The 57,671-nt window shown below is 35.0% G+C and carries 52 protein-coding genes and 1 pseudogene (1 of these 53 running past the window's edge); 19 read left to right on the forward strand and 34 right to left on the reverse strand.

What is annotated here, in order from left to right:
- The 3 genes from M983_RS18095 to M983_RS01725 all read right to left on the reverse strand — a co-directional run.
- Window positions 1-172 (reverse strand): GFA family protein (locus M983_RS18095; RefSeq protein ID WP_483826418.1); only part of this gene is annotated, 172 nt, incomplete at its 3' end.
- Window positions 173-289: 117 nt separating this feature from the next.
- Window positions 290-895, reverse strand: a complete 606-nt coding sequence (locus M983_RS01720) for a nitroreductase family protein (RefSeq protein WP_066746086.1) — start codon at window positions 893-895, stop codon at window positions 290-292.
- Between the two features lie 75 nt (window positions 896-970).
- Window positions 971-3,901: a DUF2339 domain-containing protein gene (locus M983_RS01725; RefSeq protein ID WP_066746089.1), complete on the reverse strand. Its 2,931-nt coding sequence runs from the start codon at window positions 3,899-3,901 to the stop codon at window positions 971-973.
- 212 nt (window positions 3,902-4,113) lie between these two features.
- On the opposite strand from M983_RS01725, the gene glpX reads away from it, so the two are divergent.
- Window positions 4,114-5,094 (forward strand): class II fructose-bisphosphatase, encoded by a 981-nt coding sequence (glpX, locus tag M983_RS01730; RefSeq protein ID WP_066746092.1) that lies wholly within the window; start codon window positions 4,114-4,116, stop codon window positions 5,092-5,094.
- Between the two features lie 434 nt (window positions 5,095-5,528).
- Window positions 5,529-6,017, forward strand: coding sequence for a DUF4822 domain-containing protein (locus M983_RS01735; protein ID WP_066746095.1), 489 nt, complete (start codon window positions 5,529-5,531; stop codon window positions 6,015-6,017).
- Between the two features lie 93 nt (window positions 6,018-6,110).
- Here M983_RS01735 and M983_RS01740 read toward each other — a convergent pair whose 3' ends face one another.
- The 5 genes and pseudogenes from M983_RS01740 to M983_RS01760 all read right to left on the reverse strand — a co-directional run.
- Entirely contained in the window at window positions 6,111-7,142 is a 1,032-nt protein-coding gene (locus M983_RS01740; RefSeq protein ID WP_066746097.1) for a phosphotriesterase family protein, read from the reverse strand.
- A gap of 1 nt (window position 7,143) precedes the next feature.
- A complete protein-coding gene (locus M983_RS01745) occupies window positions 7,144-8,109 on the reverse strand; it encodes a DMT family transporter (protein ID WP_066746099.1) in 966 nt (321 codons plus the stop codon).
- A 132-nt stretch (window positions 8,110-8,241) separates the two neighbouring features.
- Window positions 8,242-8,979 (reverse strand): glutamine amidotransferase, encoded by a 738-nt coding sequence (locus M983_RS01750; protein ID WP_066746101.1) that lies wholly within the window; start codon window positions 8,977-8,979, stop codon window positions 8,242-8,244.
- Between the two features lie 23 nt (window positions 8,980-9,002).
- A complete protein-coding gene (locus M983_RS01755) occupies window positions 9,003-10,223 on the reverse strand; it encodes a PfkB family carbohydrate kinase (RefSeq protein WP_066746105.1) in 1,221 nt (406 codons plus the stop codon).
- Window positions 10,224-10,925: 702 nt separating this feature from the next.
- Window positions 10,926-11,216: pseudogene (locus M983_RS01760) on the reverse strand (AAA family ATPase); the annotation flags it as partial.
- 294 nt (window positions 11,217-11,510) lie between these two features.
- Between M983_RS01760 and M983_RS01765 the strand changes: the two are divergent.
- Window positions 11,511-12,299: a glucose 1-dehydrogenase gene (locus M983_RS01765; protein WP_066746113.1), complete on the forward strand. Its 789-nt coding sequence runs from the start codon at window positions 11,511-11,513 to the stop codon at window positions 12,297-12,299.
- Between the two features lie 66 nt (window positions 12,300-12,365).
- Here the strand turns inward: M983_RS01765 and M983_RS01770 are convergent, their stop codons facing one another.
- Window positions 12,366-12,929: a YiiX/YebB-like N1pC/P60 family cysteine hydrolase gene (locus M983_RS01770; protein ID WP_066746116.1), complete on the reverse strand. Its 564-nt coding sequence runs from the start codon at window positions 12,927-12,929 to the stop codon at window positions 12,366-12,368.
- Entirely contained in the window at window positions 12,926-13,333 is a 408-nt protein-coding gene (locus M983_RS01775) for a DUF4878 domain-containing protein (RefSeq protein ID WP_066746119.1), read from the reverse strand. Before M983_RS01775 ends, M983_RS01770 begins: the two co-directional genes overlap by 4 nt.
- 670 nt (window positions 13,334-14,003) lie before the next feature.
- On the opposite strand from M983_RS01775, the gene M983_RS01780 reads away from it, so the two are divergent.
- Window positions 14,004-14,261, forward strand: a complete 258-nt coding sequence (locus M983_RS01780; protein ID WP_066746122.1) for a hypothetical protein — start codon at window positions 14,004-14,006, stop codon at window positions 14,259-14,261.
- Between the two features lie 106 nt (window positions 14,262-14,367).
- Window positions 14,368-15,060, forward strand: coding sequence for an XRE family transcriptional regulator (locus M983_RS01785; RefSeq protein ID WP_066746124.1), 693 nt, complete (start codon window positions 14,368-14,370; stop codon window positions 15,058-15,060).
- A gap of 456 nt (window positions 15,061-15,516) precedes the next feature.
- Here M983_RS01785 and M983_RS01790 read toward each other — a convergent pair whose 3' ends face one another.
- On the reverse strand, window positions 15,517-16,500 hold the full coding sequence (locus tag M983_RS01790; protein ID WP_066746127.1) for a sugar-binding transcriptional regulator: 984 nt from the start codon (window positions 16,498-16,500) through the stop codon (window positions 15,517-15,519).
- Window positions 16,501-16,863: 363 nt separating this feature from the next.
- On the opposite strand from M983_RS01790, the gene cutA reads away from it, so the two are divergent.
- Together cutA and sra are read left to right on the forward strand one after the other, a co-directional pair.
- Window positions 16,864-17,175 (forward strand): divalent-cation tolerance protein CutA, encoded by a 312-nt coding sequence (gene cutA / locus M983_RS01795; protein ID WP_066746130.1) that lies wholly within the window; start codon window positions 16,864-16,866, stop codon window positions 17,173-17,175.
- A gap of 175 nt (window positions 17,176-17,350) precedes the next feature.
- On the forward strand, window positions 17,351-17,587 hold the full coding sequence (gene sra / locus M983_RS01800) for a stationary-phase-induced ribosome-associated protein (protein WP_066746133.1): 237 nt from the start codon (window positions 17,351-17,353) through the stop codon (window positions 17,585-17,587).
- Window positions 17,588-18,063: 476 nt separating this feature from the next.
- On the opposite strand, the gene guaA is transcribed toward sra, so the two are convergent.
- Complete coding sequence (gene guaA, locus M983_RS01805; RefSeq protein WP_066746136.1) at window positions 18,064-19,641, reverse strand: glutamine-hydrolyzing GMP synthase; 1,578 nt, start codon at window positions 19,639-19,641, stop codon at window positions 18,064-18,066.
- A gap of 79 nt (window positions 19,642-19,720) precedes the next feature.
- Window positions 19,721-21,187 (reverse strand): IMP dehydrogenase, encoded by a 1,467-nt coding sequence (guaB, locus tag M983_RS01810; RefSeq protein ID WP_066746139.1) that lies wholly within the window; start codon window positions 21,185-21,187, stop codon window positions 19,721-19,723.
- 169 nt (window positions 21,188-21,356) lie between these two features.
- Here guaB and xseA point away from each other — a divergent pair, with 169 nt between their 5' ends.
- A complete protein-coding gene (gene xseA, locus M983_RS01815) occupies window positions 21,357-22,742 on the forward strand; it encodes an exodeoxyribonuclease VII large subunit (RefSeq protein ID WP_066746142.1) in 1,386 nt (461 codons plus the stop codon).
- 81 nt (window positions 22,743-22,823) lie between these two features.
- Here xseA and M983_RS01820 read toward each other — a convergent pair whose 3' ends face one another.
- From M983_RS01820 to maeB, 5 genes are all read right to left on the reverse strand, one after another.
- Window positions 22,824-25,067, reverse strand: coding sequence for a TonB-dependent receptor (locus tag M983_RS01820; protein WP_066746144.1), 2,244 nt, complete (start codon window positions 25,065-25,067; stop codon window positions 22,824-22,826).
- A gap of 180 nt (window positions 25,068-25,247) precedes the next feature.
- On the reverse strand, window positions 25,248-27,416 hold the full coding sequence (locus M983_RS01825) for a S9 family peptidase (protein WP_083954523.1): 2,169 nt from the start codon (window positions 27,414-27,416) through the stop codon (window positions 25,248-25,250).
- A 27-nt stretch (window positions 27,417-27,443) separates the two neighbouring features.
- Complete coding sequence (locus M983_RS01830) at window positions 27,444-28,193, reverse strand: energy transducer TonB family protein (RefSeq protein WP_245683992.1); 750 nt, start codon at window positions 28,191-28,193, stop codon at window positions 27,444-27,446.
- A gap of 74 nt (window positions 28,194-28,267) precedes the next feature.
- Complete coding sequence (locus tag M983_RS01835; RefSeq protein ID WP_066746150.1) at window positions 28,268-29,140, reverse strand: ChaN family lipoprotein; 873 nt, start codon at window positions 29,138-29,140, stop codon at window positions 28,268-28,270.
- Window positions 29,141-29,289: 149 nt separating this feature from the next.
- Window positions 29,290-31,569 carry an NADP-dependent oxaloacetate-decarboxylating malate dehydrogenase gene (gene maeB, locus M983_RS01840; protein ID WP_066746152.1) on the reverse strand — a complete coding sequence of 760 codons (2,280 nt, stop codon included), beginning with the start codon at window positions 31,567-31,569 and terminating at the stop codon, window positions 29,290-29,292.
- A gap of 553 nt (window positions 31,570-32,122) precedes the next feature.
- On the opposite strand from maeB, the gene M983_RS01845 reads away from it, so the two are divergent.
- Complete coding sequence (locus tag M983_RS01845) at window positions 32,123-32,746, forward strand: response regulator (protein WP_066746154.1); 624 nt, start codon at window positions 32,123-32,125, stop codon at window positions 32,744-32,746.
- Window positions 32,747-32,806: 60 nt separating this feature from the next.
- Here the strand turns inward: M983_RS01845 and M983_RS01850 are convergent, their stop codons facing one another.
- Window positions 32,807-33,367, reverse strand: a complete 561-nt coding sequence (locus M983_RS01850) for a hypothetical protein (RefSeq protein WP_066746157.1) — start codon at window positions 33,365-33,367, stop codon at window positions 32,807-32,809.
- Between the two features lie 201 nt (window positions 33,368-33,568).
- Between M983_RS01850 and M983_RS01855 the strand changes: the two genes are divergently transcribed.
- Genes M983_RS01855 through M983_RS01865 form a run of 3 tightly spaced genes read left to right on the forward strand, consistent with a single transcriptional unit; the run spans window position 33,569 to window position 35,744 of the window.
- The gene (locus M983_RS01855) at window positions 33,569-33,940 is read left to right on the forward strand and encodes an ArsC family reductase (protein ID WP_066746159.1); all 372 of its coding nucleotides are present in this window, start codon (window positions 33,569-33,571) and stop codon (window positions 33,938-33,940) included.
- Window positions 33,941-33,945: 5 nt separating this feature from the next.
- Window positions 33,946-35,076 carry a succinyl-diaminopimelate desuccinylase gene (dapE, locus tag M983_RS01860; RefSeq protein WP_066746162.1) on the forward strand — a complete coding sequence of 377 codons (1,131 nt, stop codon included), beginning with the start codon at window positions 33,946-33,948 and terminating at the stop codon, window positions 35,074-35,076.
- Window positions 35,073-35,744, forward strand: coding sequence for a M15 family metallopeptidase (locus tag M983_RS01865; protein WP_066746165.1), 672 nt, complete (start codon window positions 35,073-35,075; stop codon window positions 35,742-35,744). The genes dapE and M983_RS01865 overlap by 4 nt, the downstream gene beginning before the upstream one ends.
- Window position 35,745: 1 nt before the next feature.
- Here the strand turns inward: M983_RS01865 and M983_RS01870 are convergent, their stop codons facing one another.
- A complete protein-coding gene (locus M983_RS01870) occupies window positions 35,746-36,129 on the reverse strand; it encodes a DUF454 family protein (protein ID WP_066746168.1) in 384 nt (127 codons plus the stop codon).
- A 109-nt stretch (window positions 36,130-36,238) separates the two neighbouring features.
- On the opposite strand from M983_RS01870, the gene M983_RS01875 reads away from it, so the two are divergent.
- Window positions 36,239-36,433 carry a YpfN family protein gene (locus M983_RS01875; RefSeq protein ID WP_066746170.1) on the forward strand — a complete coding sequence of 65 codons (195 nt, stop codon included), beginning with the start codon at window positions 36,239-36,241 and terminating at the stop codon, window positions 36,431-36,433.
- A gap of 15 nt (window positions 36,434-36,448) precedes the next feature.
- On the opposite strand, the gene M983_RS01880 is transcribed toward M983_RS01875, so the two are convergent.
- Together M983_RS01880 and M983_RS01885 are read right to left on the reverse strand one after the other, a co-directional pair.
- Complete coding sequence (locus M983_RS01880) at window positions 36,449-38,485, reverse strand: tRNA(Met) cytidine acetyltransferase TmcA (protein WP_066746172.1); 2,037 nt, start codon at window positions 38,483-38,485, stop codon at window positions 36,449-36,451.
- Window positions 38,486-38,487: 2 nt separating this feature from the next.
- Window positions 38,488-38,940 (reverse strand): DUF441 domain-containing protein, encoded by a 453-nt coding sequence (locus M983_RS01885; RefSeq protein ID WP_066746174.1) that lies wholly within the window; start codon window positions 38,938-38,940, stop codon window positions 38,488-38,490.
- Window positions 38,941-39,420: 480 nt separating this feature from the next.
- Here M983_RS01885 and M983_RS01890 point away from each other — a divergent pair, with 480 nt between their 5' ends.
- Window positions 39,421-39,678 (forward strand): KTSC domain-containing protein, encoded by a 258-nt coding sequence (locus tag M983_RS01890; RefSeq protein ID WP_066746177.1) that lies wholly within the window; start codon window positions 39,421-39,423, stop codon window positions 39,676-39,678.
- Window positions 39,679-39,733: 55 nt separating this feature from the next.
- On the opposite strand, the gene ypfJ is transcribed toward M983_RS01890, so the two are convergent.
- The 5 genes from ypfJ to dapA form a co-directional block, all read right to left on the reverse strand.
- The gene (gene ypfJ / locus M983_RS01895; RefSeq protein WP_066746179.1) at window positions 39,734-40,618 is read right to left on the reverse strand and encodes a KPN_02809 family neutral zinc metallopeptidase; all 885 of its coding nucleotides are present in this window, start codon (window positions 40,616-40,618) and stop codon (window positions 39,734-39,736) included.
- A gap of 222 nt (window positions 40,619-40,840) precedes the next feature.
- A complete protein-coding gene (purC, locus tag M983_RS01900; protein WP_066746182.1) occupies window positions 40,841-41,554 on the reverse strand; it encodes a phosphoribosylaminoimidazolesuccinocarboxamide synthase in 714 nt (237 codons plus the stop codon).
- 493 nt (window positions 41,555-42,047) lie between these two features.
- Window positions 42,048-42,638, reverse strand: a complete 591-nt coding sequence (locus M983_RS01905) for a phosphatase PAP2 family protein (RefSeq protein WP_066746185.1) — start codon at window positions 42,636-42,638, stop codon at window positions 42,048-42,050.
- A 298-nt stretch (window positions 42,639-42,936) separates the two neighbouring features.
- On the reverse strand, window positions 42,937-43,983 hold the full coding sequence (bamC, locus tag M983_RS01910) for an outer membrane protein assembly factor BamC (protein ID WP_066746187.1): 1,047 nt from the start codon (window positions 43,981-43,983) through the stop codon (window positions 42,937-42,939).
- Window positions 43,984-43,999: 16 nt separating this feature from the next.
- The gene (gene dapA, locus M983_RS01915) at window positions 44,000-44,899 is read right to left on the reverse strand and encodes a 4-hydroxy-tetrahydrodipicolinate synthase (RefSeq protein ID WP_066746190.1); all 900 of its coding nucleotides are present in this window, start codon (window positions 44,897-44,899) and stop codon (window positions 44,000-44,002) included.
- Window positions 44,900-45,117: 218 nt separating this feature from the next.
- On the opposite strand from dapA, the gene M983_RS01920 reads away from it, so the two are divergent.
- Window positions 45,118-45,675: a glycine cleavage system transcriptional repressor gene (locus M983_RS01920; RefSeq protein ID WP_066746199.1), complete on the forward strand. Its 558-nt coding sequence runs from the start codon at window positions 45,118-45,120 to the stop codon at window positions 45,673-45,675.
- Window positions 45,676-45,691: 16 nt separating this feature from the next.
- Window positions 45,692-46,162 carry a thioredoxin-dependent thiol peroxidase gene (gene bcp / locus M983_RS01925; protein WP_066746202.1) on the forward strand — a complete coding sequence of 157 codons (471 nt, stop codon included), beginning with the start codon at window positions 45,692-45,694 and terminating at the stop codon, window positions 46,160-46,162.
- Between the two features lie 90 nt (window positions 46,163-46,252).
- Here bcp and M983_RS01930 read toward each other — a convergent pair whose 3' ends face one another.
- Window positions 46,253-47,344 (reverse strand): AI-2E family transporter, encoded by a 1,092-nt coding sequence (locus M983_RS01930; protein ID WP_066746205.1) that lies wholly within the window; start codon window positions 47,342-47,344, stop codon window positions 46,253-46,255.
- 144 nt (window positions 47,345-47,488) lie between these two features.
- Between M983_RS01930 and bepA the strand changes: the two genes are divergently transcribed.
- The 3 genes from bepA to M983_RS01945 all read left to right on the forward strand — a co-directional run bounded on the left by bepA (window position 47,489) and on the right by M983_RS01945 (window position 51,326).
- Entirely contained in the window at window positions 47,489-48,961 is a 1,473-nt protein-coding gene (gene bepA, locus M983_RS01935; protein WP_066746208.1) for a beta-barrel assembly-enhancing protease, read from the forward strand.
- 8 nt (window positions 48,962-48,969) lie between these two features.
- Window positions 48,970-49,329: an arsenate reductase (glutaredoxin) gene (arsC, locus tag M983_RS01940; protein WP_066746211.1), complete on the forward strand. Its 360-nt coding sequence runs from the start codon at window positions 48,970-48,972 to the stop codon at window positions 49,327-49,329.
- 746 nt (window positions 49,330-50,075) lie between these two features.
- Complete coding sequence (locus tag M983_RS01945) at window positions 50,076-51,326, forward strand: MFS transporter (RefSeq protein WP_066746214.1); 1,251 nt, start codon at window positions 50,076-50,078, stop codon at window positions 51,324-51,326.
- Window positions 51,327-51,488: 162 nt separating this feature from the next.
- Here the strand turns inward: M983_RS01945 and hda are convergent, their stop codons facing one another.
- The 6 genes from hda to tli1a (M983_RS01975) all read right to left on the reverse strand — a co-directional run.
- Window positions 51,489-52,196, reverse strand: a complete 708-nt coding sequence (hda, locus tag M983_RS01950; RefSeq protein ID WP_066746248.1) for a DnaA inactivator Hda — start codon at window positions 52,194-52,196, stop codon at window positions 51,489-51,491.
- A 155-nt stretch (window positions 52,197-52,351) separates the two neighbouring features.
- A complete protein-coding gene (locus M983_RS01955) occupies window positions 52,352-53,557 on the reverse strand; it encodes a mechanosensitive ion channel family protein (protein WP_066746217.1) in 1,206 nt (401 codons plus the stop codon).
- Window positions 53,558-53,871: 314 nt separating this feature from the next.
- The gene (locus M983_RS01960; protein WP_066746219.1) at window positions 53,872-56,187 is read right to left on the reverse strand and encodes a T6SS phospholipase effector Tle1-like catalytic domain-containing protein; all 2,316 of its coding nucleotides are present in this window, start codon (window positions 56,185-56,187) and stop codon (window positions 53,872-53,874) included.
- The gene (gene tli1a / locus M983_RS01965) at window positions 56,175-56,672 is read right to left on the reverse strand and encodes a Tli1a family immunity protein (RefSeq protein ID WP_066746222.1); all 498 of its coding nucleotides are present in this window, start codon (window positions 56,670-56,672) and stop codon (window positions 56,175-56,177) included. The genes M983_RS01960 and tli1a (M983_RS01965) overlap by 13 nt, the downstream gene beginning before the upstream one ends.
- Window positions 56,673-56,893: 221 nt before the next feature.
- Window positions 56,894-57,400 (reverse strand): Tli1a family immunity protein, encoded by a 507-nt coding sequence (gene tli1a / locus M983_RS01970; RefSeq protein WP_066746239.1) that lies wholly within the window; start codon window positions 57,398-57,400, stop codon window positions 56,894-56,896.
- 222 nt (window positions 57,401-57,622) lie between these two features.
- Window positions 57,623-57,671: the 3' portion of a Tli1a family immunity protein gene (gene tli1a, locus M983_RS01975; protein ID WP_066746242.1), read on the reverse strand. 449 nt of this gene lie beyond the right edge of the window; only the last 49 of its 498 coding nucleotides appear in the window; its start codon lies beyond the right edge, outside the window — the gene reads right to left on this strand; the stop codon is at window positions 57,623-57,625.

The following is a 57,671-nucleotide window of genomic DNA, read 5'->3' on the forward strand; positions in this document are numbered from 1 at the left end:
AACGAGTAACATATTGCTCATCTTTAATTTGCAAATCAGACTGACAATCGATAGAAAAACCAGGGCCACCATTCCAACGTAAACACATGCTACAGTGGCAAACACTTAATTCTGAAATATCATGTTCTGTTGTTAGTTTTACTTTGCCACATAGACATTGACCTTTATGCATAATATACCTTTTATTTATTTTACTAAACTACGTAGATTCAAATAAATTAATTTATATTGAACATAAACAAATTAATTTAAGCACCTTCACAATTTAAAAGAAGATGCTTATTTATACTTAGAATTTATTGAATGTGACGGCTTGATCAAATGTCATTTTACCAAGCCGAGGATAAGGTTCAGCGATACCTTTACCAATAGCAATCATTAAACAAATTTGATAATGGCTAGGTAAGTTAATCACATTAGCGACATCTGCAAAATTAAATCCATCCATAGGGCAAGAATCATATCCTTGCTCTTGGGCTAATAGCATTAATGTTTGAGCAAAAAGACCGGCACTGCGCATAATTTCATCACGTTGCACTTGTGGCTTGTTTCTATAATAAGCATCGACAGCACCACACATAATATCTCTAACGTCAGGTTTAGCATCTTGCCAAATTGATTTTACTTGTGTTTCCCACACATCTAAATCAGCACATAATACAATAAGCATAGAAGAATCTGTTATTTGAGATTGATCCCAACCGACTTTTCTTAATGCTTGTCTTTGCTCTGCATTATCAACAACTAAAAGGCGCCAATGCTGAAGATTAAATGCACTTGGCGTATAATTTAGCGCATTTTCTATTAACTTTTTCTTTTCTTCAGAAGAGATCTGAAAACTTGCATCAAATTGTTTAGTAGCTCGACGATTTTTAACCGCATCAATAACTTTCATAATATTCCTTTCGTTTTCGTCTTTATTAATAACACTACTCATATACTATAAGAAAAATATCCGTTAAATGCTGAGTTATTCCTGCTTTTTTGATAACTCAACTTTTTTCTTTGGTGGTAATGGTGAAAAATACCCAATCAATAAAATAATGATTGCAACACCAATAAAAGCCAATGCTCTGAGCAATCCACTACTTAATGACATATCAATTAGAAAGAGTTTAGCGATAACACATAATAACAACACCCCCCCAACAAACCATTGAGAACGCCTTGTTTTTCTTGTTGCTATCACCATTGTTGCTAATGCTGTAATAGTCCAAACAATTGCTAAAAGCGTTTCGATTATTTTGGAAGCGATAATCTGCTGCATGTTCCAATCAATGTCAGACATAAAAGCAACGCCTCTAATTAACACGCCATTACCCCACCAAAATAAAAGAATAGGTATGCCATAATTAATTATGTAGTGATAATTTTGAAGATTGATTTTATATTGCTCATGTTGTTTTAATAGCATAACAAAACGATAAGCAATTATTCCTCCGGTAATCCCCATAATATCCATCGGATTTAATAATGGAATAAACGGTATATTCATTTGTGTACCGCTATTCATATTTGCCCATATTAGAAACAAGACTAAAATCACAGAAACAGGAATAGCAAACATCCAATAAATATCTTGATAAGGTTTTATCCAATTAACTTTATAACTCAATAGATAACTTAAGATAATAAAGGCATTAATTGAGAACAGAGCAGCTGAAAAATGTAGGCTTTCTTGTGCATCATAGAGATGATTAAATCCAATCGTCTCTGTAAATAAAAAGAGAGCGATAAAACTAAGATGAATGCCATGAATAAATGGTTTTTTAAGTCGTTGATGTAATAAAAATGTATTAAATTTCAGCAAATAAAAACCACTGACAAGAATAGCACACCAAATCAATGCACTCCATCCACTATCAATCAGCGATCTCGTCTCATATAAATAAATTAATATTACTAAAGCCGATGTTGGCCATATTAATACAGAACAACTTGATAATTCAAAAAAGGTAAATGCGCGTCCTGCATAATACATTCCCCAACAACTCACTAAAATAATAGCTAATGCTATCAATCTAACTTGAGGAACAGACCATATATCTCCATTTTCCAATAAAATAAATAGACTGTAAATCCAACTTATTACGCCGACAAAAAGTGCAGCAAAACCTATCGCTTTGTTATCAATATTCTGTATTTTCCCATGGAACCATAACGTAGCTGTCGCAAATATGATTATAATTTCAACAACAAACATGATCCATTGGTCAAATTGAATAAATTTAGTGCTCATCAATAATATAAATGAGATGGCAATAAGTAATGTACCTGCCAATGCAGCTTTTTTCTGTTGCTGTAACAAGGAAAAAACCAAAATCATAACGCCTTCGAATGCCCATACTAATGATGTCCATTCTGATGAAAATGCAAAAGGTACAGCTAAGGTTGCAAATATTACTGATAACATCCAAAACGCAATAGCAAGGAGTTTTCCTTCTGTTTGATAGCGTTTTAAAATAACGTAACTTAATGCAAAATAAATCAGCGCATAAAGCGATGAGGCAACAGAAACACCAAACTCCCATTCAGATACTAAACGGTATTGAAATAAAAATCCTATTAATGGCGTACCGAATAATAACGTTGCATCTAACGGAATGTTTCGCTTAATTTTTTTCCTTAACGTTAATAACTCAGTCGCAATACCAAAAATAAACCAATTCGCAATGAGGAAAAGCTGGCAAGGTAAATAATATACATCTTGATAATGAGAAATAGCCCATAGGCACCCCACTCCAAATGTAAAGACAAAGCCAATTAAATTAAGTAAACGCCAAACTTGCCAATGGCTAATGATTAAAATACCAATAGAAAGGATCAGATAATAACTAAATAATGCAATATAATTTCCATCTCCAGAAGAAAGTAAAATAGGTGCTAAATACCCACCTAATGAAGCAAGAATAGCAAGACTAATGGCACGTTGAATAATGGCAAATAGTATACTAGTAAAACAGACCAATACCATGATAATGAATGCGAAAGTAATAGGAATAAAATCATAAATTTTTGTTGCTGCAAAAATGGTGATATAAAGACCGCCAATACCACCTCCTTGCAATATTAATGCATAAATACGATTTTTCTGTTGTAACCACCACCCTAATCCTAATAATACAAAACAGCCTACTCCAGCCATCATTAAACGCGTAGATGCTGAAATAACATCATTTTCAATACTGTATTTAAGCAAATAAGACAGTCCGAAAAAAAGCAATAGCATACCGATTTTAGCTAACGGATTTCCTGTAATGATCCATTTCCAAATTAATTCGAATATCGATGCTTGTTGATGTGTTTTCTTAGGTTTTGATTTAATTAATGCCTTTCTAATTATTGGCATTACAGGCTTGAAAGTATCAACTTGAGCAGATTGATTTGTTGGCTTATTTTTCTGTATTACTTTCCCTTCATTATGTTGTGCAACATGATGGGATGATACTTGTGATACAGGTTTATCTGCTAATACATGATGAGAATTCGATTGAATTCCAATTATAGGTTCTGCACTTTCTTTTACAAAAGGTATCGTTTTTTCTTGAGCACGATAACTTTCTTGCTTATCGTAAGCATAATGTTCTACCTGTGATGTTGTTATTTCCTTTGTTTTTTCTCTGTTTTCTTTTATAACCGTAGATGCTATATCAAATATCGGTGTTTTTATTTCATCTTGGGATGATGCCGTAGTTTTACCAACAGAAGACTCTGCTTCTTGATTATTAATGTCGTCTTTTTTTCCTTCTTTTTTTAATAATTCAATTATTTTATCTTGTTGTATTTGGAAATGTTCTTCCAATTTTTTCAACCTGTATAATAATGAATTGGTATTCATATAAGTTTGATATAACCAATAAAGCGATAGCACCACCAATAACGTGCTAATAAGTGTTAACATTTCACTATTCCTTTTACGCTAAAGGGCATATTTTCTATTTTTTTTCCTAATAACGTTTACATTTATACGTGAATTTTAATTAAATTACCTTAGCTTATTTCTAAATCACTTATTTCATTGTCAATTGATTTAAACCTAGCATCCCCTTTTAAAAAAAGGGTATGATCACCTAACTCAATGACACTTCAATATATACAAAATTAACAAAGAATATGAAATTAAATGATGAATTAACAGTAGCAATAGCCTCAGTCACTGAAGCAGCCGCTATAGCAGCCCTGCCATGGGTTGGTAAACATAATAAAAATGCAGCCGATGAATCCGCTGTTTCAGCAATGAGAGAACGTTTAAATAACTTAAATATCAATGGGCGTATCGTTATTGGTGAAGGTGAAATAGACGAAGCACCGATGCTTTATATTGGTGAACAAGTTGGTAATGGACAAGGTGAGAAAGTTGAGATTGCTGTAGATCCTATCGATGGCACTCGAATGGTAGCCATGGGCGAAAATAATTCATTAGCTATTTTAGCCGCTGGATTTGAAGGCAGTTTTTTACAAGCACCCGATATGTACATGGAAAAATTTATTGTTGGCAAACAAGCCACAGGTGCCATTGACCTTGATCACTGTCTTGAATATAACCTTGATGCAGTAGCTCAAATACTTAACAAATCACTTAACCAATTAACACTCGCTATTTTAGATAAACCTCGTCACCACGATATTATTAAAGATCTACGTGCAAAAGGTATTAATGTAATAACATTGCCTGATGGTGATGTATTAGCTTCTTTATATGCCACAATGCCAAATAATAGTATTGATATTATGTACGGCATTGGAGGCGCTCCTGAAGGCGTTATAAGTGCAGCAATAGCCAAGGCATTAGGTGGCGATATGCAAGCGCGATTAATCACACGCGACATTGCAAAAGGAAATAATGCAGAAAATAGAGAATGGGCCGCAAACGAAATTGCTCGCTGTCATAAAATGGGCACAGAAGTCAATGTAAAACTTTCATTAGATACGCTTGTCCGCCATCAAGATGTCATGTTTGCCGCCACTGCAATTACCGCAGGAGATTTATTATCAGGCGTTAATGAACAAGCCGAATATCTACAAACTGATTCATTAATCATTAATGGCGCAACCCGTTCTTTACGTTTTGTGAAAAATTATCATTTACGATAACAGGCCGAAACTGTAATTTACTTATTACTCTTCTAGTGTGTGGCTACAATCGAGATGTTAATAATACATCTCGATCCCAGCATAAAAAACCAGAAACTGATGCTAAATATTATATTTCAGTGTTTAATTTTAGTTTTTTTTGTAAATATTTTTGCCCTTCTGCATTATTGTCTCATTAAAAATTATGTCCGCTTTAGTTATCTATTCACCTTATAATAGGGATAATAACTACTATACTCACTAATTTTACTAATAAATAATGTTTATCTTGCCTATTTCCATTATTTAAAGCTCTTTACTTTGTCAAATAACCTTTTTATCAGATACATTTTGAAATATTAATTGCCTAGCATTTTTCTTATTTAATGATTAATTTTAAAAACAACATAAAGTTGCTCTACACAATATATAAGTAAAATAAAAAGGATCCGTTAATGAAAATAAAATCGCTAATTGCTATTACATTATTCAGTGCAAGCTTTTCTCTTTTTGCCGCAGAAAGTAATACTGGAACAATTGAAGTTCAATCTTCTATTCAAGCACCACAAAAGGCACTTAATGATTATGAAAAAATCATGACAGAAAAAGTGTGGATCACGACTGAAGCTGTTAATGAGAAAGGCAATAAAGTCCCTGCTGATAACGAACAAGTTAGCAATTATTTTGGTCTTGCAGAATATTACCCAGATGGCACATTTATTATGTTTACACCTGAAGGTAAGCAAAAAATGCAAGGTGATTGGTCAATCTCTGAAGATGGCAAAACACGTACTTTAGTTGCTAAAGATAAAGAAGGTAAAACATTATTTACTCGTGATGTAGAAAATATTACGGTAAAAGATACAGAATATACTTATCGTATCTATCCTAATGCTGATGATAAAAATACCTATTTTGATATCATTCATCACATTAAAAAATAATGTATCAAAATATTATTATAAAAAACGGCACAGTATTGTGCCGTTAAACTATGTAAAATATCTCAAAGTGATGTTGTTACTATAAAATAGGATTTAAGCCAATAAATTAGCTGGGTTTTCAACACAAAGTCTATCTATAATAGATTTTTCAATACCTTTTTGCGTCAATAATGCAAGAAAAACATTAGGAACAAATCCCCATCCATTTCCGCCATTTTTTGCCCACATCTGCTTTAAGAACACATCATGACTTAATACTATTTGATTGGCATATCCTCTATTAATTAATGTTGTAACTGCATCGACAGTATCCATAACACTAGGAGCAGCACCTTCTTTAGGAAATGAAATATCGAGCCCAATCATGTCAAATTCAAGCCAAACACCCCGATCTAGCATCTTACATTGATAATCAATATCCTTACCTGATGGATCACAATGCGCTAATGAAATTTTATCCGGCTCACAACCCATCTCTGTTAATAAAATATCTAATACTTCATCACCACGGCGTTGCCAACCTGGCATATGAATATTCATTGAAACATGAGGATTATTATTTTGAGCAATAGCAGCAGCACGCAAACTATTTTTTTCACCATCAGTAAACAATGGAGAAACACCTATTTCGCCAATCATACCCGCTCGAATATCGGTACCATCTATGCCGATATTTAATTCATCATCAATCATCTTAGCCATTGCATCTATATTATCGGCAAGACGTTTCCCTTCAAATTTTTCAATATATAATCCAGATGATGCAACAACATTAATACCCGTCAGCATTGCCACTTCTTTTAATTTTCTAATATCTCGTCCAATCGCAGCAGAACCTGTTGCATCAACAATAGTACGACCACCTAATTCTTTGAAATTATTTAATTCAAAAATAACATCATCAATAGGTTTTTTATCCATATTATCGCAACAACAATAAGGATCGTACTTTAATCCCCACTGAATATCCGCACTCACTTTTTTATTAACTAATACATGTGAAAAATCATAAAAAGGCTCATCAACAACATCAGAAAGATCATTAAAAAGATGTTCATGAGGTAATGTTAACCCCATATCTTCTTTTTTAACAAAACCAGTAACCGTTTGAATATAACCTTTCATATTATGCTCCGACTCTTTTTACAGTTTTAGTCGCTTTAAACTCAGGAATTGTTGTAACAATGGCCCCTACTAAAGCAAATAATGTTCCGATAATGGTGACTAAATAAACGGTGTTACCCAATGAAGGTAATAACAAGTCAATTAATACTGAGCCTAAAAGTTGTCCTGCTGTAGATGCAACACCTAGCATTAATAATCCTAACCCGCGAACTAAAATAGCCATTAATGCAATAGACATTAATCCTAATGGCCCACCTAAATACATCCACCATGTATTAGGTAATTCCAGAGTTAAATGACCAAGCGCCACTCGTATAATTAAAGCAATCGTTAAAACAGTAAAACCAACAATAAAGTTCCAAGTAATAGAAACCATCATTGAGCCTGTTGCTTCTGCTACTTTTGAATTACCAGCGGGTTGCCAGCCTGCAAGTAAACCAGCAAGGAAAGGTAATATTGCTAAATAAATAAATGATGTTGAATGCCATTGAGGTGAGACAACAAATAAAGTAGCAACAACGGCTAATATTGCGCCTAATACACGGTAAGGAGTGAAATATTTCTTTTCATCAACACCCACACCAAAACGGTCACATAATAAACCTGATAATAAAAGTGCTGAAATTAACGCTGTTTGGAACGTTGCGATACCTAATGCACTGGCTGATGCCCCTTCTGAAAAAACAACCATAGCACCACAAAGGCCAGCAAACCAATTCCATAATGGAATTTTACGTTTTTTAATTAAACTAGGAATAGATGTAAATTGTTGACGATATTGTTTTTTAGACATAATAATAAAAAACATCACGACTAAACCACTTGCAAATGAAATAACAGCACTAGCATTTCCATCTTTTAATACATCGCCAAGTTGACCATTTACGGCTGATTGCATTGGAGACAACATTCCTGCTAATACAGTGGCTAACATTAGTAAGGGTGTTGATAATTTTTTTGTACTCATAAGATGTTCCTTTGGAATTATTGACTATGAGTGATTTCTTTTTTTATTTTTCAAGTAATCGGATTTATTAGCGCAGAGTGAATCCTCTGCACTGTTTACTTTTTATTGCTATTTGGCTAAATTCAACACGAATTAATGTGCTATTTGTTTAAGGATATTTACCCACATATCAGCATAATGTGGCCATGCTAAAAATTCCTTACTTCCCCAATGAGGAGAACAGTCACTCATAAAGCAACCTGTTTTTCCTTGTTTATATTGACCAAATACTAATAATGGATCTTCGCCAATATTTAATATCGTTTCACTATTTTTCTTGGCGAATACTTTGTTATAACCTAAGAACATAGGCCAATTATCAAAGCCTTTTATAGAAATATGTTCTGGATTAACTGCATTTGCAAAAACCCCCTCAGGCGCTTCAACACGATCATCACCATCTAGCATTTCCACTGGTAGAACTTCTGCAAGTATTGTATTTTTATAGTTTGCTTTCGCTTCTATTCCCATAAATGAAAGATAACCACCAATCATTAACAAACCGCCACCATTAGCAACAAATTCTTTTATTAGGCCTAAGGCGTTGGGTATCACTTTCATATTATAAAAAGTGTCATTTTGTAATAAAAATGTATTAGCTCCGATATCGCTTATGACAATAACATCATATTTATCGAGCTCTTTTGCTGTTTGTGGAAACGCTATTTGCACGGTATGCGCTGGCATATAATCAACTTCAACGTCTTTTTCTCTTAAGCAACTTAATAAAAAAGTTGAGCCTTCTTCATATTTGCTTGAAGTAAAACTATCGTAGCCTTTAGAGTGGATCATATGAATATGCCATGATTCACCAATAAATAAGATTTTCATTTGTTTCCTCTTTTAAAAGATATTTATTCAATGGATTGAGTAACAATCTGTGAATATGTGGTTTGATTGATACGATGCATGACATTAATATCTTCAGGCATTTCTGAAGCATTACTCGTCTCAACGGCAAGTGAAGCAAAAGCCGATGCATAACGCAGTGCATAAGAAAATTGTTTCCCTTTTGCTAATGAAGCTGCAAGGGCACCATTAAACGCATCACCAGCACCTGCTGTATTTCTTACTATGGCAGGGTATGCCGGAGAATAAATATATTTACATCCGTCATAAGCCAGTGAACCTTTACTACCAAGGGTAATAACAACTTTATTTACCCCTTTTTTATAAATAACAACAGCCGCTTTTTTTGCTGTTTCTAAATCAAAAATATCAATATTAGAAAGTAAACTTGCTTCTGTTTCATTAGGCGTTAATACATCAACCATAGAAAGCAACTCGCTAATATTTTTGTTATAAGGCGCAGGATTAAGGATAATAGGTATATTATTCTCTTTTCCAACGATAATAATTTCTTTTAAGGCTTCTAAATTAGTTTCTAATTGCAGTAAAATAACATCAGAATCAATAATCTTATCTTTTTGTATTTTTACTTCATCCGCTGATATATCCATATTTGAACCTGAGTAAATAGAAATAATATTTTCTCCACTTTCTTCAGAAACAAATATAGAAGCTGTCCCTGTTTGAAACTTATCAGTTTGATATATCGTTGATGTTTTTATTCTTGAAGACGATATAAAATTAACGGCATAATCACTAAACTGATCCGTTCCAATTTTTGTTATAAAATGTACTCGAGCATCAGCGTAACTAGCCGCTAATGCTTGATTACATCCTTTTCCACCTGGCGAAAAAATAAATTTATTCGCTAATAAGGATTCTCCGGCTTCTGGCAATCGAGGTAAATAACTGATCATGTCGACATTAAATGAACCTAATACACAAACCTTATTTATTGCTACACGATGAGCTAAATCGATTTTACCTATCTGATCATTACATTCTAAAAATTGTATAATCTCTTTTTTTGCGACTTTATCTAATGTTTCAAATTCGATAAAGGCACCACCATGGCATCGTTTTATAATTCCTTTATCTGAAAGAAAATTTAAATCTGACCGAATTGTTTCTTTAGTCACATTAAGTTCTTTTGCTAAAAAAGAAACTTTTGCTGATCCGTTATTTTTAATTAAATTAATTATTTTTTTATGCCGCTCTGCTTTCATTTAATGTCACCTCAATGACAACAACTTTAATTTATTAGTTGTTATAAGATTGTGATTACAATCATATGTCATTTATTAAAAGCAAAAAAAATCAGAAATACAAAAATAAAAAACAAAAGAAATCAAAAAAAAAGGCAGAAAGCAATTAGCACGATTAATATATCAAAAAAACTCACATTAAACACACTTGAATAAAGTAAAAATTCTCTTATTATTTTTGTAAGTTATATTTAATATTATTTTTAAATTTCAAATTAACTCCTCTTAATAAAATCTTAGAAAAAAAATTAAAAATATGTTTTAATTTAAATGGTTAAATTTATACATCAACCACTTCATTATTTTTATTTGAATTAGATTGAGAATTATTGAATCGAATAAAGCATTAACTAAATTAATTACTTATAATTGTGATGGTTAATTATTTAAATCATTTCATACTGATTTTTTTAATTTATATACTATTATTTTAATTTTACATCTCAATATATTAAAAAATATAAAATATAAGAATGAAATATAGAAAATATTTATTTATTAATTTTGAGATCTAGATAACACTTGTTCCTCTAGTTAACCTGTCTTTTTAGTGAAAAATGCCTTTTACGAAAATTTTTTTATTCTTTTTACTTTAATAAGAAAAAAGACTATTTTATTTTTCATAAAATAGTCGTCAAAAAATGGTTTATAATCTAGATATAATTATAATAAAGACGAAGAATGACCATTAACGTGATAAATCACATAATGCGCCTCATCAGATGTCAGTATTTCTAATTTACCCCGCATACGATCAAGTACTTTACTAGGTACAGCTTCCTCCACTCTTGCATTATTTTGCTTTTGCCACTGATGATAAGGTACTTCGATATAGACTAATGTCACCTTTGCATGATAGCGATAAAATAAAGAAATAAGCTGACTCCTCATCTGCTTAGTAATGTTAGTCGCATTCGACACAAAAGGTTTATGTTGTCGTGAATAGACTCTAGCTAATTTATTTTGAAGGGAAAATACGCTGATAATAGTACATGTAACTATTGAAGAGTGCTAGAGAAATATTACCAGCTAATTATTTTAAATAAGTTAAACTATTTCATAAAGTTAACTTTATCAGCCCTTTAATTGATTGATTTTTATCCTATACATATCTTTATCTCCTCTTAATTTAATCTACAATTAACTGATGGTTTCAGCTCAATAAAATATTCTAATAATAAAGCCTCTTTACTTTTATTAATCTTCGCTATTTCTTACTATAAATACGTATTAAGCATTGGAGGATATATGTATCAAGATCTTCAAGGAAAAGTTGCTGTTGTCACTGGTTCATCAAGTGGGATTGGCGCTGCAGTTGTTTCTCGCTTAGTAAATGAAGGAATGAATGTTGTTATTAACTATCATTCCAATGAACAAGAAGCTCAAAAACTAGCAGATAGTTTAAATAAATTAGGAAAAGGCCAAGCAATTATTTTTGGTGGCGATATTAGTGATGAAGAAGTCGCTCATAATTTTATTTATCAAGCAATTACTCATTTCGGTAAATTGGATTTATTAATTAACAATGCTGGGATTGAAAACCAAACCCCTAGCCATGCTATTAATCTGGAAGAATGGCATAAAATTATAGATGTTAATTTAACAAGCTACTTTCTTACTGCGCGTTCAGCACTAAGATATTTTGTAGAAAATAAAATGCCAGGTAACATCATTAATATGTCTTCAGTTCATGAAATTATCCCATGGCCTACTTTTGCAAGCTATGCTGCAAGTAAAGGCGGTGTTCGTATGTTGACACAATCCCTTGCTTTAGAATATGCAAGCCAAGGTATCCGTATTAATGCGATTGGACCTGGTGCGATAAATACACCTATTAATAAAGAAAAGATGGAAGATGACGCTCTTCGTAAAGAATTAGAAGCAATGATCCCAATGAAATATGCAGCAGAGCCAGAAGCTGTTGCTAACGTAGCCGCATGGTTAGCCTCAGAGCAATCAACCTATATCACAGGGCAAACTATTTTTATTGATGGTGGAATGACGCTTTATCCTTCTTTTCAAGGTGGTAAAGGATAATTATTTAAATATATAGCAACCTTCTTTACTTATATATCCGTAAAAGAAGGTTGTTCTTATTAAGAATTAATCATCTTGGGATAGGATTACATTTTCAGAGCTAATCAAATTAGCTGGAAAAATAAATTCTCTTTCTGAAAAAATTGGCATTTCTAATTTACGTGTTCCACGGTTGATAGTCACCCCCGCTTTTGACCAAGCCTCTACAACAAGTTCTGTGCAATAAACACCTTGTCCTTGATAAATACTAAAATTTTCACCTACTCTATCTAACGCAGATTTAACGGCAATCTTTCTCGCCTCATCACTACTGTTAATACGATAAAAACGAACTGTATTTGGCTTTGCTCGACTAATAAAAAAATCAAGAGAATCTACCGTTACACCATCTTTTATATCTGCATGTTCACTGGGAGTTGAATGAATAACTTGAATGCCTTTTTCTTCTGAAATCCAAATCATACCAACATGACTAAAACCGCTATTATCAACCTGTTTAATAATATCACTGATAATCTCATCACCATCACGAAAAACAAGATCACCATTTTTAATATCCAAAGGTAAAGCGAGCGCAAAAGATGCGCCCACAATAAAAAGTATACAGGTTAGAATTAATCTCTTTATCACTTAATTGAGACTTTCCATTTGCCATCAACTTTAATCATATCTTGAGGTTCAGTTTTTTCTTCACCGTTTTTTAAAACTGTTCTTAGTGTCACCGTCGCTGTATTTTTATCTTCGCCATATTCTACTTTTACAACTTCAACTTTACTAAAACCACCTTCTTCTTTAATTTTTTTGCCAGCTTCAGCAATGATAAGTTTAAATTTACCTTTCATTTGCTCTACAGCGGGTTCTTTTTCAGCATCACCAAAGTACATTAATGATACTGCTTTTTCACCATCTGCATTTCCAACAGCTTGAACGAATTCAACTGCTGCTTGTCCTGCTTCATCTTTTTTATCACCACAAGCAGATAAAGCCATCATTGCGGTTGCAAGAAATAAAAAGCCTACCATTTTTTTTAACATAATTTACACACCATAAAGTTATCGTTTGAATAAATAAATATAAGATTATTCGTAATTAATTAATTTCTCACTATGGAAAAGTATTATAATTCTTTTCCTAAAATGAATTATACGTGAAAATTTCAAGTAACGTCATGAACTATTTTACAATTTTTTATTTATTTAATATTTTTTATATAGTGTATATTTTTCAGTATCATCATGAAAAATAAAAAGTAAAAATATTTGCACTATTTAGAGCCTTTATATGAAATATTCTATTAGAAATAAACATTTCAATTGTATTTCTACCTTTAAATTCTATTTAATTTTTAATTTTATTTTTTTCTTAAGTTAAGCATAAAATAACAAAATTTATTTTTGTACTTCATTTATTCTTATAACTAAAATCCACCCTCAAAATACAACATTTTAATAACAACTATGCGGTATAAAAACAAATCTATTTGTATTTAGACCATTTTATATTATTATTGATATACCTTATCCGAAAACATCTATAACACATAGCTAGTAAATACAAACAAACACTAGAAAAATTGTGATCAGTTACTCTTTTTTGAATCATTAATGAAATTTAGGGTAAATAGAACCTGCTTTTTCAAACCTGAATAGGTAATCTACCCTTCTGATTTGAATGGCTAAACATGAATAATGAAAAGGGTATTTTATGTTTACTTCACAGCTCATGCTGGTTGGCTATGTTTTATTAGTAAGTCCGTGTGGGCATGATTCTTGTGATGCAATTCCTCTTACTGAAACAATTTATACTAAAGATGAATGTACAGTTAGACTTGATTATTTAAAGAAAAAAAGACCTGATCTTTATATTTTTTGTGGTGAAGTCTTACGTGATCCTAATGTTACGGATGAAAATCCTTATTTAGCACCACCTGACAGTGCTGATGATGTTTTTAAACAACAGTGATATTTTTTCATTCTGATAGTTATTCAAAAATACAATTTAATTTGTTTTCTTTTTACGATATACTCATTGCACTTGAATATGTAAGGACACGTATTAGGAGTTACTTATGTCTATTGCTAAACGTACAAAAGACAAACGCATTGAACTCGATTTAACACAATCTGAACTCGCTAACTTGGCTGGTACTACTCAACAATCGATAGAACAGCTAGAAAGCGGCAAAACAAAACGCCCTCGTTTTTTACCTGAATTAGCTAAAGCGTTACATTGTGATTTAGCTTGGCTATTAGAAGGAGAGCACTCATCTGATGCTATTTCTGAAATATCACCTGAAGACGAATGGCGTACTATTAGTGAATGGGATAATGATACTCCGCTAAATGCAGATGAAGTTGAGATACCTTATTTTAAGAGTATTGAGCTTGCTGCAGGTGATGGTTGTTGTACAAATGAGGATCATAATGGATATAAATTAAGATTTTCAAAAAGTACATTACGCCGTTATGGTGCTTCTTGCCAAAATGTTATCTGTTTCTCTGTTTATGGCGATAGTATGTCACCTGTTATTCCTAATGGTTCAACTGTTACTGTTGATACGGGTAACACACGAATTGTTGATGGTGGTGTTTATGCTATAGAACAAGATTCACTGTTTCGAATAAAGTTACTTTATCGTCAACCTGGTGGAAAATTGATTATTCGTAGCTATAACAAAGATGAATTTCCAGATGAAATTGCAGAAAATAATACCGTCAAAATAATGGGACGTATTATTCATTGGTCAGTAATGGCTTGGTAATATCTTTAGAAGATTGGTATTTCATTTCTCTGTTTAGTCACATAATGTTGTGGCTAAAATAAAAAAACCACCTGTGAGCCGGTGGCTAAAACACTTATGTAAGAAAATCAGTAGTTTCATAATGATACTCAGAAACCAAATCAGTAAAAACGATAGAACTCTATTCAATAATATTCATGTTTTAAATATACCTTTTCTTTAATGAATAGAAATCGATAAAACAGTGAGTTAGCATTTTTAAAAAATTTCTATTCTTTCTATATTACTAACTTAATCTCTAATTTATTGCGTAAAACACACTGTTATATAATTATTTATACAATGAATGATTTTAAAAATAATAGCAAGTTTAAATAGTAAAAATAGACATACAGAAACAAAAATTTGCAGTAAATCAAACTAATGGGCTAGTCTCTGATATTAAAAAGACAAATCCTCGTTTTCACGAGGACTACATTAATTACTTATTTTTAATAAGTTTGATGCCGTTACTTCATCAATAACAATATCAGTAGCATACCCTCCTTTTATTGCACCTATGGTTGCATGAATATTTTCAATACCACCAGCAAGCAATAGACGTTGAGGAATTAATCTTAATTGAGCAAGGCTAATCCCCATTACTCTAAGGTCAATATCAGAGACTAATGGATTCCCTTTTATATCATAAAACCGACCACAAATTTCGCCAACAGCACCAAGATCACGATACTTGGCTATTTCTTTTTTAGTTAAAACATGGGTTGCAACTAACGTATTATCATCTTGTACATTGCTTGCAACAAAAATTGCCTTATTGCATTGATTTAATACCGAGAAATTGTGCCTAATAATAGGTTCAGCCTGAAGCTCCATCGCTAAACGGGCACTAGAAACAACAGCCGGAACATGTAAATTAAGACAATTGCCAGAAAATTTATTCGCAATTAATGAAGTAATTTCGCCTGTCTTAAAATCAGCCTGTGGAGTAATAGCTCCCATCATCTGTAATACTGTGACATTCTTTACAGACTTAGGCGAAAGATATTTTCCAAGTTTATAGAGCGTTCTACCCCAAGCAACACCTAAAATATCTTGATCATTAACTAACTGAGAAAGATACATAGCACCTGCCTTGGCTAATCTTTCTTTATTCATATTTAATGTATCTTGTAATTTTTGTTTATCTTCATTCGGTAAAATAAGCACATTATTTAGATTAAATTTGTCTTTTATTCTAATGGCATAATCGATTGTAGAAAATACAGATGGATCTAGACTGATATTTACAAAGCCCTTTTCTCTGGCAAGAGATAGATATTTCACTACGGTAACACGAGAAACACCTACAATATTTGCGACTTCACTTTGACTTAGCCCGTCCTGGTAGTAAAGCCACGCAGCATAGAGAACGGGATCATTATCAAATAAACTCGCATTCTTTAGCGAAGTATTATCCATGTTAAACCCCACTGTTTATGGATCTTGTCACTAATTTAATTATTAATTTAGTAATTTCACAGAAGATAAGTATGTTATTAATTTAATTAATTCTTATAACACAAAGAGATACTCTTTATTAGACTGCTTAGTAGTATCGGCATACTGAGATTTTTCTTTACAAAAACAATCATAAAACGAGTAAAAGTGATTAATAATGCCGTATATGCTTCACCTTAATAAAGTTTTTTTAAAAAAATGTTTTTTTATTTGGTTAAAAATAAAAATATTAGCTATATATTTTAAATAGTTTTCTTTTGTTAATATTAAAATCACTCTATCTTTATTATTAAATTTTTAATATAAATCACTAAGGATAAAATCATGATTGTTGCATACACAACAGCACCTAATGAAAGTATTGCTAGAGAAATTGCCCATCATCTTATAAAAGCTAACCTAGCAAGTTGTATCAATTTAATACCTAAAGTGAAATCCATATATTATTGGCAAGATGAGATAGTTGAAGATAGTGAAGTTATTCTGATGATAAAAAGCGGTAAGTCACATCAGCAACTGTTAATTAATTCAATTGTAAAAATACATCCTTACGATATTCCAGAAGTTATTATTTTACCTATTGAAGATGGATTTAAACCTTATCTTGATTGGCTAAAAAACCCAATAAGTAAATAATACTTAGTTTCTAATTAAAAATAGATATTCACAAAATAATTAAGTATTGAAAATTAATATTTAAAGGTTTTTATCGATACTTTATACTAATTTCCTCACTTAAGAAGAATTATATATTTTTTATTTTATGTTATACTAAGTTCACTTTCTCTAATTACACATAAAGGAGTGAGTTATGAAAACCAACAGAATCGCAAGACGTATTTTAGGTTTACCGTATAATTTAAGTCGGTCTAAAAGGAAAGTACGTTTTTCCATTATTGATTCTACAGAAGCTAAAAATTTGCCTGATGAGCTGAAAAATTCATCTCGAGTTTGTTTAAAACAGGACTTTAGAAAAGCCGTAGAAAATAAATATTTATATCTAAAATTAACAGATGCTTATCCTGAGTATTTAGCTATCAATAAATAATAGCTAACGTATTAAATCTATTATTAATATGTAGTTATATTAAATATTGATATATATCCCTTACTTAAGGTAAGGGATATTACAATTAGCTTCAATTATTTATATCCTTATTTTCTTGTTTTCTTATTTTAATTAAGTTTTTTATAAGTCTATTTTTATTAATATTTCATAATATATGGTTACAGAAAATCTTTTTAATTTGTTCTATTAAAAGAATAAATTGATGATCCATTAACTAAAGCAACAGTCATCAAGCTTGTGATTTATTAATCCCAAGGAATGATAAAGGCTCATTAATTATAATAGAAAAGTACATTCTAAATAACCTTCAAGTAAGTAAATATCAATTCAAAATTTTATTATTTATAAAAATACTCCCCTCACTAAATAATAGTAAAAAACAAAAAAGCCACCAGTAACCTACTGATGGCTATTAGTTTTTTAACCTTTATCAACTATTGCTGATAAACGGTAGTTTATTCCCACTCAATTGTTGCTGGTGGTTTTCCGCTGATATCATACACGACTCTTGAAATGCCACTGACTTCATTAATGATGCGATTAGAAACGCGGCCTAAGAAGTCATAAGGTAAGTGTGCCCAATGTGCAGTCATAAAATCAACAGTTTCTACAGCACGTAATGAGACAACCCAGTCATATTTGCGACCATCGCCCATAACACCAACTGAGCGTACTGGTAAAAATACCGTGAAAGCTTGGCTAACTTTATTATAAAGATCAGCTTTATGTAGCTCTTCAATGAAAATAGCATCAGCACGACGTAACAAGTCACAATATTCTTTCTTGATTTCGCCTAATACACGTACACCTAAGCCTGGTCCAGGGAATGGGTGACGATAAAGCATATCGTATGGTAGACCTAATTCTAAGCCAATCTTACGCACTTCATCTTTAAACAGCTCTTTCAATGGTTCAACTAGCCCAAGTTTCATATCTTCAGGTAAGCCACCCACATTGTGATGTGATTTAATTACATGCGCTTTACCTGTAGCAGAAGCGGCTGATTCAATAACATCAGGGTATATAGTGCCTTGTGCTAACCATTTTACTAGAGGCTGTTTAACGGCTTCTTCATCAAAGATCTCAATAAATGTATGACCAATAATTTTACGTTTTTTCTCAGGATCATTTTCACCTTTTAACGCAACTAAGAAACGCTCTTCTGCTTCAACGTGAATAATATTAAGGTCAAATTTTCCTTTAAACATCGCCATAACTTGTTCTGCTTCATTAAGTCGCAGTAATCCATTATCAACGAATACACAAGTCAGACGTTTGCCAATAGCGCGATTTAGCAATAGTGCAGTAACAGATGAATCAACACCACCAGAAAGTGCTAAGATAACGTGGTCATCACCGATTTGCTCTTTTAAGCGAGCCACTGTGTCTTCAATAATTGCTGCTGAAGTCCATAGTGCATCACAACCACAAATATCTAAAACAAAGCGTTTTAAAATATTAAGTCCTTGGTGTGTATGAGTCACTTCAGGATGGAATTGAACACCGTAAAAACGTTTTTCTTCATTCGCCATAATAGCAAATGGGCAAGTTGGAGTACTCGCAATAGTAATAAAGTCAGAAGGAATAGCACTAACTTTATCGCCGTGACTCATCCATACATCTAATAAAGGATTACCATCTTCACTAACTAAATCTTGAATATCACGGAATAAAGCACTTGTTTTACGAATTTCAACTTGTGCATAACCAAATTCGCGTTCACCAGAAACTTCAACTTGTCCACCTAATTGCATTGACATTGTTTGCATGCCATAGCAGATCCCTAATACAGGTACACCGGCATTAAAGACGTAATCAGGAGCTCGTGGGCTATCTTGTTCTGTTGTACTTTCAGGGCCACCAGACAGAATAATACCATTAGGATTAAATTCACGAATTTGTTCTTCTGTAACATCCCATGCCCAGAGTTCACAATAAACACCGATTTCACGAATACGACGAGCAATAAGCTGTGTATATTGTGAACCGAAATCAAGGATAAGAATACGATGATTATGAATATTTGCTGTCATTTGAGGTGAGTTCCAAAACAGATAAAATCATTAAATTGAAAGACTTGCTATTAATAGAACAAGCCTTTCTCGAAATAAATTACATGCCTAAACGATAGTTAGGAGATTCTTTTGTAATTGTAACGTCATGGACATGGCTTTCTTGAATACCAGCGCCACTAATACGAACAAATTCAGCTTTCGTATTCAGCTCTTTAATTGTTGCGCAACCAGTTAATCCCATGCAAGAACGTAATCCACCCATTTGTTGATGGATAATATTTTTTACTAAACCTTTGTAAGCCACACGCCCTTCAATACCTTCTGGTACTAATTTGTCGGCTGCATTGTCAGTTTGGAAATAGCGATCTGATGACCCCTTAGACATTGCACCTAATGAGCCCATACCACGGTAGGATTTATAAGAACGACCTTGGAAAAGTTCAATTTCACCTGGAGATTCTTCAGTACCAGCAAACATGGAACCCACCATGACACAGGCAGCGCCCGCAGCTAGTGCTTTAGCAATATCACCAGAGAAGCGGATACCACCATCAGCAATCACGGGAATATTACGACCTTGTAATGCCTCTACGGCATCTGCAATAGCGGTAATTTGTGGTACACCGACACCCGTTACAATACGTGTTGTACAAATAGAACCAGGGCCAATACCCACTTTAACAGCACTAACACCCGCATCAGCAAGCGCTAATGCACCTTCTGCTGTTGCAACGTTACCACCAACGATAGGTAAATCAGGATATTTTTCACGAGTTTCACGAATACGCTGTAATACACCTTCAGAATGACCGTGTGATGAGTCAATTAACAGAACATCAATTCCTGCTTCAACAAGAGCTGCTATTCGTGCTTCGTTACCAGCACCCGCACCAACAGCAGCACCAACACGTAAACGACCTCGTTCATCTTTACATGCATTTGGTTTGCGCTCTGCTTTTTTGAAGTCTTTAACGGTTATCATACCTTTTAAATGAAAGTGTTCATCAACCACTAAGGCTTTTTCAACACGTTTTTCATGCATTTTTTGCATAACAATGTCACGTGCTTCGCCTTCTTTTACTGTAACTAAACGCTCTTTAGGGGTCATCACCGCAGTAACAGGTTGTTGTAAATCAGTGACAAAGCGAACATCACGGCCAGTGATGATACCGACTAATTCATTTTCTTTAGTCACAACAGGATAACCCGCAAAACCATTGCGTTCCGTCATTTCTTGAACTTCACGTAAAGTTGTTTCTGGGGTAACAGTGATAGGATCAGCAACAACACCACTTTCGTGTTTTTTCACACGGCGAACTTCTTCCGCTTGACGTTCAATGGACATGTTTTTATGAACAAATCCAATTCCACCTTCTTGAGCTAATGCAATAGCTAAAGATGCTTCAGTCACCGTATCCATTGCTGCAGACAACATAGGTACATTTAAACGGATTGTTTCAGTCAGTTGAGTTGACAAGTCGGCAGTATTAGGAAGGACAGTAGAGTGTGCAGGAACTAACAAAACATCATCAAATGTAAGTGCTTCTTTTTTAATTCGTAACATAGCAATATCTCACCAAGGCGGCAGTTATAAAATGGAAAATATTGCAGCGGAATTATACACACCGTAATCGGTTGCTTCTAGCTTTTTTTCAAAATATTTATTGATCCTGTAGATAACTTAGGTAGTATCGGTTAATTAAGTCTTTGTTTTAAAATTTGATCTGGCTCACATGACATCACCACTAAATAACAATATTTTTACTGTTAGTCGCCTAAATAAGACCGTTCGACAGCTCTTAGAAATGGAAATGGGGCGCATTTGGATCAGTGCAGAAATTTCTAATTTCACTCAGCCTGCTTCTGGTCATTGGTATTTCACTTTAAAAGATACTAATGCACAAATAAGAGCAGCGATGTTTCGTGGTCAAAATTCTAAAGTGACATTTCGCCCACAGCACGGTCAGCAAGTATTAGTTAGAGCAACTATCACATTGTATGAGCCTCGAGGTGATTACCAACTTATTGTTGAAAGTATGCAACCTGCTGGTGATGGGCTTTTACAACAGCAATTTGAATTACTCAAACAAAAGCTGACTAGTGAAGGCTTATTTGATGCTAGCCATAAAAAACCATTACCCTCTCCTGCTAAACAATTAGGTGTAATCACATCATCAACAGGTGCTGCATTACATGATATTTTACATATTCTTCGTCGTCGTGATCCTTCTTTGCCTGTGGTTATCTATCCTACCGCAGTACAAGGTACTGAAGCGCCTATGCAAATTGTGCATGCCATTGAGTTAGCTAATCGTCGTAAAGAGTGTGATGTTCTCATTGTTGGCCGTGGTGGTGGTTCATTAGAAGATCTTTGGGCTTTTAATGATGAACGTGTTGCACGTGCGATTTTTGCCAGCCACATTCCCATTGTTAGTGCTATAGGTCATGAAACTGATGTCACTATTGCCGATTTTATTGCTGATTTACGAGCACCAACGCCTTCAGCGGCTGCTGAGCTAATTAGCCGAAATAAACTTGAGTTATTACGCCAATTACAATCACAACAACAGCGTCTTGAAATGGCGATGGATTACTATTTAGCTAAAAAATCACGTGCAACAACACAGCTAATTCACCGTTTACAGCAACAACATCCTCATTTACGTCTTGCTCGTCAACAAAACTTATTATCAGCAACGAAGCAACGTCTGATCGCTCGTTTTCAAGAAATTTTACAAGCTAAGCAACAACAGCAGATACAATTACAAAAACGTCTTAACTATTATGAGCCTACCTCTCAAATTCAAGCACTATTTCGTCATCAACAACAACTGATTTACCGCATGAGAGAAAGTATTTCACAACAGCTATCACGTCAACGAGAACAATTTGCAATTAGCTGTTCTAGATTAGAAAGTGCGAGCCCACTCGCAACACTTTCACGCGGTTACAGCATAAGTGAAACCGTTTCTGGTGAAGTGCTAAAAAATACAAAACAAGTTAAAAAAGGCGATGAGCTAAAAACACGGGTTGAAGATGGTTGGATCACCAGCGAAGTCGTGAAAACGCAAAAATTAAGAGCAAAGCGTAAAACAGTCTCTAAAACTGATGATAATTGACAGGTTTACAATATAACGCTTACAAAAAATGGCATCGTATTAATATTGATGCCATTTTTTATTATTTAATATTAAAAACGATTAGAAGCGAATCTCTCCTCCTAAAAGGAAACTACGGCCTCTTGCTGTTTGTCTATCTCGACCTTGTTCATACATATCAGGCGCTGAATTACTTCTATCTAATGCATTTGAGTAATTCTTATTCATTAAGTTATGTACAGCAAATTTTAATGAAACATTTTTATTAATTCGATAATTACTATAGACATCAATAACAGTTGGGATCTTTTCTTGGTCAACCATTGGTACAGCGCCTGTATCGAGATCCATTCCTTCAGGTGAAGATTTACGTGATTTTCCTGTTATTTGAATCACCGTACCTAATTCTAATGATTGATCATCAAATAGACGAATACCGGTATCAATCGTGGCATAGTATTTAGGTAATTCAGATGCCGGCGTTTGTCCAAAATCTGTACTGGCAAGTGATGTAGGCTGTGAAGTTCGTTGATTACTGTATGAAAGATTCGTATAGAAAACACCAGCATCATAATTAGCTTGAATTTCGTAACCACGCAAGGCCACAGGTTCTAGACTATTGGTATACAGGAAAATATTACCGTCATATTCTATTCCAGCATAATCTTCAAGAGTTAAAGAACTATCAATTTTGCAACGGATACCGCCTTTGCATACTGAATAAGAATCACTCGAAATATAATTTTTTATTTTAGTGTGATACCACAGTGCCTTAAGCCTAAAACTGTCGCCATCAATAATTAAATCAGGGCGATAACTATTAAAACCAATTTGGTAAGTGTCTGCTTTTTCACTTTTTAAGAAGGGATTCATTGATGCACCGCCTTCATTAGCAAAGAAGATTTCTTGTGATGTCGGCGCTCTCATTGTATGTGCATAACTGACAAAAGGCTGAAATTCTGGAATAATTTGTGCGGAAAATAACGCACCTGGATCCCAATTCCTATCATGGCGATTTAGATTCATTTCACCCTCAGGGAAACAAGCCGCACGTGGATCACAAGCGGGTTTGCGTCCTTTAATATGATAATCAACATAATTTAAATTAAGGTCGAGTGTATAAATATCATATTCAAATTTCATTTGTGAAAAGAAACTGGTTAAATCATTTTTTCCTTGTGGTGCAAATGGATTATATTCAACCATATTTATGGACTGTTGAGGATCAATCGATGGTGCAATAACACTGCGTTTATATTCGGTAGACATTAATTTAGAGCCTAATGTTAATGCCATATCTAATTCACCAGCATTAAAACGACTTGTGTTTTTTGCAACTAATGCATCAGAAATATTTTCTGCATTGGCTTCACGTAAGCTCACCAAAGAATCGCCTGCAAATTTTTGTGATGCTTTGCTGTGACTTAACATAATTTCACTATCAAAGAGATCATTTAACGGCGTATAACGATATTTTGCATAATAATCTTTCGCATTAATTTTACGACGATTAAAATTATTATCATAAAAACGGCCACTTAATTCTAATTCATGTGAATCATTAGGCTTAATTTTAATTTTAGCTAACTCTGAATGAGGTCTTTGATTAAATTCTTTGCTTGTGGCGAATTCTTCACTATTAAATCCCGCTCCATTTTTATAAGACGATTCTATTTTGTGCCCACTTAATGCCATCATGGCCCCTATATTTCCATTATCATTAAATAATGAACGTTGTCCTGCAATGGCAACCATTCCATTATATCCTAATCCATTAGTTCCCCCTGCTGCTTTACTTCTCACGCCCCAAGTATGTCCTTTAAATAAAACATCTTCTATACCAATTGTTTTAAAATTAGCACTTCCTGCTAGGGCATTAATACTATTTTCACCATCTTGTTGACCTCGAGAAATATCAACTTGAATAATAAAATTCGGATCAATCATACTGTTAAACTGGCTATAAGGCTGTGCACCGTGTGCATATTGACTAGGCGATGTGCTATACATCGTCTGCGTCACACCATCAACCATCATATTAACTCGGCCAAAGCCACTTAAGCCACGGATATTCACACTCACACCTGGTTGGCTTACATCCATTTGTGTATAAGTTCCTGGTGTAGAACGCAATGCTTGCTCTACTGATTCTAAATTATTAATTTCACCAATTGCACTATAAGCACCTGGCTTTGCCAGTGCTTTTTGTTCTGGTGTCTCTTTTTTAGCCGCTGATATTTTTAAGCTACTAAATTGGATTACTTTTTCATTATCTTCAGCGATAGCAATATGATGAATACCTGAAAATAAAATAATGCTGCTGAGTAGTTTCCTTGTAAATTTCATAAAAACCTATTCTTTATTATTTAGTTATTAAATAGGCTCACGCTGCTTTTAAGAAAAAAATAGCCATAATAAAAATGATTTTATTATAATAAGAAATATTTATTTTTATATTTTATATTTTATATTTTATAATACGAATACTGCCTCTCTATAAGAGAAGCAGCATTATATTAAATTTGTTTACTTTATATTTTGAGCTTTAAAATAAATCTCAGGTTGCTCTAGCATAAGAATAAATGCATATTCTTTAGCTACATCACGTAAACGATTAAAACGACCTGATTTACCACCATGCCCTGCACTCATATTCGTTTCTAATAGTAATAAATTATTATCAGTTTTTAATTCACGTAATTTAGCAACCCATTTTGCAGGCTCCCAGTATTGAACTTGTGAATCATGTAATCCTGTTGTAACGAATAAATGTGGATAATCTTTAGCAACAATATTATCGTATGGGCTATAAGATTTTATGCGGAAATAAACGTCTTTATCAGCCGGATTTCCCCACTCTTCATATTCTCCAGTTGTTAATGGAATTGATGCATCTTGCATTGTTGTGACTACATCGACAAAAGGAACTTGAGCAACAACACCTCGGTATAATTCAGGAGCCATGTTAATCACTGCCCCCATTAATAAGCCACCAGCGCTACCCCCCATCGCATAAACATGCTGAGATGAACCATAGCCTTCTTTAATTAAGTATCTTGTAGCATCAATAAAATCAGTAAAACTATTGACTTTATGTTCCATTTTACCTTGATTATACCAGCGTTTACCTAGCTCACCACCACCTCTAACATGAACAATGGCGTACACAAAGCCTCTATCTAATAAGCTTAATCGCGGTGAGCTAAAGGATGGATCAATACTACTTCCATAAGAGCCATAACCATAGATCAAGATAGGATTTTCACCTTTTTTAAATAAATCTTTTCGATAAACTAAAGAAACGGGTACTTTCACGCCATCTTTCGCCGCTACCCAAATACGTTCACTCTCATATAAATCATGTTCAAAACCTTTCACTTCTTGTTGTTTAAGAAGCTGCTTTTGATGGTTTTGCATATTCCATTGATAGGTCGATGTTGGCGTTGTCATGGAGGTATAACCAAAACGTAGCTCTTCGCTGTCAGCTTGTGGATTAAAGCCTAGCCATGCCATATACACAGGATCATCAAAGATGATATTCGTTGATTTCCCAGTTTGCCAATCAATTTGGCGTATAGAGGATAACCCTTGTTTTCGCTCTTCAACCACCAGCCAACGATTAAAAAGATCAAAATCCTCTAAATCAACATCATCTTGTGGAGCAATAATCGTTTGCCAAGGTTTATCTATCGCATCCGTTTTATAGAGACCAAAAAGTTCACTTTCATGGTTTGAGCGAATATAGAATTCATTTTTAAAATGGTCAACAGAGTATTCGCGACCTTCTTGACGAGGTGAAAACATAACCATCGGTTTATCTGGCGCATTAGCATCAATAAGACGATATTCTGACGTTGTTGAGCTTTCGATTGAAACGAGAATATAGTCTTCTGATTTACTTTTACCCATCCATGTATAAAATCTATCATCATTCTCTTCAAAAATTTTAATATCATCTTTGCGAGGTGTGCCGTATTGATGACGATAAATTTGATAAGGTAATAGTGTTTGTGGATTTTTATCTACATAAAAAATCGTTTTGCTATCATTAGCCCAGACTAAATTAGGCGAGATATCTGTTAATACGCCTTCTTTCCATGCGCTATCGCTAAGTGCTTTATAGGCAACAGTATAATTCCTACGCCCTTCTTTATCTTCTGCTATTGCAATACGTTTATTATCAGGACTAATTGAAAGTGTGCCTAATTGATAAAACTCGTGCCCTTTAGCACGTTCATTACCATCAACTAGCACTTCCCATTCTTGTTCACTATTAACAGGTTTACGTTGATAAATTGGGAAGTCTTTGCCTTCTTGATAAATAGTGCGATAAGTATATCCATTATAAATATAAGGAACTGACTCATCATTTTGAGCCATACGACTTACCATTTCATTAAATAAGGTTTCTTCTAACGCTTTACCTTCTTTCATGACTAAATCGGTATAGGCATTTTCGGCATTGAGGTAATCTAGAACGTTAGGATCGTTACGAGTATCATCTCTTAACCAGTAATAGTTATCAGTGCGGCTATCCCCATGTGCTGTCATTTCATGAGGAATTTTATTTGCTTTTGGTGGCATTGTCAGGGAGTCCTTCTGATTTTGAGCCCATGTTGGTGTTGCTGAAATTAATAGCACCATGATCGCACTCGTTAATTGCAACGTCATCCTTTTTTTTGCCATAAATAGCATCACTCTCTCTTTCCTTTTTAATCGCGATTAAAACGTTAATGTTGAAAACTCAATCGGCATTTCAACCAATACTCGCCCTTTAAAAAGTAGCTCTGTAGGCGGTATCGGTAAAGGTTGAGCTCGTTTAAGCACTTTTTGTGCTTCTCTATCTAAAGAACGAGTACCACTACTTACAATTAGCTCACTCGAAATAACATAACCTCGTTCATCAACAAAAAAGCGCACTTTGGATATTCCTGTCTTACCTTTACTTCTCGCTTCATCAGGATATTCCTTATAACGGTTAAGATGCCCTTTCGTTTTCGCATGCCACAAGGCTAACGCATCTGCTTCTTTATCTGAATCACTATCATAATTGGCACTAACATCAGTTGCTTGCTGTTTTGCAGAAGAACGGCTAGTTGAGGGCGCAGATAAACTTGATATATTTTCACTCAATATAGGCGTTGTTTTTGTCGGAGTTGGCATAGGGGAAACTTTTGCTGTTTGCTCTACATGAACAATTTTCTTTGGTTTCTCAACCAATAGCTCGGCTTTTTCATTAACGAGCAGATTAGGTTGTTTTTCTGTCGCTATTTGCTCTACTTTTTTTTGGCTAGCAACCGCTAATTGTTGATCAATACCTATTGCTTGCTTCTCATTATTAATAGCCTGTACGTTTTCGCTAAAACTCAGCATAACAGCAACTTCAGGCTCAAGTATTAATTCAGTTCTTTCTTTATTAAAGTAGTAATAAGTCACGACTAAAATTGCATGTATAGCGATAGCCAATATCACCGCTCTATAATTAAACAGTTGAAATCTTGGCATTTGATTTGTACAAAAAGAGATAAGCATAATATCGATATCTATTAGTGAGATAATGTAGCCGGTGTTATCCAAAGATAGTCAGCGTGAGCGCCTGTAATATCACTACCTTCTTCCGCCATAATCACTACTGTTACTGATTGATTCGGCGCTAGATCACTAATATGTAAAGGGACACCCATAACTTTACTGGCATGAAACGAACCTGCAATTAATAAAGCGGGTTGTGGCGCTGCTAATAAATGCTGTGCCATTGCTCTATCACGTAATTGCTGGATAGCCGTCATTTTTTCACCTTGCTCTTTATCAAGTTCGTTACCATGAGCAACACGAATTGTTTCTAAGATTAATTGACGAACAAAAGGCGCTGTCGATTTTTCGCCTTCAATGATGGGAGGATGTTGATAAGCCTGAGTAATTTCATTACGATCAATATTTGCGGCGAGTAGTGAATAATCTGCGCTTAGCGCTTCTTTTACTAGATTGCCATACCATTTCCATGGCCAGCCAGCATTCCATTGTAAAGTTTGCATTAATCGCTCATCGCGTAAATATTCAGAGCCTGAATAGCGCTTTTTAGTATTGTCGACTAACACTTGCTGACTCGGTGTCAGCATTTCAAGTAATATCGCACCTTGAGGACGTTTTTTAGGAAGCTCCGTCATTAGCCAATATTCAATATCATGATGATAAGCGTTGTCATGTTTTTCACCTATTATCACACGAGGTTTAGTCGCTAATTCGGCTAACAGCATGTCTGCACTGATTAATTTTCCTGTTTGTGTATCAATAATTTTAGCTGAATTTATTGCTGATAAATCCATTGTTTGTGAAGGGGATTTTTTAGATGAATGACAAGCTGAAAGTAGTGCTAATACACTAATAAAAAATATTTTTTTTGATATTGAATAAAACATAGCCACCCTTGCTAATCATATTTACTTACATAAAGGGGTGATAGACTAATTTAGTTAATAATAATTATCAATATCATAATGATTTTTATTTGCTTTTTGTCGTAAAAATAAAGCGCCTAATAAGGCGCTTTTTTAAAATAACATAGCATTTATGCTTGAGTTTGAGCTTCAACAACAGCTAATGCCACCATATTAACAATACGACGTACAGATGCGATAGGCGTTAATATATGTGCTGGTTTTGCAATTCCCATTAAAACAGGTCCTACTGTTACACCATCGGAGCTTGTTACACGTAATAAATTATAGCTAATACGTGCAGCTTCCATTGTTGGCATCACAAGAAGATTAGCAGAACCTTTTAATGGACTGTCTGGCATAATATCACGACGAATATTTTCAACTAATGCAGCATCAGCATGCATTTCACCATCAATTTCTAATTCAGGTGCGCGTTGTTTAATTATCGCTAACGCTTCTCTTAGTTTTATGGAGGATGGACTATCAAATGATCCAAAGCTAGAGCGAGAAACAAGCGCAACTTTAGGTTCAATACCGAAACGTCGAATAGTATCAACGGCCATTAATGTAATATCGACTAATTGTGTCGCAGTAGGATCTTCGTTAACGTAGGTATCTGTAATAAAGGTATTACCGCTAGGCAGCAATAACGCATTCATTGCACCAGCGGTTTGCATTCCATCACGGAAACCAAACACGTTTTTATATACCTCTAAATGCTCAGAATAACTTCCTACTGTGCCACAAATTAAACCGTCAGCTTCACCACGGCGTACCATAATTGCACCAATGAGTGTTGGATTACCAATCATAGCTCGACGAGCTTGCTCTTGTGAAACGCCTCTTCGTTTCATGATTTGATAATATTCCTGCCAATATTCTTTAAAGCGAGGATCATTTTCATTATTCACCACTTCAAAATCTTTACCCGCTTGAATATGCAAACCTAACTTTTTAATGCGCATTTCAATAACACTTGGACGACCAATAAGAATAGGATAGGCCAATCCTAATGTCACAAGCTCTTGAGTTGCATGTAATACGCGGTTTTCTTCACCTTCTGCCAGAACTATACGTTTTTTCTCTTTTTTTGCTTGAGCGAAAATTGGCTTCATAAATAAATTCGTTTTATACACAAACTCATTAAGGTGCTCAATATAAGCAGAGAAATCTTTAATTGGACGCGTTGCTACACCAGAATCCATAGCAGCTTTAGCAACTGCGGGTGCTATTTTAACAATAAGGCGTGGATCAAAAGGTTTAGGAATAATGTATTCAGGTCCAAAAGAAAGCTCTTGATCACCATAAGCGGTGGCAACCTCTTCATTTTGTTCAGCAAGCGCAAGTTCAGCAATAGCATGTACACAAGCTAATTTCATTTCTTCATTTATTGCAGTCGCTCCTACATCAAGGGCGCCACGGAAAATAAAGGGAAAGCAAAGAACATTGTTAACTTGATTTGGGTAGTCAGAACGACCAGTGCAAATTATTGCATCAGAACGAACGGCTTTCACTAATGGAGGTAAAATTTCGGGTTCAGGATTAGCAAGCGCAAGAATAAGCGGGTCTCTTGCCATTTTTTTAACCATTTCTTGTGTTAATACACCAGGCCCTGAACACCCTAAGAATATATCAGCATTTTGAATGACATCATCAAGAGTACGGCTACCATTATCTTTAATCGCATAAGCAGCTTTTGTTGGTGCCATATTCTCTTCACGACCTTGGTAGATAACGCCTTTAGAATCACAAACTGTGATATGTTCGCGTTTTAAACCTAATGCCACTAATAAGTTCATACAAGCAATCGATGCAGCACCTGCACCTGATACAACTAATCTAACTTTATCTATATCTTTGCGGACAATACGTAATCCATTGATAATCGCAGCGGTTGAAATAATCGCGGTTCCATGTTGATCATCATGGAAAACAGGTATATTCATTCTTTCGCGTAGTTTTTGCTCAATATAAAAACACTCTGGTGCTTTTATATCTTCTAAATTAATACCACCAAATGTTGGCTCTAATGATGCAATAATATCAACAAGTTTATCGGGATCTGTTTCATTAACTTCAATGTCGAAAACATCAACACCAGAAAACTTTTTAAATAATACGCCCTTACCTTCCATTACGGGCTTACCTGCTAAAGCACCAATGTTACCTAACCCTAATACTGCTGTACCATTAGAAATAACCGCTACAAGATTACCTTTCGCTGTATATCGGTAAGCATTTAAAGGATTTTTAGCAATTTCTAAACACGGCACCGCAACACCAGGCGAATAAGCCAATGCTAAATCACGTTGAGTTAATAGTGGTTTGGTTGGCGTCACCGTTATTTTACCTGGACTTGGAAATTCATGAAAATCGAGAGCATTCTGTTTTAATAATTTATCTTCCATCTCTATATCCTTTTGTGTCGATAGGGTAAGGGCTCTGTTAGTATAAAGGGAATAACACGTTAAATCATGACAACACCGACACTTTTTTTAATTAAATAATCATCCTTTATTATATATTATTAATACCTAGTTATAGGTATATTATTAAATGTCTATCTAATTCTTTTTGTTTATAATCTCGAACAGAAAAAAGACAATCTTTGTTTATTATTTATCTGCAACTAAATTAACTTTTAAAATAATTAAAAAATTTATATTGTTTTATAAATCAATAACTATTTTCAGTAGTTTATTAATTATAAAATATAAAAACAAACCCATAACACACTGTTATAAAAGAAAATAACATGAGTTAGCTGTTTTGTTAGTCGTTTTGGTTATTTTCTTTTTTACCCGTAACAATATTTGGTGTAATATTGCGAACCGTCAATTTTATTTTCTTATTGTTTTAATAAGATACCCGATTCTCATTTTATTCCTTTTTGGAATTTGTTTTTTATTTTCTACTTTTGAAAAGATTACGCACATTATTATTTTTTTAGGGAGAGGGGTTATGCCTAGCTACTCAATTATGATAGTGGATGATCACCCTATCATGAGATATGGATTACGGCTATTGTTAGAAAAAGACAAGGAGTTTGTCGTAGTAGGTGAAAGTGGCAATGCACAAGAGGCAATAACCACCGCAAAACAGTTAAATCCAGATTTGATTATGCTGGATTTACATCTTCAAGGGCGTTCTGGTATTGATATTATTCGTGCTCTTCGTCGTTCAGGTTTAACATCTTATATTCTGGTTTTATCACTTTCAGATTCTCGTAATGATGTATATACAGCCTTGGATGCTGGAGCAAACGGGTATCTTTTAAAAGAGTGTGAATTAGACATGTTGATGTTAAGTTTACGTAAAGCCGTTGTTGGACACCCTGTTTATAGTGAACGGGTATGGCAATATATTCAACTTAGGCAAAGTTATTCCGATCCACTTTCAGCATTAACAAAAAGAGAGCTTGATGTATTACATGAAGTATCTATTGGAATGAAAAATAAGCAAATTGCAGAAAATCTGTTTATTTCTGAAGAGACAGTGAAAGTGCATATCCGTAATATTTTAAAAAAATTACAAGTAACTTCGCGTTTAGCGGCTAGCCTTATCTTAATTAAACATCAGCATTAAAACGTAACACTTATTATAATTAACCCCGACACGATGGTCGGGGTCATAAATTATCTACTCTTACTCTATCGGAACTGGATAACTTAAAACTTTAAAATGATTATCCGGCAACTTTTCCACTTTTAATTGATAAAGCTCTCTATTGATACCGTTTAATACAATATCAAGCTCACTAAATGCAGACTGTATTTCTGCATTATTGGCCCAATTAGGGATATCTTTTACACCATAGTAAAAGTAAATCTTACTTTTACCTGAATCTATTGGCTGTATTTCTTTAATTTGGCTAATAAATAGGTGTCCATAACAGAAGTCTTGGTAGGGTTGCCAAGCTTTACGCCCTTTTTCACTAAGATTAAATACCCATTCATCACCATTTTCGGTTTGTTCAATCAAACCCGCTTTCATTAACGCATGCATTCGTTCCAATACCCAAGGCGCATCATTTTCATTGCTATAAACGGGCCATTTTCCCTCGCCTAAACACAATAAATAATCACTGTTAAAAAATGCCTGTAGGGCTGTTTTATACTCATCGACTTTTTTGCCTTCGTCATCATCGTTCGCCCAGCTAAAAGTAGAGAGTAAAAGCAATATAAGACTCAGTGAAATACTTTTCATATTTTCTTTTTACCAACAGAAATCTTTATTTCTATTACTCTACGTTACACAATTCGTTACACTATGGTCACAGGTTAATAACCGATATATTTTATAATGTAAATAGGATTTTTCACTACAGTAAAACCTGTTATTTTGGATCTGTATAACACTCATTCGCATTAATGCTGATATTACGCATTGTCATATAAGGAAAATATCATGTCTACTACCAACTCGGCCTATACGATGTACGGCATAAAAAATTGCGATACAATCAAAAAAGCACGTAAATGGCTTGATGAGAATAATATTCCGTATACGTTTCATGATTACCGCAAAGAGGGTTTGACGGAAGCATTATTACGCACATTTACAGAAAATTTAGATTGGCAGACACTTGTGAATAAAAGAGGAACAACTTGGCGTCAATTATCTGAGGATAAAAAAAAGACGATTGTTGATGTTGATTCCGCCATTTCCTTAATGCTTAATAGTCCTGCTATTATCAAACGACCTATTTTAGTTTCTTCTGACAACCGTTATATTGTCGGCTTTAATGATAATGATTATTTGACCTTTACAGGAGCCTAATTTTTATGTCCTGCCCTGTTCTTGAACTTGCACAACAACTTATCTCACGCCCATCGATCAGCCCAGATGATCAAGGTTGCCAACAACTGATTATTGATAGACTTACCCCACTTGGTTTCACCATAGAAAAAATGCCTTTTGGTGAGACTGACAATTTATGGGCATGTCGTGGCGGCGAAGGAGAAACACTCGCATTTGCAGGACATACAGATGTAGTTCCTACTGGTGACATCGCTATGTGGGATACACATCCTTTTGAGCCCTCATTACGTGATGGTATGCTTTATGGTCGCGGTGCTGCAGATATGAAAGGCTCTATTGCGGCGATGATTGTTGCTGCTGAGCGTTTTGTCCATGCTTATCCTGAACATCGCGGACGCCTTGCTTTTCTTATTACATCAGATGAAGAAGCTAAAGCGGCTGATGGTACTGTAAAAGTCGTTGAATCGTTAATGTCACGAGGTGAACGTCTTGATTATTGCCTTGTTGGTGAACCTTCAAGCCAAACTCAACTAGGCGATATGGTTAAAAATGGTCGTCGTGGTTCTATCACCGCTAACTTAACAATTCATGGTGTACAAGGCCATGTTGCTTATCCTCATTTAGCTGAGAATCCTATTCATCGGGCTGCACCTTTTATTCAAGAACTTGTAGACACCGTATGGGATGAAGGAAACGAGTTTTTCCCTGCAACAACGATGCAAATCGCCAATATTCATGCAGGAACAGGCAGTAATAATGTGATTCCTGGTGACTTATTTATTCAATTTAATTTCCGTTTTAGCACCGCGATTACTGATGAAGAAATTCGCCTGCGTACAAAAAGTCTCTTAGATAAATATCAACTGCATTATTCTCTTGATTGGTCTTTATCAGGGCAACCTTTTATTACAGGACAAGGTAAATTACTTGATTCTGTACGCTACGCGATAAAGCATTACACTAATTTAGAGACTGTATTATCAACCAGCGGTGGGACTTCTGATGGCCGTTTTATTGCTCAAATGGGCGCTCAAGTAGTCGAATTAGGTCCCGTAAATGCAACAATTCATAAAGTGAATGAGTGTGTTAATGCCGCAGACTTACAGCAATTAAGTCGAATTTATCAGCGAATTATGGAGCAGCTCATCTTATGATAACCCCGTTAATGCTGACTGGTCGTTCAAACTCTCATCTTGTTACATTATCAGGCAAGCATCGCTTACAATTTAATGCCACTAAAGCATTTTTAGCATTACAACAAAAGGCAGCTAAAGCAGGTTTTAAATTAGAACCCGCAAGTTCATTTCGTGATTTTAAACGTCAATTAGCAATCTGGAATGGTAAATTTGATGGCTCTCGCCCTGTGCTTGATGCACAAAGTCAACCGATTGATATCCAGAAATTATCAGAAGGCGAGCGTTGTCAGGCTATTTTAAAATGGTCTGCACTACCTGGTGCAAGTCGCCATCACTGGGGGACTGAAATCGATATTTACGATCCTTTTCGTTTACCCGCAGGTCAATCATTGCAATTAGAACCTTGGGAATATGAAGGTGATGGCTATTTTGCATCTTTAAGCGAGTGGTTAACTGACAATATGTCGGCCTATGATTTTTATCGACCATTTACCCATAAAGAAAGCTATATTGCTTATGAACCTTGGCATATCAGCTATTGGCCATTGTCTTATGAAGCAACACAGGCTTATACACCTGATATTTTAAAATCAGTATTAGAGGAAGAAAATATTCATGGTAAACAATGGCTATTAGCGCATATCGATAAGATATATGCCAATTATATTGTGTTACCTGAAGAATAAATTATTTATCGTTGGGGATTTCTTGTTGACTGTTAACAGGAAGTCTCCACATAAAAATTAATAAACAAGCTAAAATTATCAGCAATAATATTCTTACCCAAAGTAATGAAACCAGCCATAATGAAATAGCAAAAGTTACTAAAATAATAATAATCGCCTTAGGTTTTGCCCCTTTCGGCATTGCTCGATATGTTTGCCAATAGCGTAAATAAGAACCAAACCAAGAACGATAAAGTAACCAATGATGAAAACGTTGTGATGAGCTTGAAAAGCACCACATTGCCAATAACAAAAAAGGGGTTGTGGGCAAAACCGGCAAAATAACCCCGAGTGTCGCTAACCCAACACATAACCAACCTGCTATAATTAACATTATCCGTTTCATGTTATGCTGTTCCTATTAACCTTTTTTGTTGCATACTAGAGTAAATCATTTCTAATCAACAAAATAGACACACTTTTTTAAAAGTACAATTAAAATATAAGGTGGATTTATGAACTGGCTTGCTGATTATTGGTGGGTTATTTTAATTCTTTTAGTCGGAATTATCATTACCGCCATTAAAGATATGAGAAAAGTTAATCCTAAAGAGTTTCTTAAAAATAAACCCAAATTACCACCTCATCGAGACTTTAATGACAAATGGGATGATGAAGATGATTGGCCTAAAAAAGACGATAAAAAATAGTTTACGTGTGGCAATTTATCTTTGTGTTATCCACTGCTGATAGTGTTGCGTTAATTGAGGATTTTTTTTAGTCATTAATTGCGCACACTGTTGTCTTAGTGTTTTTAATAATACTTTCTTACTTGATAATGCAAATTGTTCTATACAATGTTGCTCTGATTTTCTATCAATAAAAAAAGTCACTAACAATGGAAAATGCTGATATTCATCGAATAAGAATGCAGCCATACAAGAATACACAGTGAGTGCTTGACGATGTGCGAAGGCAAAACCTGCCATGAGTTGCCAGTTGTCTTCCTGAGTCAGAAGATCAGTAGGGAATATATCATCTAATAAATGGATCCCCGTTTGATAATAAATTTGTGGATATTGATATTTAAATGCCATTAATGATGTTTTTAATAATGATTCACCTTTTTCAGTTAAAGGATATATCGCCATTGCGGTATAACACCCACTGCTCGCTTCCTTATGTATTCCTAATCTGACAAGATGAAAACCACATGCACGCCAAAACTGGGCTAATACTTTGGTATAACCAAAACTAACAGAAAGATAATCTATTTGTTTATGTAAACACTCATCAACTATAGTTTTAATTAATGATGCAGCCACTTTTTGGCGACGATATTGAGGTAAAACAGCAATGCGACTTATTCTTAAAGATGCTAAACGCATAGCATCAGGTGTTAAACCATAAGAGACTAAGGATTGAGCAACCAAATTACCTCGTGGTCTGCGATTTCCTAGCCACACTTCTTGCGCTAACTCCTGTGATAAATCACCCTCTTCAATACACCACACTGCACCAATCTGTTTTTGATTGATACATGCTGACCAAAAATGTTGTTTTTGACCATCAAATATTCGCCGTAAATCAAGAGGTGTTGTGCGATAATGTGCGCTAGTTAAAAGTTGATAAAACGATTCGAGATGCTCTTTATTTTCTAGCCAATTTGCTAAATGACGCGAAATTGTTATATTACCTTGTTGCTTATCATTATTGTCATTTAGCTCATCAAGCAATAACAACTTATTTAGCCAGCATTCTAGAGGATCGTTAATTGCAAACCGAATCGGTGTTTCTAGCTGAAAATGTTCTAATAAAGGCAATGAATCACCTAATTTTAGAATAAAGCCTCGCCCTGTTCCTTCATAACCTTGAACTGTCGTTGTCATTAAAACACGAGGGAAATAAGTAGACAGTGCAATAAGTTGAGCAATAGGCAACATAGCCGCTTCATCGATTATTAGCCAATCAGAATGAATATCATCTTGATAGCAAAGTGCTAATAGATTATCTGGTGAATAAAATGAAATCGTTTTATTTGTATGTGACGATAAAATATCAATACTGCTTTTTGTTGGTGCACATACAGTCACAGAGCCGGGCCATTGCTCAATAAGCATACCCGCTAATGCCGATTTGCCTCGTCCTCTTGGTGCAATAACACTATAAATCCCTGTCGTTGCTTTCAATAACGTTTTTAGTATTGTTTCCTGCTCTTTCGTTGGTAAACCTTGAGGCTGAAACCAAGGCTGAATTTGTTCTACTAATGTTGGCAAAATTTTATTAGATGATATAGATTGAGGAGCTTGTAAAAAAATCACACGATTATTAGCTAAAGATATGTCTTTTAGCCATGACATAAAGTAAGGTGTTGGAATTATTCCTTGGGCATCATTCCAACGCTGACTATCGTTATCAATATACTTATCCCACGCTTCAATATTAGGTAAACACAGAATAAGCCAACTACCTGCTTTAAGCGTACCTGTTAATATCGCTAAAGCTTGTGTATTAAAAGCATCATTAGCATCAAAAATACCATGAAGAAATTCGCGCCCTAAAAGCGAGGCGGCTTTTTCTGGCATGACAGCGTATTTTTGTTGTGAGCAATCAGAAAGTGTTATCCAATCGCCATGGCAGTTGTATATTATCTTTTCAATTTGTGTATTTTGCCATAACCGATTGCCAGCAAGGATAATGAGCTGACGCTGGCCTAATGTTGCTAGTTTTTTTTGATAATACTGTAAGTGAGGCAATAACACAGCTAAGATTTACCAATAAGTAATGAAAGTATACCAGCTGCAATTAAAGGACCAACAGGCACACCTCTGAATAGAGCAACGCCTAACACTGTTCCAACAAGTAATCCAGCGACTGTTGAAGGCTGGTTATTCATAAGAGAAACGCCTCTTGCACCTAACCAAGAGACCGCAACACCTATTAAAATAGCTAATAATGATTTCCAATTAAGGAAAGATTGTAAGACTTCTTGTGCTGAAATACGGCCTGTAGCGATGGGTGTCATAACACCAATGGTTAGGATTAAGATCCCAATGGTCATACCATATTTTTCAACCACTGGAAAATATTGATTTAACGGGGTTATTTTGATCACTAGCAACGCTATCATTGCTAATGTCACCGTCATGTTATGACTAATAATGCCAAGACCTGCAAGGACAAGCAGAATTAGTAATGAGGGATCAACATTACTCATTTATATCATTATTCCTAAATCTATCTCTATTTTAGAGAGCCTAATGAAAAACATATTCACATTAAATATCAATGAATTACAAATTACAAGAGTTACTTTTATTTCTCTGTATAAGCTAAAATATGACAAATCATAATCAATAGATCTAATTATTTCTCAATAGAGAGAAATACTAAATAATTGTTATTTTGTAACACAATTTCATCATGTTATTTATTTAGTTTAATATCAACAAGTTAAGCTATAAATCCACTTTACATACTTGCTAATTTAGCATAGAGACAAGTCAATTAGTTTATTACTATAATAAAAAAATTAAATATATATTTCAATTTAGTTACATTTAGTAATATATTGAAGTTAATCAAATAAAAATCATCTATCTTTGAAAAATAGTTCTCATAATGACATCATTTTAAGCATAAGAGTTATCTAAATTTAACTTGAGGAAAATATTTTATATTCAATTAGGAGATAACCATGGTTACCTATTTCCTTAACACTCCCGATATTGATTCTATCGGTTATGATGAACAATCTAAAATATTAGAGATTGGCTACCGTATAGACGGAACTCATCAGTATAAAGAAGTACCTTTTATTATTTACCAACGATTAACCGTTGCTAAAAACAAGCAACATTATATTAAACGACATATTGATAATATCTATTCAAAATCAATCAAGTCCGCTGAACCTGATCATTTTTATTCAAAAGATAGTATTATGTGGGGCTAAACATGCCAAAAGATCGCACTAGGCGATCTTTTATCATTTTGATGAAAATAGATAATTAATTGAGTGATGATGAAGAGAAAGTATCACAAGATTTAATGCTATCGCTGTTATAACCACGCATAAACCATGTTTTACGTTGCTCAGCAGTGCCATGAGTAAAGCTATCAGGCACTGCATAGCCTTGTTGTTGGCGTTGAAGACGATCATCACCAATAGCTTGTGCTGTATTAATTGCTGTTAATAAATCAGCTTCATTAATGCGTCCTTCACCCGCCATAAATCGCCCCCACATACCAGCAAAGCAATCAGCTTGTAGCTCTAATCGAACTGATAACTGGTTAGCTTCCGCTTTTGAGCGCGCCATTTGCTGCTTTTCACGCATTTGAGTACTAATACCCAGTAAATTTTGTACATGGTGACCGACTTCATGAGAAATCACGTAACCTTGAGCAAATTCACCCCCACCACCTAGGCTATTTTTCATTTCATTATAAAAAGAGAGATCGAGATAAATTTTATTATCAGCTGGACAATAAAAAGGCCCCATAATTTTATTGCCTGTACCACATTGCGTTGAAGTACTTCCTGTATACAGTACTAAACGAGGATCACGATATTTCTCTCCTGCTTGCGCAAATACTGTTTTCCAAAAGTCTTCCGTACTTGCGAGGACTACACTACTAAAATCAGCGGCTTCATTATAGAGCTCTGTTTGTTGTTGTGTCGCAGGTGATGCTTGCTGAGATTCACCCGTAAGCGAGTTAAAATCAAACCCCATAAAGCTAGCAATCACTAAGATAATAATAATGACAAAACCATATTTTGTGCGAAGTAAAAGTGAAATAAGTCCTAAAGGTAGATTACCGCCACCTGATGATGACGAAGGTTGTCCTCTTCTGTCTTCAACGTTGTCACTTCTTCTGCGATCATTCCAACGCATGATATTCCCCATTTCGTCACTTGCAATTTTAAAATTGGCTATTGTTAATTATATGATTTGAATTTAGATAATAGCAAAAATATAACTATCTCTATCAGCTATTTTTTGAGAATAAAATAATAGCAATCTTTATTAAGAGAGATAGTGGAAAAAGATGAAAAAAAAAGACCAGCAAAAATGCTGATCTTTTTATCTATTTAGTCAACGTAATCGATTGCTTTTTTAGTCCAAACAAACGCCAATTCGGCGTGCAACTTCTTCATAAGCTTCAATTAATCCACCTAAGCTTTGACGAAAGCGATCTTTATCCATTTTATCCAACGTGCTTTTGTCCCATAAGCGACTACCATCAGGAGAGAACTCATCACCTAATACAACTTCGCCATGGAAAAGGCCAAATTCAAGTTTAAAGTCGACCAAAATAAGTCCTGCTTTATCAAAAAGTTCACTGAGGACATCGTTTGCTTTATAGCTCAATAATTTCATTTGTGCGAGATGTTCTTTAGATACCCAGCCAAAGGTTTCGCAATAAGACTCATTCACCATAGGATCATGGCGAGCATCATCTTTTAGAAAAAGATCAAAAATAGGTGGGTTAAGAATTGTTCCTTCTTCAATACCTAAACGCTTAACTAAAGAGCCAGCAGCACGGTTACGAATAACGCATTCAACAGGAACCATATCTAATTTTTTTACCAGTACTTCATTATCAGAGAGCAAACGTTCCATCTGCGTTGGGATACCCGCTTCTTCCAATTTTTTCATAATAAAATGATTAAATTTATTATTTACCATTCCTTTACGATCAAATTGCTCAATACGTTGGCCATCTAATGCTGATGTATCATTTCTGAATTCAAGAATAAGGAAATCAGAAGATTCAGTGGCATAGACCGTTTTGGCTTTCCCACGATACAACTCAGCTTTTTTTTGCATCTGACACACTCCAAAAATGTGATAGGTTTGACAATAATTGCTTTGCATACTCTACTCTAGATTATACAAAAAAGCTTTTAAAACGTAGCTATAAGCTTGAAAAAATCATCGAAATACAATAGAGAGTGACACACAACGGATATTATTTTCAACGCTAAATAAAAAGAAAATAGTCAAAAATTGTAATTCAAATACATGATAAATAAAACTCGGATAATAAGTCTGTATCCATATCATGTGTAGATTACATTAGGAGAAAAAAATATATAAAGGAAATAAGCTATAATAAAAACAATTAAGATTACGTTTGTGATGAGTTATTAAAAAAATATATTTTCATCTAATATCTTATTTACTTTTCATTCGTTTTTATTATTACCATTAATAGACATAAATCTTATAGAATGAAAATGCCAAATCACACGCTTAATACTAAGTATATATTTGGCTATTTATTCATATTTTGACATTATTTGTTAATTAGTGACATCGATTAAATAATAAAGCAATAGATTTCATAAGCGAACCAACCTAATAATGCACCAGCAGGTAAATCAATTAAATAGTGTTGCTTAGTAAACATGCATGATAAGGCAATCAATAAAGGGAATAAGAATACCAAAGGTCCTAATGTTGCATAAGCAAGGCATGCCGTTAAAGTCGCGACAGACACGTGCATACTAGGAAAACAGTTCGATGAATCATCAAAGTGTTGAACAAACTTGAGGAATTTTTCTGAGACTTTTTTTCCTGAATTCATTGTGCGCCAATGAGCTGGCGTGGCGACAGGGAATACGACAAAGAAAAACATTTGCATGACAAGTAAAATAATATAGCTAAAGACAATCATAATAAATTGTCGTGAGTCTTGAATGATCCAGTTGAGATATAAAATTGCAGGATAATATAAAAAGCTATAGATCCATGACCACCAAGGCCAGAAAGGTATTTTCTCATCAAGTGGAGAATTGATTATCTTGGCTTCTTTTAATGTATATCGTTGAGTAAAAAAATAAAATTGATAAACACCTACAATAAGTATTCCACTTAGAATTAAGTGAATAATCATATCTCCCATACTCATAAATGCTCCTTCAAATTATCAGATAATACTTCTCTATATTCCTAACAATATTTTTCAACGCCATATTTGCACAATTTTAAAAACATTTCATTAATATTTTTAATGTTGTTAAAAAATAAGAGAATAGTTACCATTATATGAGTAAATATATATATGTAATAGAAATCTTATTTTTAATAAATAAAAAACCTACTCATTACATTAGTTATTAATGACTATTTTCCATATTTAAATAAATGAATAAAAACAAAAAAACCGTGCAATAAATTACACGGTTTTTTTAATAATGATGTAAGCTTTATTTTATTGGCTTACTGAAGGCTGCTTTCATCGCTGCAACCATTTGATCATTTTGTGATTGAGTTAGTGGTTTACCTTTGTCACTGATAAACTGTAGAGAACTACGGTTATTTAAATCACCCACTTGTAATTTATAATCACCTTCTTCGACAGTTGGTCTATCAACGCCCAATGAACTCCAATTTGCACTACTCATTCCTTTGTAGGTTACTTCTATTGATCCTTTAGAACGAGTACGGTCACCCATTTTCATACCGATACTTTCAAGTGCAATCGGCAACCTATCCCATACTACATCAAATGGCGCACGTGCAATAATAACAGGAAGACCTGTGCTATCACTGCCACTTTGTACGTCAATAATACCTTGTAGATTACTTGTCGCCGTATTTTCACTTAAATTACGCATACGGTTTAAGCCATCTACAATTTCATTAAGTAATAATGTGTTGTAGCGTGAGATTTCAGCAGGATCTGTCACATCAGAATCACCTTGGCGCAAACCTTCATTAGTGATTACTAAAGTAATGACATTACCAGATTGTACTATCGCTAGGCGTTGACGCGTTTGGAAAGGTACGTTTTCATCCGCACGACTCCACGTTACCCAATCAGTGACAATTTCTTTTTGTACTGCATCACCTTTCGCAATAGGCACGCCTTTTTCTGTTAATACAGCAGTGACTTGCTCATAAAGCGTAGTGTTTTCAGGTGAGTTTGGTAATAATAATTTGCTGTTGTCGGCATTATTTTCACTACGTGAGCCACTTAGCAGTGATAATGCTTGAGTTGGTGGACGAATATCCAATGCAAGACCAACAGGCTCATTCTTTTTAGGGGTTGGAATGTCATATTCCCCATTTTGTAAAGGCAACACCATACCTGCTGGAACAGTTAAATTCTTCAGCCCTGCTGTCTCTAAGTAAGATTCATCACCGCTGACCTGACGTTTATACCGCTGATCGCTTGAACAGGCTGCCAGTAGAACCACCAGCGACAGACCCGCGATTTTCATAACCTTTGATTTTTGCAATAGTGTTGCCATTAAAATTCCCTAAATTTTACAGTATTCCCGCTGTTAACAGCGCTTTCTCAACAAGTTGCTGACCCGATGCTGTCAACGGTGTCATCGGTAAGCGTAATGTGGCATCTTTAATCAACCCAATACGCTGACACGCCCATTTAGCAGGGATTGGATTAGGTTCAACAAATAACTGATGATGTAAATCCATCAGACGTCGATTAAGTTGACGTGCTTTTGCAAACTCGCCCGCTTTGGCTAATTGACATAATTCTACCATTTCTGCTGCGACAACGTTAGCGGTAACAGAAATAACACCATGACCACCAAGTTGCATAAAATCTAATGATGAAGCGTCATCACCACTTAGTAAGATAAAATTATCGTCATTAACCAGCTCTTGGATTTGACTAACACGACTTAAGTTCCCTGTTGCCTCTTTAATTGCCACAATATTATCCAACTTGGCTAAACGTGCAACTGTTACTGGTAATAAATCACACCCTGTACGGCCAGGTACATTATAGAGGATTTGTGGCAAAGCGGTATTTTCAGAAATCGCCTTAAAGTGCTGATAGAGACCTTCTTGTGAGGGTTTATTATAGTAAGGCGTTACAGTAAGACAACCCGCAATTCCCCTATTTTCAAATTGTTGTGTAAACCAAATAGCTTCAGACGTTGCATTTGCCCCGGTACCAGCAATAACGGGAATTCGTCCATCTGCCATATCTAATGTCATTAAAACAGTATCAACATGTTCGTCATGGCTTAACGTTGCTGATTCGCCTGTTGTGCCTACTGAAACAATCGCAGCAGTGCCTGCATTCACATGATAGTCGACTAATTTTTGTAAACTACCCCGGTCAACGGTACCTTTTTCATCCATTGGCGTAACCAATGCCACCATACTACCTGTAAAATCAAAATTGTTACTTACCATAATTCATTGCTCCGAGATAGATTTATACTTAATGGTACCGATTCATTGCTCTATTGAAAACTAGTTAACTCTAGGTTTCTAATGAAATTTGCTAATATTCTTTGATGTGAATTAAAGAGATATAATAATTAAAGATAATCAGTAAGGTTCTTGGCAGATACACAATTTTGTGGTTTCCTGTTAAGAATAAACTGAAAAGAATAAGAAGGAACCTCATTTTGCCCATACCTGATAAACATTTTCTCGTGCTAACTGCATTAGGTGCTGATCGTACTGGTATTGTCGATACTATTACTCAATTAGTGAGCCAATGTGGATGTAATATCGAGGACAGCCGACTTGCTATGTTCGGTAAAGAGTTTACGTTTATCATGCTGCTGTCTGGTGGTTGGAATGCAATTGCTCAATTAGAAGCCTTGCTTCCAATCAAAAGTGCGGAACTTGATTTATTAACTGTCATGAAAAGAACCTCACAGGGTACACCGGTTAACTATCCTTCAACTATCACTGCGAAAGTGGATGTTGAAGATGCACCAGGCCTTGTTGAGCGCTTTACTAATCTCTTTAGTCAACATAACTTTAATCTCGCAGAGTTAGTCTCAAAAACACACCTGTCAAATGATGGTAATCCTGCTCGTTTAGAGATACAAATAACGGCTCATAACCCATTAGATGATAATGGACTTGTTATTAATGAGAAGTTCAATGAATTATGTACAGAGCTTAATGCTCAAGGCACAATAAGTATCGTTAATAGTCTGATGATGAAACAGTAAAAATGGAGAATATATAATGACCCCATTAAAAGCCGGTGAAAAGGCACCTCAATTTAGTCTGCCCGATCAAGATGGAGAAATAATCAATCTATCTGATTTCGCTGGCCAACGTGTGCTCGTTTATTTCTATCCGAAAGCAATGACACCAGGCTGTACTACACAAGCTTGTGGGCTACGTGATGAAATGGATACACTGAAAAAACAAAAAGTGGAAGTTTTAGGTATTAGCACAGATAAATCAGAGAAACTACTTCGTTTTGCTGAGAAAGAAATGCTTAATTTCACCTTACTTTCAGATGAAGATCACAAAGTTGCCGAACAATTTGGCATTTGGGGTGAAAAACAATTTATGGGTAAAACTTACGATGGTATTCATCGTACGTCATTCCTTATCGATAAAAATGGTGTTGTTGAGCATGTTTTTGATAATTTCAAAACCAGTAATCACCATCAAATCGTACTTGATTATCTAACAGCGCATCAATAATAGATTGCCTATAGATAGATACGCAAACAGACAGTTTAACTGTCTGTTTTTGTTTATCTTGCAGTTTCTATATTATGTATTGTGTTGTCTTTATTTATTTTTAGCTTGACGCTTTTCTTCTTGTTGCTCGATAGTTATTTCATCAGGTAAAGCGTGCAATACCGCTTTTATTAACGTTGCTAGAGGAATTGCGAAGAATACGCCCCAAAACCCCCATAAACCACCAAATATAATAACAGATAATATAATCACTAGTGGATGCATATTGACGGCTTCAGAGAACAAAATAGGAACAAGTAAATTACTGTCTAATCCTTGGACTACTAGATACGCGATAAATAATGCCCAAAAATCTGATCCTAACCCCCATTGAGAAAGTGCAATCACAATAACCGGAATTGTGGCTAAAACAGCACCAACATAAGGAACAAGCACAGAAACACCCACTAAAACGGCTAATAAAGCAGAATAGCGTAAACCAAAAAAGGCGAAGACAAAGTAAGTAAATACGCCAACAATCACCATTTCAGTGACTTTTCCACGAATATAATTGGTAATTTGCTGATTTACTTCAATCCAAACTTGCGCGGCTAAGATTCTATTTTTCGGTAAGACACGGCGTACAGCATTAAGCATCTGTTGTTTATCTTTTAGCAAAAAGAAAGTCATTAACGGCACAAGAATAAGATAAATAGAGAGCGTGATAATACCAATTAATGAGGCTACAGAAACTTTTAATACCGATTCTGCTACTGTTGATAATTTACTGCGTACATTTTCTGCCATCATATCGACAATACCAGCATCCATTAACGCAGGAAAGCGACTCGGTAATTCACGAGCAAATGCGTTGAATTTATTCAACATATTTGGTAAATCTGAAATTAATGTCATTCCTTGTTGCCAGACTGTTGGCGCTAAAATAAAAATGACAATGGCACTAACACCAAGAAATAGTGTCAGAATAATTGATACTGCCCATATACGCGCGCATCCTAATTTTTCAAGTAAATGTGTTGGCCACTCTAATAAGTAAGCGAGCACAATCGCAACTAATAACGGTGCGAGAATACCACTGAAAAAGTAGAGGATTGAAAAGCCGGCAATTAAGATGACCACCAAGGCAATGACTTGGGGATCAGCAAACCGGCGTTTATACCATTGAACAAGCAAGTCCAGCATGAAAATTGAGGTCCTTAATAACAAATAAACTATTTCTATTTATATTGATTTCTATAATCAATAATCTTTTGACAGATTTTACGTTAGCTTTTGCTATGATACATCATTAATTATTAGCTAAGATAGCCATCAGGATACTGTTGTATGAAACTCAGACTTAAAAAACCCGTGGTCGCGCTTCTTGTTTCTGCTTTGCTATCAACATCAGTGTTACCGGCTCATGCTGCCATTGATATTGAAGATTCATTACCTGATATGGGAACGACAGCGGGCTCAACCTTAAGTATCAATCAAGAAATAGCAATGGGTGATTACTATACGCGTCAATTACGCAATAGTGCACCTTTAGTTTTTGATCCCCTACTTTCTAATTACATTAATAATTTAGGGCAGAAACTCGTTTCAAATGCCAATTCCGTTAAAACGCCATTTCACTTCTATTTAGTAAATAATCCTAATATCAATGCGTTTGCCTATTTTGGCGGCAATATCGTTTTACATTCTGCACTATTTCGTTATAGCCGAAATGAAAGCGAATTAGCTTCCGTTATGGCTCATGAGATAACCCATGTCACACAACGACATCTTGCTCGTATGCTTGAAGATCAGGCAAAAACTACGCCTCTTGCTTTAGCTGGGGTGTTGGGTTCTATCCTTATTTTTATGGCGAATCCAAATGCAGGGCTTGCAACCTTTACGGGTAGCATGGCGGGTATGCAACAAAATATGATAACCTTCACGCAAATGAACGAACAAGAAGCTGACCGTATTGGTATACAGACCCTTTATCGCGCTGGGTTTGATCCACAAGGTATGCCTAATTTTATGCAAATTTTAGCAGATCAAGTTCGTTATAGTTCTAAGCCACCTGAAATGTTACTCACTCACCCCTTGCCTGATAGTCGATTATCAGATGCAAGAAGCCGTGCTTCACAATTTCCTGCTCGCACCTTGCCTCAATCTGCTGATTTTTTATATGCCAAAATGCGGGCATTAACTATGCTTTCTAAGAATCCAGCAACAGATAATGCATTACAAGCAACACTTGACCAATTCAAACAAGGAACTGATTTAGAAAAATCAGCGGCTGATTATTCTCAAATTTTGATTGATTCTCGCGATCGTAAATTTGATGAAGCCAGAAAATTACTAACACCTATGTTAGAAAAAGAACCTAATAATGTTTGGCTTATAGATGCGATGACAGATATCGATTTAGAGCAGAATAAAGCTAAACAAGCCGTCGCTCGATTAGAAACTGCATTAAAACTTAAACCTAGCAACAAAGTGATTATTGTTAACCTAGCCAATGCTTATATGCATAATAAACAATACAATGATGCTAGTCGTTTACTGTATCGTTATACCTTTGATAACCCAGATGATCCTATTGGGTGGCAACTCACCGCTGAAAACTCAGCGAAAAAAAATGATAGAGCTCATGAACTTGCTGCTTATGCAGAAGATCTTGCTTTAAGAGGAGATTTTGACACTGCTATTCGTTATTTAGGTGATGCAAGTCGCCAAGTAAAACTAGGTAGCAATGAACAAGCACGCTTTGATGCACGTATCGATCAGTTAAGAAAACTTCAGCAAAGAGACAGTCAATTTAAATAAGGGATAACATGACCAAGAAAGTGACGATTTATCATAATCCACGCTGTTCAAAAAGCCGTGAAACCTTACATTTATTAGAAGAAATGCAAATAAAGCCTGATGTTGTGCTCTATTTAGAAAAACCGCCATCAGTACAAGACCTTAAAACCTTATTGAAAGAATTAGATTTTGATGATGCTAGAAAATTAATGCGTACGAAAGAAGAAATATATAAAACACTAAAACTTGCAGATGAAACGTCGCAAGACGTACTTATTCAAGCAATGCATGAAAATCCTAAATTAATCGAACGCCCTATTGTTGTCGTGGGTAAAAAAGCCCGATTAGGAAGACCTCCTGAGCAAATTAAAGCGCTATTTGATTGCTAATTGCGAACAATTTCTAAAGTACGCATAGATTATCGTTATTTTATTTATGCGTGCTTCTATTACTTTTAGACCTCATTCTATAATACAGTTTTAGCTATTCTTAAAACGTAATCTACAATGCATTATTTTCTTAAGACTTTAAAAGTTTATATCACTAATGTCTTTCCGCCTTTCTAGTTACCAATGTGTTAATTTTAACCTATCTACTACCTTCTTTTAGATCTATCTATAAAAACACTTTTTTAGTTATTCTTTTCAAAAAATTTCATCTCAACTTCATATTTTTTATGGTTAAAAAAAATACAAATCATAAATATTCTATAACGATCACATTATTGTGTTTTATATCCTAATCGAAAGAAAAAATTATGAAACGTTTCATTTATATTGTGACTCAAGTCTCTTTACACAAATGTTTTCATACATATCATTAGCATCAGAAAATATGATAGCAGGAATGGTCAATTTACATTTTTGCTCATTCTTATTTTTGATAAGAACAATGGTCTATTTTAATAATAATTAAACATTTTAAACAATTACGTAACACAGCAAAAAGTTCAATTCGCTATCTGGTCTATTTTTGCAATTTTATCTTCTCATTTTGAGAATAAATTGTTTATTTAGAATGATATGTCGATATAAAATGCACTAAAAATATAGCCAACATATGGGCGACTAACACTACCAATCATCGCTTAACATTATTTGGCATTTAGATGGTTGTCAGGCTAATAGGAAAATAGATGAATATCGTACTTAGACTAAAACTTGTCTCGTTTCTCCAGTTTTTTATTTGGGGTTCTTGGCTTGTTACGTTTGCCTCATATCTTTTTGGTAAACTTCATTTTAAAGGTAGTGACGTAGGGCTTATTTTTAGTGCTCTTGGTCTTGCCTCACTGATTGCTCCCGTCATTATGGGATTAATTGCAGATAAAATTAATAACCGTAAATTAGTTTATATTACTCTGCATATTCTTTCCGCATTAGCCTTAGTACTAATGACACAAATGACAACCGTCACCACACTCTTTTTTGCTACCTTGTTACACTTACTGTTTTTTATGCCAAGTATTTCAATGGCAAACAGTATTATCTTTGAATTACTTGAGCAAAAACATTTAGAACCTAACAACTATTTCCCAAAAATTCGCGTATACGGCACGGTTGGTTTTATTGCTGCAATGTGGGTTATTAGCTTCTTAGGATTAGGCAACAGTGCAAGCCAGCTTTTTGTTGCCGCTATCGCATCAGTTGTTCTAGCTGTTTTTGCGATGTTCTTGCCTGCAACCAAAGCACTGGATAAAGTAGCTGCGAAAGAAGAAGCAGCTGCATTTAGTATCTCTAATATTTTGCATGTATTTAAAAAGAGAAACGTTGTTGTTTTCCTCTTTTTCGCTACGTTATTAGGTTCTGTGCTTCAAATTACGAATACTTATGGTGTTCCATTCTTAGAAGATCTCGCAAAATCACCAACGGCTGATGATTCATTCTTTGCACGTTACCCTTCTGTATTCTTATCTATTTCTCAGATTTCAGAAGTTGTCTTTATCTTATTCCTACCAATATTACTAAAACGTGTAAGAATCGAAACTATCGTATTATTTAGTATGATTGCGTGGATATTGCGTTTTGGTTTCTTTGCTTACGGTGATTACACTTCATTAGGTCAAATCGTATTATTGATGTCTATGATTGTGTATGGCTGTGCCTTTGACTTCTTTAATATTTCAGGCTCTCTCTTCTTAGAAAAAGAGATCCCACTGCAATATCGTTCAACCGCACAAGGTATGTTTATGACCTTAGTTAACGGTATCGGAACGTATTTAGGAGCGATGCTAAGTGGCTGGGTTATTGATTTATATACAACAACAGGTAGCGGTATTGACTGGAAAATGTGCTGGTTAGTCTTTACTGGTTATACTATTGCAATTACTGTGTTGTATCTGATTTATTTGATGATCCCACACAAGAAAAACAAAGTCGCAAAAGCATAATAAAGAATAGATTTAACACTGACCGCTTATCTTTTTCAAGGTAAGCGGTTTTTTATTACCCTTAATCTTAATAACGAATAGATAAATATTAAGCGAAATATAAAGAAAAGACGAAAGATACAACGCTAATATATTGAGCCGAAAAGAGTGATAAAATGTGAATTATAATTTTAAAATATCTTTCACAAAAGGGATCGTCAATTTGCGTTGAGCGACAATTGAAGCTCTGTCTAATTCATCCAACATTTCAAATAATGTGCGCATTTTCCTATCTAGGCGTTTTAAGACAAAACGACCGACATCTTCAGGCAATTCAAAACCACGAAGTTTGGCTCTTAATTGTAATGCTTGGATTTTTTCTTCATCACTTAACGGTTGTAAGCGATAAATTTGCCCCCAATCAAGACGTGAAGCTAGATCAGGTAGTTGTAAATTAATTTGGCGAGGTGGTCTATCCCCTGTTATTAATAAACAAGTGCGACCATGTTCTAATACACGATTATAGAGATTGAAAAGCGCAAGCTCCCATTCTTCATCACCGGCAATACATTGAACATTATCAATACAGACCAAAGAAAGATGTTCCATACCTTCTAATACATCAGGCACAAAATACGCACGTTTATCTAAAGCGACATAACCTACGGCATCACCCGCTAATGAGAGTTCGGCACAGGCGGCATGTAATAGATGGCTTTTACCACCTCCGTCGCGTGACCAGAAATAGATATAGCTGCCATGGGGTTGATGAATGGCTGTTTGAATTGCCGCGACTAATGACGCGTTTTCCCCTGCATAAAAGCTATCGAATGTCTCATCATCGGGAAGAGATAGTGGTAAAGATAGCTGTGACGGCATATTCAGAAGCACCTCACCTGAATAGTTTGATATACCTGTCGATTCTAACACAAATTATCTCAAGGACAGAATCAATATTCAAAAAGCTCTTTTACTTGGTTAATTTTCTCACTAATACAATAAAAATAGTGTAATTATCATCAACCATTTGATGCGTATTACGTTTTTTATCGCCTAAAATTTAAATTTGTGACATCTTTACCCGAAGGTTGTTGATAAATATCTAGCTTAAAATATTTGGCTGATGCATTTATATACTCAAAAATTTCTGACTGTGTTTCTTCGTATTCAACCCACGTTGTCGCCCGCGTAAAACAGTATAACTCAACCGGTAATCCCATTGGTGTAGGTGGCATTGTTCTGATTACCAGATACATATCAGGCCTAACATCACCACGCTGTTTTATCCAATTAAGAATATACTTTCTAAAGAGCTGTAAATTAGTTACACCTTTGTCTTCTAGCCATTCATTAATATTTTCGACACTCTCTTTATCTTCTAGCATTGCTTCAATACTTTTTTGCAGTGGTGTAGTATTTTGTAATTCAAGAACAAGCTCTTCTGTTGCAAATGAAATTGACGATTGATCAATATAAAAACTACGTTTTATCCTACGTCCGCCTGATGTGAACATCGGTTGCCAGTTAGTATATTTTTCGGTCAAAAAATCTTTGGTTGGAATACGTGAAATAGTATTATCCCAATTACGCACGGTAATAGTATGTAGCGCGATATCAATGACCTCACCACTAATATTACTGCTCGGCAATTCAATCCAGTCATAGAGTTTTAATACTTTGCCATTAGAAATTAAAATATTTGCCACAAATGACATCAATGTATGTTGAAAAACAAACATTAATACAGCCGCAATTGCACCAAAACTGGAGATAATAATAAACGGTGACTGCTCAGTAAATAAGGCAATAATTAAGATAAATGAGATAATCCAAACGATTATTTTGGCAATCTCAATATAGCCTTTTATCGAATTATTTCGATGCCATGAACGTTTAGCGTGTCTAAGATTAAAAATATCTAGCCCATTATTTAATAAAGAGGCGCTATTAATAATGATAAAAGCACGACAAGCTGTTTCAAAAATACTATTAATTTCTGAAGAGAATGAAGGCAAGAGCTGGTTAATATAGAGAACTAAGGTAACAGCAAAAATAGACGCACATTTTTTAGCAACGTCATCAATAGTCTCTTCATCAGATAATTCAGTAAATAAAAAGAGTAAACGCTTAGCAAGGCGTCTAAAAAGCATTTTGGATAAAATCCATACAACAAGCAACGTAATAACTAGGAATGTTGTTACAAATATCTGCTTTGATGAAATGTAATCATAAATTTCAATCAGCTTTTCCATAGTTATCGTTTATACCACCCTGTTAGACTTTATCACGTTTAAATGATGAAAATTTAGCCTTTTTTATTGCTAACTTTCTATAAGAATACACTATCATTGTCGCATTTATTTTATTTAAATAAACACCGTTATTAAATTTATACGAATTTTCTCAGTACAAAAAACTAAAAATAAGATAATTGATAGAGAATTTACAAATAAAAAAACGGCGCTGAATACGCCGTTTTTCGTTGATTCTATATTGCTATTACCAATAAGCACTGATTTTGACAGTTAAATTCTGACTATATAATGAAGTTAACATAGCGTGTTAATTAACTTATCGTTAAGATCTTATTTCCACTATTCATCAAAAATTCCAGCAATTTCTGCTGACTTTCTGCCTCTTGGTTTTGCTGAGCTAATTGGCGTGTTGAGGCTATAACATCAGAAGGGTCGGTTGTGGGTTGCAAAAGCTTTTCTGCTTCTGGCATAAACGGAATTGCAAGGCCTGTTGCAATATCGACGACTTGATATTCTAATGATAAAACACCGATTGTCCCTGCTATTCCCCCAACAACACCCAATACATTGCGTTGTCTGACGGTATAAATCACTCCACCCACCAACGTTGCTATACCGACTAATTGCCCTGCAACAGCAATTGGTGACAAGGCTTTATTGGTTTGCTCTCCAAAATAAATCATTCGGTAACGAAAATAGCCCGCCCAAGGCTCTCGTGCTCCCGTTTCAAAATGCATAAACCATGCTCGAGAATCATGCACTTGGTCATCAAACAACAAAACGATATTGCGATAATCCTTATCTGTAGACGGTTCCTGATTTTCTTGAAATAAGCATTTTCGGTATTTTTCACCCGCGGTTTTCATTTCAGCGTATTCCACTACTTCATCATCAGAGTTTAATAAGTACATGGTATACTTGGGAATAACATCTAACACCATAAACAACGCATTATCATTAAATGTTCGAATTTGTTTGTGATAATCGGCTTTAAATTCTGCGGCGGCTTCGGCTAGTTGAGTTTTATCGCGCTTGCTTTCAAATAACGGTTTACCTTCAGGTGGCGTGCTCATGGGAAGATTTTGTGATTTTAAATAATCCCACTGATTTATCGCTTTTTTGAGGTCACTATCATCTTTTTTACGGGCTAACTTATTTTTTTCAATAGTTTCAGCATCCCATTCTTCCGCACTGGGGTAAAAAGGTTGTTGACGGTAGCGTTCTTGGGCATAGCGATTAATGCGCCATGCTGTCATCCAGCCCATTTGATCTTTCATTACGTCTTCAAGTTTATCCGTGAGCTTCACCGGTACGTAGTTGTCATTTGTTGCTGGCGTAGATAATGAGATACCGAACGTTTTTCGCCATGAATTGAAGCGTTCAATAAGGTGTGGTGCAATTTTAAACTCAAGAAAATTATCTGGTTCCATTTTTTCGACCAGCTGAGTGTCGTTAACAATGTTTTCTAATGCAGGACTGACTTTGAGAGGTGCCCCTGCCATAAATGCAGCTAAATACATATCGTGCAGAACAATTTGAGAGAGTATTTCGCCCTCACTATCACGGGCTTTTCCTTGGTCATTTGTCGGATATCCACCACCAATATCTGAATGCATGCCAGGATACACCACTTCACAGGTATTTTTAGGGTAATGACTGATTTTGAGTTTTGTATCGGTAGGCCGGCGTACTGAGTCCATGGGGAAACACAAGCGTTGTTCATGCGCGGCGACAAAGTGACAGCAACATTTTACAAAGTCAGGAAATTGTTTTTCATCTGGCAGTTGCTGGGTATCGTTCGCCCAATCCATATGTCCACTAAATGCAGGGAGTAAATGAACAATACCAACGGAAGGAACCGTATCTAACACCCCTAAAAATTCAATACTCACTGGCAAACCGAATAACGTGGGTCGCTGTTTATCAATGCTGGTATCAACCAATTGACTTAAAAAATGGATAAAGGCACGTGCTTCAGCGGCACCACGGGAAAAACCATAGACAAATAGTTTTAGCCCCAAAACACGCGGTTTAATAGTTTCAATTTTTGCTAGTAATTGTTTTTCGGTCGCGATTTTTTCTAAGACGGTTTGACGTTTATTCTGGCCATTATTCATTACCCAATTCGTAGCCATATCGTTAACAAATTGCGCGTAGTCATCATCGGTGTAATCTGTGATTTTTAGTGCATTCAGCAATGCCCGACATAGCATCATTAGCGCCCAGTTAATACGATTTTCTCCGCCTGTCGCATATTTTAAGCCTTCAGAACTGTATTGGTACTCTCGAATTTCAGGAAATGGAGTTCCAACGCCGGGCATATAATACGCAAAATATTCTTGTTTATCGTCATATGTAGTATCAAAGAGCTTGGCAATATTTGTGGGATGACGAGGCGTTGACGCTTTATCATTATTTCTATTATTATTGGTGCCATCAAAAAAGAAACTGATATGTAAAGACTTAACGCATTTTCCTCTATTGTTAAGGTCGGTTTGTTGGTAGGCTTGGGTTTCTTTGTTACGAAGGCGATAATTTTCCGCAAGTTGAGCTGGGGTTAAATTCAGCCTTCCACCTTCGGGAAAGGTCGGCGGTGCAAAGACCGGATCTACGGTTATTTCGGGCATACTGTAGGCTCCTTCATATTTTTTGGTGCTTGGATAGGGTATTCCGGCATACCATACCAATAGCAGGAAGACACTACCTTAACTTCATTGCAGGGTAGAAAATGTACTTGTAATCCACAGGACTTATCATATTGGGCTATGGGCACAATCGCTTCGTGATTTTGTGTTCTATCTTTAACTTGTTGTTCCCATTTATTAAAATCATCCACTTTATTAAAATTAGGTGGAGGCGCGAGCCCTTTGGTGTTAATCGTACTCCATGAAATCTTAGCTCTCAGCTCTGGTGTCCATTTTTTAGGGATCATGGCACAACAAACTGTTCCACTAGTTGAGCCCATCGCACCATTAATATTGAAATCGGATATTGAATATTCGGTGTGATTAAATCCTTCTATATTGCCAGCATTATAAGCGGATTGTTGCGCGGCGGAGCATCCAGAAAGAAGCACTGTGAAAATAAAGGTGGTTTTTGCTAACCCTGACATCGTGATAACCTCTGCATAAAATGTTTGAGGCTAGTATTTATCACTTGAGTGGCATTAGCAAATTTTATTTAAGTTTAAATGATTGCTTACCTATTCCAAGGCGGAGTTATTATGCATAAAGGGTTAATGAAAATGATAAGGCTCAATAATGAAATGCTCAGTCATTGCGCTGTATTCCCTGCCTTCTAGAAATATCGGCGATGCAAAGACCGGATCTACGGTTATTTCGGGCATACTGTAGGCTCCTTCATATTTCTAGGTGCTTGGATAGGGTATTCCGGCATGCCATAGGTGAAACAGGATGAAACGACTTTCACTTCATTACAAGGCAGAAAATGTACTTGTAACCCGCAGGATTTATCGTATTGGGCAATGGGGACAACCGCTTCGTGAAGCTCTAGGCTGTTTTTTAATTTAATTCGCCATTTATCATAATTATCTTCATCGCTAAAATTAGGTATAACGCCTAGATTTTTAGCTGCTTTAGGGGATAAGGAATTCCATGAAATATGAGCTCTTAGCTCAGGTGTCCATTTTTTAGGGATCATAACACAACAGATGTATCCGCCGATTGATCCACCCGCCCCATTGATTTTGAAATCGGATATTTCATATTCGGTATGGTTAATACCCGTGATATTGCCAGCATTATAAGCGGATTGTTGCGCGACGGAGCATCCAGAAAGAAGCACCGTGAAAATAAAGGTGGCTTTAGCTAACCCTGGCATCGTGATAACCTCTGCATAAAATGTATGGGGTTAGTATTTATCACTTAAGTGGCATTGGCAAATTTTATTTAAGTTTTAAATGATTACTTACCTGCTCAAAGGCGGAGTTATTATGCGTAATGAGTTAATGAAAATGATAAGGCTCAATAATGAAATGCTCAGTCATTGCGCTGTATTCCCTGCCTTCTAGAAATATCGGCGATGCAAAGACCGGATCTACGGTTATTTCGGGCATACTGTAGGCTCCTTCATATTTCTAGGCGCTTGAATA

It is taken from the genome of Proteus myxofaciens ATCC 19692 (assembly GCF_001654855.1).
Lineage (GTDB): Bacteria > Pseudomonadota > Gammaproteobacteria > Enterobacterales > Enterobacteriaceae > Proteus > Proteus myxofaciens.

What these genes read in the sequence shown, in the direction of transcription:
- M983_RS01720 (WP_066746086.1), bottom strand. Translation starts at nt 895, where the DNA reads ATGAAAGTTATTGATGCGGTTAAAAATCGTCGAGCTACTAAACAATTT.
- M983_RS01725 (WP_066746089.1), bottom strand. Translation starts at nt 3,901, where the DNA reads ATGTTAACACTTATTAGCACGTTATTGGTGGTGCTATCGCTTTATTGG.
- glpX (WP_066746092.1), top strand. Translation starts at nt 4,114, where the DNA reads ATGAAATTAAATGATGAATTAACAGTAGCAATAGCCTCAGTCACTGAA.
- M983_RS01735 (WP_066746095.1), top strand. Translation starts at nt 5,529, where the DNA reads ATGAAAATAAAATCGCTAATTGCTATTACATTATTCAGTGCAAGCTTT.
- M983_RS01740 (WP_066746097.1), bottom strand. Translation starts at nt 7,142, where the DNA reads ATGAAAGGTTATATTCAAACGGTTACTGGTTTTGTTAAAAAAGAAGAT.
- M983_RS01745 (WP_066746099.1), bottom strand. Translation starts at nt 8,109, where the DNA reads ATGAGTACAAAAAAATTATCAACACCCTTACTAATGTTAGCCACTGTA.
- M983_RS01750 (WP_066746101.1), bottom strand. Translation starts at nt 8,979, where the DNA reads ATGAAAATCTTATTTATTGGTGAATCATGGCATATTCATATGATCCAC.
- M983_RS01755 (WP_066746105.1), bottom strand. Translation starts at nt 10,223, where the DNA reads ATGAAAGCAGAGCGGCATAAAAAAATAATTAATTTAATTAAAAATAAC.
- M983_RS01765 (WP_066746113.1), top strand. Translation starts at nt 11,511, where the DNA reads ATGTATCAAGATCTTCAAGGAAAAGTTGCTGTTGTCACTGGTTCATCA.
- M983_RS01775 (WP_066746119.1), bottom strand. Translation starts at nt 13,333, where the DNA reads ATGTTAAAAAAAATGGTAGGCTTTTTATTTCTTGCAACCGCAATGATG.
- M983_RS01780 (WP_066746122.1), top strand. Translation starts at nt 14,004, where the DNA reads ATGTTTACTTCACAGCTCATGCTGGTTGGCTATGTTTTATTAGTAAGT.
- M983_RS01785 (WP_066746124.1), top strand. Translation starts at nt 14,368, where the DNA reads ATGTCTATTGCTAAACGTACAAAAGACAAACGCATTGAACTCGATTTA.
- M983_RS01790 (WP_066746127.1), bottom strand. Translation starts at nt 16,500, where the DNA reads ATGGATAATACTTCGCTAAAGAATGCGAGTTTATTTGATAATGATCCC.
- cutA (WP_066746130.1), top strand. Translation starts at nt 16,864, where the DNA reads ATGATTGTTGCATACACAACAGCACCTAATGAAAGTATTGCTAGAGAA.
- sra (WP_066746133.1), top strand. Translation starts at nt 17,351, where the DNA reads ATGAAAACCAACAGAATCGCAAGACGTATTTTAGGTTTACCGTATAAT.
- guaA (WP_066746136.1), bottom strand. Translation starts at nt 19,641, where the DNA reads ATGACAGCAAATATTCATAATCATCGTATTCTTATCCTTGATTTCGGT.
- guaB (WP_066746139.1), bottom strand. Translation starts at nt 21,187, where the DNA reads ATGTTACGAATTAAAAAAGAAGCACTTACATTTGATGATGTTTTGTTA.
- xseA (WP_066746142.1), top strand. Translation starts at nt 21,357, where the DNA reads ATGACATCACCACTAAATAACAATATTTTTACTGTTAGTCGCCTAAAT.
- M983_RS01820 (WP_066746144.1), bottom strand. Translation starts at nt 25,067, where the DNA reads ATGAAATTTACAAGGAAACTACTCAGCAGCATTATTTTATTTTCAGGT.
- M983_RS01825 (WP_083954523.1), bottom strand. Translation starts at nt 27,416, where the DNA reads ATGCTATTTATGGCAAAAAAAAGGATGACGTTGCAATTAACGAGTGCG.
- M983_RS01835 (WP_066746150.1), bottom strand. Translation starts at nt 29,140, where the DNA reads ATGTTTTATTCAATATCAAAAAAAATATTTTTTATTAGTGTATTAGCA.
- maeB (WP_066746152.1), bottom strand. Translation starts at nt 31,569, where the DNA reads ATGGAAGATAAATTATTAAAACAGAATGCTCTCGATTTTCATGAATTT.
- M983_RS01845 (WP_066746154.1), top strand. Translation starts at nt 32,123, where the DNA reads ATGCCTAGCTACTCAATTATGATAGTGGATGATCACCCTATCATGAGA.
- M983_RS01850 (WP_066746157.1), bottom strand. Translation starts at nt 33,367, where the DNA reads ATGAAAAGTATTTCACTGAGTCTTATATTGCTTTTACTCTCTACTTTT.
- M983_RS01855 (WP_066746159.1), top strand. Translation starts at nt 33,569, where the DNA reads ATGTCTACTACCAACTCGGCCTATACGATGTACGGCATAAAAAATTGC.
- dapE (WP_066746162.1), top strand. Translation starts at nt 33,946, where the DNA reads ATGTCCTGCCCTGTTCTTGAACTTGCACAACAACTTATCTCACGCCCA.
- M983_RS01865 (WP_066746165.1), top strand. Translation starts at nt 35,073, where the DNA reads ATGATAACCCCGTTAATGCTGACTGGTCGTTCAAACTCTCATCTTGTT.
- M983_RS01870 (WP_066746168.1), bottom strand. Translation starts at nt 36,129, where the DNA reads ATGAAACGGATAATGTTAATTATAGCAGGTTGGTTATGTGTTGGGTTA.
- M983_RS01875 (WP_066746170.1), top strand. Translation starts at nt 36,239, where the DNA reads ATGAACTGGCTTGCTGATTATTGGTGGGTTATTTTAATTCTTTTAGTC.
- M983_RS01885 (WP_066746174.1), bottom strand. Translation starts at nt 38,940, where the DNA reads ATGAGTAATGTTGATCCCTCATTACTAATTCTGCTTGTCCTTGCAGGT.
- M983_RS01890 (WP_066746177.1), top strand. Translation starts at nt 39,421, where the DNA reads ATGGTTACCTATTTCCTTAACACTCCCGATATTGATTCTATCGGTTAT.
- ypfJ (WP_066746179.1), bottom strand. Translation starts at nt 40,618, where the DNA reads ATGCGTTGGAATGATCGCAGAAGAAGTGACAACGTTGAAGACAGAAGA.
- purC (WP_066746182.1), bottom strand. Translation starts at nt 41,554, where the DNA reads ATGCAAAAAAAAGCTGAGTTGTATCGTGGGAAAGCCAAAACGGTCTAT.
- M983_RS01905 (WP_066746185.1), bottom strand. Translation starts at nt 42,638, where the DNA reads ATGAGTATGGGAGATATGATTATTCACTTAATTCTAAGTGGAATACTT.
- bamC (WP_066746187.1), bottom strand. Translation starts at nt 43,983, where the DNA reads ATGGCAACACTATTGCAAAAATCAAAGGTTATGAAAATCGCGGGTCTG.
- dapA (WP_066746190.1), bottom strand. Translation starts at nt 44,899, where the DNA reads ATGGTAAGTAACAATTTTGATTTTACAGGTAGTATGGTGGCATTGGTT.
- bcp (WP_066746202.1), top strand. Translation starts at nt 45,692, where the DNA reads ATGACCCCATTAAAAGCCGGTGAAAAGGCACCTCAATTTAGTCTGCCC.
- M983_RS01930 (WP_066746205.1), bottom strand. Translation starts at nt 47,344, where the DNA reads ATGCTGGACTTGCTTGTTCAATGGTATAAACGCCGGTTTGCTGATCCC.
- bepA (WP_066746208.1), top strand. Translation starts at nt 47,489, where the DNA reads ATGAAACTCAGACTTAAAAAACCCGTGGTCGCGCTTCTTGTTTCTGCT.
- arsC (WP_066746211.1), top strand. Translation starts at nt 48,970, where the DNA reads ATGACCAAGAAAGTGACGATTTATCATAATCCACGCTGTTCAAAAAGC.
- M983_RS01945 (WP_066746214.1), top strand. Translation starts at nt 50,076, where the DNA reads ATGAATATCGTACTTAGACTAAAACTTGTCTCGTTTCTCCAGTTTTTT.
- M983_RS01955 (WP_066746217.1), bottom strand. Translation starts at nt 53,557, where the DNA reads ATGGAAAAGCTGATTGAAATTTATGATTACATTTCATCAAAGCAGATA.
- M983_RS01960 (WP_066746219.1), bottom strand. Translation starts at nt 56,187, where the DNA reads ATGCCCGAAATAACCGTAGATCCGGTCTTTGCACCGCCGACCTTTCCC.
- tli1a (WP_066746222.1), bottom strand. Translation starts at nt 56,672, where the DNA reads ATGTCAGGGTTAGCAAAAACCACCTTTATTTTCACAGTGCTTCTTTCT.
- tli1a (WP_066746239.1), bottom strand. Translation starts at nt 57,400, where the DNA reads ATGCCAGGGTTAGCTAAAGCCACCTTTATTTTCACGGTGCTTCTTTCT.